This window comes from Micromonospora sp. CPCC 205539 (genome assembly GCF_036906815.1).
GTDB lineage: Bacteria > Actinomycetota > Actinomycetes > Mycobacteriales > Micromonosporaceae > Micromonospora.
Genome location: NZ_JBAKHW010000004.1, coordinates 283381 through 339315, shown reverse-complemented (window position 1 = coordinate 339315; position 55935 = coordinate 283381). Strand labels below are relative to the sequence as shown.

Below are 55935 nucleotides of genomic sequence, written 5' to 3'. Positions count from 1 at the left end.
TCGTTCGCGATGGGCCCGTTCGCGGACTCGGCCGGCACGGGGTCGGTGCTCGGCGCCGGCCCGGTCGGGATGAGGGCACCCAGGCCTCGCCCCAGACCGCCCCGAGGACGGTTCTTCATGCCAGGCCTCCCAGCCGCCAACTCGTCCGCACTACGCATTCCGGCCCACCGGCTCCTTGACGCCTCGCTCGGCAATTTCCTGGGCGGCCTCGAAATAACTCGTGGCACCCCGCGAACCGGGATCGTAGGTCATCACCGACTGGCCGTAGCTAGGCGCTTCGGAGACCCGGACGTTGCGGGGGATGACCGCCTGGAGAACCTTGTCGCCGAAGTGGTTCCGGACGTCCTGCTCGACGGCGTCCGCCAGCCGGGTACGGCGGTCGTACATCGTCAGCAGGATGGTGGAGACGTCGAGCCTGGGGTTGAGGTGCTGTCGTACCAGGTTGATGTTGTTGATCAGCTGGTTGAGCCCTTCCAGCGCGTAGTACTCGCACTGAATCGGGATCAGCACCTCCTGCGCGGCGACCAGCGCGTTGACCGTGAGCAGGCCGAGCGAGGGCGGGCAGTCGATGAAGACGTAGTCGAACTCTCCCGGGTAGGCGGCGATGGCCCGGTCGAGGCGCGACTCCCGCGCCACCACCGACACCAACTCGATCTCCGCGCCGGCGAGGTCGATCGTGGCGGGAACGCACCACAGGTTGGGGATGCCTTCGACCGCCTGTGCCACCTCGGCCAGCGGCACGCTGTTGATCAGGCAGTCGTAGACGTCTGGGATGCCGGTGTGGTGTGGGACGTTGAGCCCGGTCGAGGCGTTGCCCTGTGGGTCGAGGTCGACCACGAGCACCCGGTTGCCGTGCAGGGCCAGCGCCACTGCCAGGTTGACCGTGGTCGTGGTCTTACCCACGCCGCCCTTCTGGTTCGCGACGCACATGACCCGGGTCCGGTCCGGCCGAGGCATGCTCACCTCGCCACTGGGATTCAGGATCTGCACGGCGCGCATCGCCTCCATAGCCAACGGTGGGTCATCCTCTTCGCGCGTCGGGGTTTCACGTGAAACGTACGTGGGATCTGCCGCCACGGCGGCCAGCGACTCGGCCGACGCGACTGGCGCGGCGGCAACCATCGGAGCGGCGTCTCGAGCCATCGCCGCCGTGGGTTGGCTCGGGACTGCCGACTCGAACCGGACCGCCGCGGACGTGTTCCGCCGACCCGAGGCCACTCGCGTCTCGGCGGCGTTGACCGGTCGGGTCAGGCCGTCGGCCCCTCGCCGGGCGGCAGTCGACTCGACGGCCTCCGGCCCGGACGGTTCGTCACGTGCAACCGCCGGATCGTCGCCCGGCGGTCTGGTCGAGGGCCCGGGAACGCCGGGCGACCAACTGGGGTAGTCGGTTTCACGTGAAACCGGGTCGTTGGGTGAACCGGTCACGCGTGGATCGTCGTACCTGCTGTCGTCATGCACCTGTCATCCCTGCCCGCTTCGGATGGTCGGTCCGCGCCCCGGTCACCTTGGCCGCACCCGCGCTCGCAACCCGGAGCGTACGGCCCCTCGGGAGCGGTCGAAGACCCGCGACGTCCGCCGGCCGCTCCACACTATCGACGCGCGGATCAGCCTACGGCGGACGGGCGCAACCGGTCCACGTCGGGTTCTCATCCGCTCGTTCCATCCGCACCGGTACAACGAGGCAACCCACCAGCCGGACGCCCGATAGCGGGAAGCGTCAGCGGCGGCGTGAACGCCCGGCCCGGGATCGCTTGCTCGCCGCCGGTCGGGCCGGACCGACCATCCGCTCGCGGACGATCTCCACGACGGTGGTGGGCGGATCGATCACCCCGACGCCGCAGAGGTGCACTGCCGGCTGGCCGCCACCGAGTCGGGCCACGACCTCGGCGTGCTCGTCGACCTCCTCGGCCGCGGAGGCGCCCTTGAGGGCCAGGAGCCGACCGCCGCGCACCGTGAGAGGCAGACTCCAGGCCACCAGTCGGTCCAGCGGTGCGACCGCGCGGGAGGTGACCACGTCGCCGCTGATCGGGTCCCGGCCGGACGACCCGCTGGCCGCCTCGTCGGCCCGCCCGCGGAACACTCGCACCGACCTGGTCAGGCCGAGTCGTTCGACGACCTCGATCAGGAACGACGTCCGCCGGGCGAGCGGTTCGATCAGGGTGACGGTCAGGTCCGGGCGCGCGATGGCCAGGACGAGACCGGGCAGGCCGGCACCGGAGCCGACGTCGAGCACGGTGGCGTCCGCCGGGATTCGCTCGGCCACCGCGGCGCAGTTGAGCAGGTGCCGGTCCCAGATCCGGGGCGCCTCCCGTGGGCCGATCAGACCGCGGACGACCCCGTCGGTGGCGAGCAGCTCGGCGTACGCGGCGGCCACGTCGAGTCGGTCGCCGAAGAGGCTCGCGGCGGCCGGTGCCAGCTCGGCCGGGAGAGCCGCGTCGGCCGGGGACGGGGTACGGCGTTCCGCGTCGTCTCGCGTCGCCTCGGTGTCTGCATGTTCGGCCCGGGCAACGGACGGCCCGGGCGGCGTGCCGCCCGGGCCGGTCACGGCGTCAGCCGTGGTGTCGTCGTCGGTCACCCGGTCAGTCCGCCGGCCGGACGATGATGCGCCGATTGGGCTCGACGCCCTCGGACTCGCTCTCCACGCCGGACATGGCGTTGACCACGTCGTGCACGCACTTGCGCTCGAAGGCGGACATCGGCTCCAGCCGGACCGCCTCGCCGTGCTCCTTGACCTTCTCGACGGCGTTCTTGGCGACCGCGGCGAGCTCCTTGCGGCGGTTGGCCCGGTAGCCGCCGACGTCGAGCAGCAGGCGGCTCGGCGACCCGGTCTGCCGGAAGATGGCGAGCCGCGTCAGCTCCTGGAGCGCCTCCAGGGTGGCCCCGCGCTGCCCGACCAGGTTCTGCAGTCGGGCACCAACCACCTCGACCATCGGCCGGCCGCCCGTGACCAACTCGTCGATGTCGCCGTCGTAGTCGAGGATGTCGAGCAGCCCCTCCACGTAGTCGGCCGCGATCTCACTCTGCCGGAACAGGTCGCCCTCGCCGGGGGTCTTCTTCTCCCGGGTGCCGGCGGTGGGCTCGGTGTCGTCGTCGTCGGCCTCGGTGTCGGTGTCGCCGTCCACCGCGAGCGGCGCGGTCTCCTCCTCGTCCAGGGACTGCTCGGCGCGGGGGATGCTGGTCTCGGTCACGGTCTCATCTCCGTACTCGCTCGGCCGGACCGTCGGGTCCGTTGATTTCCCGGGGCCGGCGGGAGGTCGCCGGTGCCCACGGGCACGTCTGTACGGGCAGTGTCGCCCGTGGCCGCGTCAGGCGCGGTCGGTTCCGTCCGGCGCCGGCCGTACGGCGGCTGCTCGGTGCGGAACGGGCCGCCGCCGGTTGCCCGGCGACGGCCCGGATAGGTCAGCCCTGCCGCTTGGCCGGACGGCTCTTCTTCGGGTTCATCGGCTTCGCGCCCGGCTTTGGCGCGGCCACCTTCGGCTCAGCGGCCTTGACCGGCACCTGCGGTGCGGACTTGCCGCGCCCGAACAGACCGCCGGACTTGGCGGGCTGGACCGGGTTGCGGGTGGCCGCGGTGGTGGTCTTGGTGGCGTTCACCGGCGGGGGGAACTTCCGCAGCACCCACTGCTGCTGGCCGAGGGTGAAGAGGTTGTTGGTGACCCAGTAGATGATCACGCCGATGGGGAAGATCGAGCCGGAGATCAACAGCGACAGCGGGATGCCGTAGAGCATCAGGCGCTGGATCATCCGCTGCTGCGGGTCCTCGGCCCAGCCGGTCTTGAGGATCATCTGCCGGCTGGTCAGGTAGGTGGTGGCCATCATCAGCAGAACCAGGACACCAGCGATGATTTTGACCGTGGTGCCGTTGGCGCCGAGGCGGGACAGCTCGTCGGCCGTCGAGCCGAACTTGCCGGCGATCGGGGCCGTGAAGAGCTTCGCCTGCGAGGCGCTCTCGAACTGGCTGACCAGCCAGCCGTACTTCGCTTTGCCCTGGTTGGCAGGGTCCAGCCGCTTCAGCACGTGGAACAGACCGAGGAAGACCGGGATCTGAAGGAACATCGGAAGGCAGCCCATGAGCGGGTTGGCCTTTTCCTTCCGGTAGAGCTCCATCATTTCTTTCTGGAGCGTCTCCCGGTCACCCTTGTGCTTCTCCTGAAGCTCCTTGACCTTGGGCTGGAGCGCCTGCATCGCCCGCTGCGACTTGATCTGCTTGACGAAGACGGGGAACAGGATCACCCGGACGGTGACCACCAGGAAGACGATGGACAGGATCCAGGCGAAGTTCGTGCCGATCACCGCGCCGACGGGCACTCCGATGGCGTCCCAGGCAGAGTGCCAGGTCAGCAGGATCCACGAAATCGCGAAGTAGATCCAGTCGAGACTCAGACTCAATTCGGGGCTCCAGTCACATCAGCACGGCGGCGGCCGCCCGGCTCCGGTACCGGGTCATGTCCACCAGGGTGAAAGGGGTGGCAGCGCAACAGCCGCCGGACCGCCAGCATGGCTCCCCGGAGCGCGCCGTGCCGGGCTACCGCCTCCTGGGCGTACGCACTGCACGACGGGTAGAACCGACAGCGGGCCGGCAGTGCCGGACTTATCCACCGACGGTACGCGATGATGGGCGCGATCAGCACCTTGGCACCGGTTGTCGTCGGGCGCGGGGCGCTGCTCATCGGGACCGCCTCCCTCGCGGCGACTGAGCCACGGCGATCGCCGCGTCCAGGTCGGCGGCGAGACGGGGGTACGAGGCCTCAGCCGTCGCGGGCAGCGCCCGGACGACCAAGGTGCTGCCGTCGGGCAGGGCGGCCAGCCGCTCCCGGACCAGCGCCCGCAGTCGACGCCGGACCTTGTTGCGGACCACCGCGTTGCCGACAGCCTTGGAGACGACGAAACCGGCGCGGGTCGGTGCGGAGGAGTCCTCCGCACCGGTGGCCCGCGCCGGTTCCGGCGAGGTCGGCGTGCTGGTGTCGGGAGTCGCTGGCACGGTCAGGTGGACCACGACGGCGCCTCGGCCGGCCCGTCGGCCACCGCGGACCGCTGCGGCGAAGTCAGTGCTGCGCCGCAGTCGCTGTGCGGCCGTCAGCACGATTGCCCACGCCCCCCGGACCGGCCCGGTCGGCTCAGGCCGACAGGGTGGTGCGACCCTTGGCGCGGCGGCTCGAAAGGATGGCACGGCCGGCACGGGTGCGCATGCGCAGCCGGAAGCCGTGGGTCTTCGCGCGCCGGCGGTTGTTCGGCTGGTAGGTGCGCTTGCTCACGTCAGGCTCTCCGTTTTCGTACGCGCCCCGCGCGACGGGATCGCCGGGGTCGTGGGGTGGTCCAGGCCACCTCGGCGGTGGCCCCCGATCAGTGCTGCCCGGCGGAGCGGGACCTCGTTGAGGCGGGGATGCGACCGCAGGCAGCAAGCACCCATCACCCTAGCAGAGGACGAGAGAGCAGCCGCTCCAGCCTACGCAGGGGGGCAATGACCGTCAAACACCCCGCGATGGCGGACATCGGGACGCGCCCGGGACCGAAGGGGCGCTTTTCGCTGATGCCGACAACGAGCCCGCCGCGTCGCCGGTTGATGGCGCAGGGACAACGCTGTTACCGTGCCCGATTGCGGTGAGCATCTCCAAGCTCCGGTCGTCGCACGAGGGGCAAGACCGGACAAGGCAGTGAATCGTTCGGCACGGTGAACCCGCTTCAGCGCCCGATCAGGCAGGGGGCAGGTCCCACCCGAGTCCGGCGGACGGCCACAATCGGTCGGTACACAGGCTGTGGATAACTTGTGGACGACCACTGGCCAGCCGGCTGAGTGGGTGATGTTCCACCCGCGAACGCGGCGGGCCCGGGACGGCCGGCTGGCACACAGCGGCGGCCGGGAGCAGAGGCGAGGGGGTGGCACGACGGTGGCCGGTACGACCGACCTTGCCGCGGTGTGGTTGGCGGCGACCGACGAGCTCGCCGACGAGATCATTTCCGCACAGCAGCGCGCCTATCTCCGACTGACCCGGCTACGCGCGATCGTCGAGGACACCGCCCTGCTCTCCGTCCCGGACGCGTTCACCCGGGACGTGATCGAGTCCCGGCTGCGCCCGGCGATCACCGAGGCGCTCACCCGACGACTCGGCCGGCCGATCCAGGTGGCGGTCACGGTGCGGGTGGCCGAGGACGCGTCGGGCCGACCGGCCGGCACCGTCTACCGGAGCGCCCCGGAGCCCGGGCCTGCCGAGGACGTGCCCGCCAGGCTCCTCGACGACGACCTGACCGGGCGACCGTCGTCCGAAGCGATGATCCCCGAGCAGACGCACGCGACGCGGGCACCGGAGCAGGGCCCGCCGCCGGCACCCACCGGCCCGCCCCTCGCGCCGCCCCTCGACGGCCACCGGTCCGGGCTCATCCCCGCCAGCCGGGACGGGCAGGAGGCGCTCTTCAGCACCGCGTTCGCGGAGCCGCTGCGTCCGGGGCCGGACCGGCGCGGCTTCGACGAGCAGGCCGCCCGCCTGAACGAGCCGGGCCCGGACACCCGGCCCTACGAGCCCCGCTACCGGGAAGACGTGGCGTCGCCGCGCGACCAGCACGTGATCCGTGCGCTACCTCGGGACAACGGGACCGACAGCGGCCCGGGTCGCAGTGGCGTGGATCACCGAGCGGGCGGACGCGACGACCGCCGGCTGCCCGGTGCCGACACCGGCGGCAACCGACTCAACCCCAAGTACATGTTCGAGACATTCGTCATCGGCTCGTCGAACCGGTTCGCGCACGCGGCGAGCGTGGCGGTGGCGGAGTCGCCGGCGAAGGCGTACAACCCGCTGTTCATCTACGGCCACTCCGGGCTGGGCAAGACCCACCTGCTGCACGCCATCGGGCACTACGCCACGACGCTCGGCAACGCCCGGTCGGTGCGGTACGTCTCGACCGAGGAATTCACCAACGACTTCATCAACTCGCTCCGGGACGACAAGACCAGCGCGTTCCAGCGGCGCTACCGCGACGTCGACATCCTGCTGATCGACGACATCCAGTTCCTGGAGAACCGCGAGCGCACCCAGGAGGAGTTCTTCCACACCTTCAACACCCTGCACAACGCCAACAAGCAGATCGTGATCACCTCCGACCGGTCGCCGCGCCAGCTCGCCACCCTGGAGGACCGGATGCGCACCCGGTTCGAGTGGGGGCTGCTGGCCGACATCCAGCCGCCGGACCTGGAGACGCGGATCGCGATCCTGCAGAAGAAGGCGGCGCAGGAGCGGATGTACGCCCCGCCGGACGTGTTGGAGTTCATCGCCTCCCGGGTGTCGAACTCGATCCGGGAACTGGAGGGCGCGCTGATCCGGGTGACGGCGTTCGCGAGCCTTACCCGGTCGACCGTCGAGCTGTCGCTGGCGGAGGAGGTGCTCCGGGACTTCATGCCCGACGGCGCCGGGCCGGAGATCAACGCGGACCAGATCATGGCGTCGACCGCTGACTACTTCGGGGTGAGCCTGGAGGACCTTCGCGGCCAGTCGCGCTCGCGGGTGCTGGTGAACGCCCGTCAGGTGGCCATGTATCTCTGCCGGGAGCTGACCGAGTTGTCGCTGCCCCGGATCGGCCAGGCATTCGGGGGCCGGGACCACACCACGGTGATGCACGCCGACCGTAAGATCCGCCAGCAGATGGCCGAGCGGCGCTCGCTCTACAACCAGATCGCCGAGCTGACCAACCGGATCAAGCAGAACACCTGAGGCGTACGCGGACCGCCGCGAACGGCACGCGTACCCGGGACACGCCCGGCCGGATCCCCGGTCGGGCGTTGTTTTTTGTCTCCTGCGGGCTCGCTGGCTTGACCCTCGACATGGTTTAGGCCACAGCATCGACGCCGTGTCCGCTTCGCTGCCCACTCGTTGTCCACACCTCGTTGTCCACCGGCGGTGGATAACTACGGTCCGCTCCTCGATGGTTACCCACAGGTTGTGGACAAACCCTGTGTACGACGCTGTGGACGCCTGGGGACAACGACACGGTTATCCCCAGACGTCGATCGACCTGTGCACGACCTGTTGAAGGTTCTGGGGATGACGGCAATGGTGATCTTCCCCGTCATCCACAGGCATGGGGAGAAAGTCGGTGGATTACCGGTGGACAACCGGTGGACAACGGTGGACAACCGGCGGTCTCGGCCGGGCTGTGGACGAACAAGGCACTTGTACCCCCGGTTCTCCACAGCCAAATCACCGGTGGATAACCTGTCTGAGCTGCGCGAACTCGAGTTCTCCACAGTTTGCACAGGTGCGATGAAGACGATGAGTTATCTCTTCTAAGAGAACAAAAACCAATCATCACCGTTGGGCTTTCTGTGGATCGGGCCGAACGCTGCCGAACCAACCCGTCAGCACCGACACGTTCCATGGGGTCGGGCGCACAGCCGATGCCCCCGCGCCCTAAGGTGCGATGGGTACCCGCACGGTCGGGCGGGACGGTAGGCAGCGGTCGGCATGAGAGAGTTGTCGCTGACGTCGACGCGGAGGCATTGATGAAGTTCCGAGTGGAGCGCGACGCGCTCGCCGAGGCCGTGGCGTGGACCGCGAAGAGCCTGCCCAGCCGGCCATCCGTCCCGGTGCTCGCTGGCGTGATGCTCCGCGTCACCGACGGCAACCTGCGGGTGTCCGGGTTCGACTACGAGGTCTCCAGCCAGGTCACCGTCGAGGTGCAGGGTGACGCCGACGGCGCCGCGCTGGTCTCCGGCCGCCTGCTCGCCGAGATCACCAAGGCGCTGCCGGCCAAGCCGGTGGACATCGCCGCGGTCGGCGCCCACCTCGAGCTGGTCTGTGGCAGCGCCCGGTTCACCCTGCCCACCATGCCGGTGGAGGATTACCCCGCGCTGCCCGAGATGCCGCAGAGCGCCGGCACTGTCGACGCCGCGGCGTTCGCCACCGCCGTCGCCCAGGTGGCCATCGCCGCCGGCCGCGACGAGACGCTGCCGATGATGACCGGCGTCCGTGTCGAGCTCGCCGGCAGCACCCTGTCCATGCTGGCCACCGACCGCTACCGGCTGGCGCTGCGCGAGATCCAGTGGCGGCCGGACGACCCCGAGGTGAGCTTCAACGCCCTGGTGCCGGCCCGCACCCTGAACGACACCGCCAAGGCGCTCGGCCCGCTGGGCGGCGAGGTCACCCTCGCCCTCGCGCAGGGTGCCGCGGGTGAGGGCATGGTCGGCCTTGCCGGCGGCACCCGGCGCACCACCAGCCGACTGCTCGACGGGGCCAACTACCCGCCGGTGCGGTCGCTCTTCCCGGCCAGCCACAACGCCGAGGCCCGGGTGCCGGTCAGCACCCTGATCGAGGTGGTCAAGCGGGTCGCGCTGGTCGCCGAGCGCACCACGCCGGTGCTACTCAGCTTCAGCGCCGACGGGCTGGTGGTCGAGGCCGGTGGCTCCGAGGAGGCCCGGGCCAGCGAGGCGATGGAGGCCACGTTCACCGGCGACGCGCTGACCATCGGCTTCAACCCGCAGTACCTCATCGATGGCCTGGCCAACCTGGGCGCGCAGACCGCTGTGCTCTCGTTCGTCGACGCCTTCAAGCCCGCGGTGATTTCGCCCGCCGGCCCGGATGGCGAGGTCGTCCCGGGGTACCGGTACCTCATCATGCCGATCCGCGTGTCTCGCTGATCGCGCCCAGCAACACCAGATCCACGGAGGTAGGAACACATGCAGCTCGGCCTTGTAGGACTCGGCCGGATGGGCGGCAACATGCGGGAGCGGTTGCGCGCCGCCGGCCACGAGGTGGTCGGTTTCGACCACAACGCGCAGCTGAGTGACGTCGCAACCCTCGCTGGGCTCGCCGAGAAGCTCGAGTCACCGCGGGCGGTCTGGGTCATGGTGCCCGCCGGCGTCACCGACGCCACCATCGACGAGCTCGCCGCGGTGCTCGGCGAGGGCGACATCATCATCGACGGCGGCAACTCGCGGTTCAGCGACGACGCCCCGCGGGCCGAGCGGCTGCACGAGCGCGGCATCGGCTACCTGGACGTCGGCGTCTCCGGTGGTGTCTGGGGCCGGCAGAACGGCTACGCGCTGATGGTCGGCGGGGCCCAGGAGCACGTCGACCGGCTCATGCCGATCTTCGACGCGCTCAAGCCGGAGGGCGAGTTCGGCTTCGTGCACGCCGGGCCGGTCGGCGCCGGGCACTACTCCAAGATGGTGCACAACGGCATCGAGTACGGCCTGATGCACGCCTACGCCGAGGGCTACGAGCTGCTGGCCGCGTCCGAGCTGGTGACCAACGTGCCGGGCGTGTTCAAGTCCTGGCGGGAGGGCACCGTGGTCCGCTCCTGGCTGCTCGACCTGCTGGACCGGGCGCTCGACGAGGACCCGGAGCTGGCCGAGCTGAGCGGTTACACCGAGGACACCGGCGAGGGCCGGTGGACGGTCGACGAGGCGGTCCGGCTGGCCGTGCCGTTGAACGTCATCACCGCCTCGCTGTTCGCCCGGTTCAACTCCCGGCAGGACGACTCGCCCGCCATGAAGGCCGTCGCCGCGCTGCGCCAGCAGTTCGGTGGCCACGCCGTCCACAAGCGCTGAGCGGTATCCACAACCTGTGTACGTCCACCGGCTGGAACTGATCGACTTTCGCTCGTACGAGCGGGTCGCCGTCGATCTCCAGCCGGGGGCGAACGTCCTGATCGGCGCCAACGGCGTCGGCAAGACCAACCTCGTCGAGGCGCTGGGCTACGTGGCGACCCTGGATTCGCACCGGGTCGCCACGGACGCCCCCCTGGTCCGGATGGGCGCCGGCTCGGCGGTGATCCGTTGTGCGGTGACCCACGACGGTCGGGAGCTCCTGGTCGAGCTGGAGATCGTGCCCGGCAAGGCCAACCGGGCCCGGCTGGGCCGTTCACCGGCGCGACGGGCCCGGGACGTGCTCGGCGCCCTGCGGCTGGTGCTCTTTGCGCCGGAGGACCTGGAGCTGGTCCGGGGTGACCCGTCCGAGCGCCGCCGCTACCTGGACGACCTGCTGGTCAACCGGCAGCCCCGGTACGCCGGTGTGCGGGCCGACTACGAGCGGGTGGTCAAGCAGCGCAACGCCCTTCTACGGACCGCGTACCTGGCCCGCAAGACCGGCGGATCCCGGGGCGGCGACCTCGGCACCCTCGCCGTCTGGGACACCCACCTGGCCCGGCACGGCGCGGAGCTGCTCGCCGGTCGGCTGGAGCTGGTGGCCGCGTTGACTCCGCACGTGGCGAAGGCGTACGACGCGGTGGCGGCCGGCCGGGGCGCGGCGGGGATCGTCTACCGGCCCTCGATCGAATTGGCCGAGCCGACCACGGACCGGGCCGCGTTGGCCGACGCGCTGACCACCGCTCTCGCCGAGTCGCGCTCCGCCGAGATCGACCGTGGCACCACCCTGGTCGGCCCGCACCGCGACGAGCTGGCGCTGTCCCTCGGCCCGCTGCCCGCGAAGGGGTACGCGAGCCACGGCGAGTCGTGGTCGTTCGCGCTCGCGCTGCGACTGGCCGGGTACGACCTGCTGCGCGCCGACGGGATCGAGCCGGTGCTGGTGCTCGACGACGTGTTCGCCGAGCTGGACACGGGCCGCCGGGAACGGCTGGCGGAGTTGGTCGGTGGGGCGAGCCAGCTGCTGGTCACCTGCGCGGTGGACGACGACGTGCCGGCGGCTCTGCGCGGCGCGCGCTACCAGGTGGGCGAGGGGACGGTACGCCGTGTCGAATGAGCAACGAAGCGATCGGCCAGACCCGGCCGCGCGTACCCCGGGAACGGCCACCCCGGCGAGCGGCGACGGGAAGGCGGAGGCCGCCACCGGCCCGGAGCTGGCTCGGGCGGTGCTCGACGCGGCGCTGTCCCGGCGCCAGGCGGCGGCCCGCACCCGGCGTACCCCCGGGGGTGGCGGGAATGGCGACGGTGCCGGCGGCTCGGGGCGGCGGCTGCGTGGCTACTCGGGCCCGGGACCGGACCCGCGCGACCCGCAGCCGCTCGGCGCGGTGCTGAACCGGCTCATGAAGGCACGGGGGTGGCAGCAGCCGGCGGCTGAGGCGACGGTGTTCGGCGCCTGGGAGCGGGTGGTCGGTGCGGAGGTCGCCCAGCACAGCCGGCCGGTCAAGCTGGAGAACGGCGAGCTGACCGTTGAGGCCCGCTCGACCGCCTGGGCGACGCAGCTGCGGCTGCTCGCCGGGTCGCTGCTCCAGCAGATCGGCCGCGAGGTCGGTCACAACGTGGTGCGTAAGCTGCACATCCACGGCCCGGCCGCGCCGTCGTGGTCGAAGGGGCCACGTCGGGTGCGCGGCCGTGGCCCACGGGACACCTACGGCTGAGCGGCGGGCTCAACTCGGCCGGCCGGTCCCCCGGGTGGCCCGCTTCCGTTCGCGCTGTTCCTGGCTGTAGCGCTTGCGCTCGGCCAGGTCGCGCTTCCACAGCTCGCGGGCCATGGTCGAGCCGCCCTGCACCGCTCCCTGGACGTCGGCCGGGCCGGCCAGGTGCCGGTAGGCCCAACGCATGAATCGGCCGCCCTCGCCCGGGGCCCTGGTGGCCGCGTCGTCGTCGCTCATCTCTGCCGCCCTTCCCTGCACGCCGTCGCTCTACCCGCTGCTCAGGGCAGACAATTGGTGTACCAATGATTTGTGCACCAACGATCGGTACCATAGCCATCGTGCTTGGGGAGGGCAACCGATGAGCGAACGACCGACCGGCGTCGACCCGCTGGCGCTGGAGCAACAGGTCTGCTTCGCCCTGTCCGTGGCGGCGCGCAGCGTCGTGGCCGTCTACCGGCCGCTGCTGGAGCCGATGGGGCTGACCCATCCGCAGTACCTGGTCATGCTGGCTCTCTGGCAGCACGCACCGCTGTCTGGCCGCGACCTCAGCCGTCTGCTGCAGCTCGACCCGGGCACGCTGTCACCTCTCCTCAAGCGGCTCGAGGCGGCCGGCTATCTGCGCCGCGAGCGCGACTCCACCGACGAGCGCAGCCTCGCCGTCACGCTCACCGCGAGCGGGGCGGCGCTGCGCAGCCAGGCCGAGCGGATCCCGGCCGCGATCGTGCAACGGCTCGGGCTGCCGATCGAGGACCTGCAACATCTGCACATGGTGCTGACCCAGGTGATCGCTGCGGCAAATCGCCCCGGGGACGGTGGCCGAGCCGCCCCGGACCCCGGGGCGGCGGCCGATCAGGCGTCGGCGTAGACGGCGAAGCCGCGTTCGGCGCAGCGCCGGTAGAACGCGGCCAGCACGCCCAACTCGGCGCAGGTGAAGTTCCACTGCGGGGGATCGCCGCTCTCGTCGCGCAGCGCGTCCAGACGGCTCTCCAGCCAGCGCAGCTGCTGCTCGGCCAACCGCCCGTCGCCGAGCAGCGAACGCAGCACCTCGCTCACCGACTCGAACGTGACCGCCTCGCCGTGCGGGCGGTGACCCGCCACGAACCGCTCGATGCCGCCGGCGACCCAGGCGCAGCCGTCCGGGTCGATCACCGGGTCCTCGTCCTCGGCTGCGGCGTCTGTGGCGTACAACACACCTTCGAGGCCCAGCAGCAGATCCACCAGTTCGGTGTACGCGGTCGCCCGGACCGTGCCGGTCTTCGCGATCAGTTCGGCCAGCGCGGCGGTCGGTGCCGAGATTCGCGGCAGATCGACGATGTCGCCGAAGTCGACGAACTCGGCCGGCGCGACCGGATCGTAGAAGCGGCCGGTCCGCGGCCAGTGCACCGCGACGTTGTCCAGCCCCATCTGTCACCTCTTAGAGAGCACGTGTCGGTTCGATCGGGTCGATCGTCCGGTTTTGGCCGACAAAGATCAAGGCCGCTTCCGGGGCGCCGCAAACGTACGGCACGGGCGGTCTGGCCGCGACCCCCGACCCGCCCGACTGCGGGTTCACCCGTTGGGCGGCGGCGCGTGCGATCGGAGCCTGGCGTGTGGGGGGAGTCGTGGGCAGCATGGTTCTGCCGGCTATGGACTTCTCAGCCGCCTCGTTGAGGGTGCCGAGTGGTGGTTCTGTCTCCCGCGCACAGTAGGATTGACAGCGAGACGAAGACCCGGTGCGGAGCGAGGAGACGGGGCCCGGTGGCCCAGGCTCACTCTCCACGTCGGGTCTAGCCGATCGCGATCCGCGGGCAACCGCGGCGACCGGCGCGTTCGACCCATGGCCCGGAGGTCTCCGGAGCCGGTCCGTGCGCGCCGACGTCGCGTCCTGTCCGCCGAACCCGCGCCCGACGCGCCCTCCAGGCGCAGGTGGCGCGAGAAAGTGGCCGAGGGTGGCAGCGCAGGACAAGCAGGAGTACGGCGCAGAGTCGATTACCGTTCTTGAGGGGCTGGAGGCGGTCCGCAAGCGGCCCGGTATGTACATCGGGTCCACCGGCGAGCGTGGTCTGCACCACCTCGTCTGGGAGGTCGTCGACAACGCGGTGGACGAGGCGCTGGCCGGTTACTGCGACACCATCGACGTGGTGCTGCTCGCCGACGGCGGCGTCCGGGTCACCGACAACGGCCGAGGTTTCCCGGTCGACCTCCACCCGAAGCTCAAGAAGCCGGGTGTCGAGGTCGCGCTGACCATCCTGCACGCGGGTGGCAAGTTCGACGGCAAGGCGTACGCGGTCTCCGGCGGTCTGCACGGCGTCGGCGTCTCCGTGGTGAACGCGCTCTCCACCAAGATGTTCGTCGAGATCCACAAGTCCGGCTCCGTGTGGCGGCAGCACTACACCAACTCCAAGCCGAGCCCGCTGGAGAAGGGCGAGACCACCGACCGCACCGGCTCGGCCGTCTCCTTCTGGCCCGACCCCGACGTCTTCGAGACCGTCGACTTCGACTTCCAGACCATCTACCGGCGCCTCCAGGAGATGGCCTTCCTCAACCGGGCCCTCCGCATCCACCTGCTCGACGAGCGGGTGGATGAGACTGAGGACGGCCGGCAGCGCGAGGTGACCTTCTTCTACGAGGGCGGCATCGCCGACTTCGTCCGACACCTCAACGCCTCGAAGAGCCCGATCCACAAGACCGTGGTCGAGTTCGGCGCCGAGGAGGAGGGCATGTCGCTCGAGATCGCCATGCAGTGGAACGAGTCGTACGGCGAGTCGGTCTACACCTTCGCCAACACGATCAACACGCACGAGGGTGGCACGCACGAGGAGGGCTTCCGGTCCGCGCTCACGAGCGTGGTCAACCGGTACGGCACGGACAAGAAGCTGCTCAAGGGCGACGAGAAGCTCTCCGGCGAGGACATCCGCGAAGGGCTCGCGGCGATCATCTCGGTCAAGCTGGCCAACCCTCAGTTCGAGGGCCAGACCAAGACCAAGCTCGGCAACACTCCGGTGAAGAGCTTCGTGCAGCGGGTCTGCAACGACCGGCTGGTCGACTGGTTCGACCGCAACCCGGCCGAGGCCAAGATGATCATCACCAAGGCGTCCCAGGCGGCCCGGGCCCGAATCGCCGCGCAGCAGGCGCGCAAGCTGGCCCGCCGCAAGTCGCTGCTGGAGTCCGGCTCGATGCCGGGCAAGCTGGCCGACTGCCAGTCCACCGACCCGCGTGAGTCCGAGGTGTTCATCGTCGAGGGCGACTCGGCCGGCGGCTCGGCCAAGCAGGGTCGCGACCCGCGGACCCAGGCGATCCTGCCGATCCGCGGCAAGATCCTCAACGTGGAGAAGGCCCGGATCGACCGGGTGCTGAAGAACAACGAGGTCCAGGCGCTGATCACCGCGCTGGGCACCGGCATCCACGACGACTTCGACATGGAGAAGCTGCGGTACCACAAGGTGGTGCTGATGGCCGACGCGGACGTCGACGGCCAGCACATCCAGACGCTCCTGCTGACCCTGCTCTTCCGCTTCATGCGTCCGCTGGTCGAGATGGGCCACGTCTACCTGGCCGCTCCGCCGCTCTACAAGATCAAGTGGAACAAGAAGGGCGACGACGCGCAGTACGCGTACTCGGACCGCGAGCGGGACGGGCTGATCGCGCTGCGCCAGCAGAAGAAGCCGAACGCCAAGCCGGACGACATCCAGCGGTTCAAGGGCCTCGGCGAGATGAACTATCCCGAGTTGTGGGAAACCACGATGAACCCGGCGACGCGTACCCTGCGTCAGGTCACGCTCGACGACGCCGCGACCGCGGACGAGTTGTTCAGCGTGCTGATGGGTGAGGACGTCGAGGCGCGCCGGTCGTTCATCCAGCGCAACGCCAAGGACGTGCGGTTCCTGGACATCTGACGGACCGTGGTGGATCGGTCGGGCAGCGCCCGGCCGATCCATCGATCCACAGAGTTATCCACAGCTTGGCCGGTATCCACAGCCGTTATCCACAGCACGAAAACGACTCTGAGTCTGATAAGGGTATACAGTGACCGATTCTCCCGAGTCCACACCGAACGAGCCTGAGGTCCCCGAGGCCATCAGCGCCGTGGTCGCGCACGACCGGATCGAACCGGTCGGGCTCGAGGTGGAGATGCAGCGCTCCTACCTCGACTACGCGATGAGCGTCATCGTCGGTCGAGCGCTGCCGGACGTCCGGGACGGGCTCAAGCCGGTCCACCGCAAGATCCTCTACGCGATGTTCGACTCCGGCTACCGCCCCGACCGGGGCTACGTGAAGTGCTCCCGGGTGGTCGGCGACGTGATGGGTCAGTTCCACCCGCACGGCGACTCGGCGATCTACGACGCGCTCGTCCGGATGGCGCAGCCCTGGTCGCTGCGCTACCCGCTGGTCGACGGCAACGGCAACTTCGGCTCGCCGGGTAACGACCCGGCCGCCGCCATGCGATACACCGAGTGCAAGCTCGACCCGCTGGCCATGGAGATGCTGCGGGACATCGACGAGGACACCGTCGACCTCCAGGACAACTACGACGGCCGGGCCAAGGAGCCCACCATCCTGCCGTCGCGGATCCCGAACCTGCTGGTGAACGGCTCCGAGGGCATCGCGGTCGGCATGGCCACCAAGATCCCCCCGCACAACCTGCGGGAGATCGGCGCGGCGGTGCAGTGGTGCCTGGAGCACCCGGAGGAGGACGAGGAGACGACCCTCGAGGCCCTGCTCGGCATCGTCAAGGGCCCCGACTTCCCGACCCACGGCTTGATCGTCGGCACCACGGCGATCCAGGACGCTTACCGCACCGGCCGTGGCTCGATCCGGATGCGCGCCGTCGTGGAGGTCGAAGAGGACAAGCGCGGCCGGCCCTGCCTGGTGGTCAGCGAGCTGCCCTACCAGGTCAACCCGGACAACCTGGCCGAGCGGATCGCCGAGCTGATCAAGGAGGGCAAGCTCGCCGGCATCGCCGACATCCGCGACGAGTCCTCCGGGCGTACCGGTATGCGGATCGTGCTCGTGCTCAAGCGCGACGCGGTCGCCAAGGTGGTGCTGAACAACCTCTACAAGCACACCCAGCTCCAGGAGACGTTCGGCGCCAACATGCTGGCGCTGGTCGACGGGGTGCCGCGCACGCTCAACCTGGCCCAGTTCATCCGTTACTACGTCGAGCACCAGATCGACGTGATCCGTCGGCGGACGGCGTTCCGGCTGCGCAAGGCCGAGGAGCGCGCGCACATCCTGCGCGGTCTGGGCAAGGCCCTGGACGCGCTGGACGAGGTGATCGCCCTGATCCGGCGGTCGCCGACGGTGGACGACGCGCGGCAGGGCCTGATCCGGCTGCTGGAGATCGACGAGATCCAGGCGACCGCCATCCTGGACATGCAGCTGCGCCGGCTCGCCGCCCTGGAGCGGCAGCGGATCGTGGACGACCTCGCCAAGCTCGAGATCGAGATCGCCGACCTCAAGGACATCCTCGCCAAGCCGGAGCGGCAGCGGAAGATCGTCTCGGAGGAGCTCGGCGAGATCGTCGCCAAGTGGGGCGACGACCGGCGTACGCAGATCATCCCGTTCGACGGCGAGGTCTCCATGGAGGACCTCATCGCGCGGGAGGACGTGGTCGTTACGATCACCCGGACCGGGTACGCCAAGCGGACCAAGGTCGACCTCTACCGCTCGCAGCGGCGCGGTGGCAAGGGCGTCAGCGGTGCCACGCTGCGGCAGGACGACATCGTCAGCCACTTCTTCGTCTGCTCGACCCACGACTGGATCCTGTTCTTCACGAACAAGGGCCGCGTGTACCGGGCCAAGGCGTACGAGTTGCCGGAGGCCAGTAGGGTAGCCAAGGGCCAGCACGTGGCCAATCTGCTCGCCTTCCAACCTGACGAGCAGATCGCGCAGATCATCGAAATTCCGAACTACCAGGTAGCCCCCTATCTGGTACTGGCCACGAAGAACGGCCTGGTGAAGAAGACGCGGCTTGAGGAGTTCGACTCCAACCGATCCGGCGGAATCATCGCGATCAACCTGCGCGATGAGGACGAGCTGGTCGGTGCTGCGTTGGCTGCTCCCGACGACGACCTGCTGTTGGTCTCCAAGAAGGCGCAGGCGATCCGGTTCAGCGCCTCGGACGAGGCGTTGCGGCCGATGGGCCGGGCCACCTCGGGTGTGATCGGCATGCGGTTCACGGACGATGATGTCCTGCTCGCCATGGAGGTCGTCCGGGAAGGTCTGGACGTCCTGGTGGCCACGAACGGGGGCTACGCGAAACGCACCCCGATCGAGGAATACCCGGTGCAGGGCCGGGGAGGTAAGGGCGTGCTGACTGCGAAGATCACCGAACGGCGCGGTGGTCTGGTCGGTGCCGTGGTGATCGACCCAGACGACGAACTGTTCGCGATCACCAGCAACGGTGGTGTCATCCGGACTCCGGTGAAGCCTGTACGCCGTACGCGTGACCGGAACACAATGGGGGTCAAGCTGATGGACCTCCCGGACGGCGTGACTATCGTGGCGATTGCTCGCAATGCCGACGAGCCTGACGAACAGGACTAGTTGAATGACGGAGACACAGGCGAAGTCGGGGAACACGGGGACCTCGGCTAACCCGGTCGACGAGGAGGCCGCCAAGGGCGGCACACCAGCGACCGGCCGCGCGGCCGTGGGCCGGGCAACGGTCCCTGCTGACGCGCCTGCCCCGAAATTCACCCGGGCTCCCGGCATGACACCCCCGCCGGAGAACTCCGGCGAGGATGGCGGCCCGGGCGACAAGACCGAGACGTCCGGTGCCGAGGCGCCGACATCCGTCGGCACACCCCCGGTGCCGGCGACTCCGGCCCGCCCGACAACCACCCAGCCGATCAGTGCCCGGCCGGGTCAGCCGGCGTCCTCCGGGACCACCGGCACCCAGCCCCGGACCACACCCGGTGCGGCCCAGCCGCAGCCGGACGCGGCGCGTACCGCTGCTGCCGGTCGTCCCGCCAGCGGCGGCGGTCTGCCGCCGGGGATCGGTAACCCGTCCGCCGTGGGGGCGGCGCGGGTTGGTGAGGCGGTCCGGGCCGCGCGTTCCTCGGTCAGCTCGGCGGCGTCCCGCGGACCTCGTCGGGCCCGGCTGAACCTGAAGCGGATCGACCCCTGGTCGGTGATGAAGTTCGCGTTCGCCGTCTCGGTGGTGCTCTTCATCGTCGTGGTGGTGGCCACCTCGGTGCTCTACCTGGCGCTGGACGCGATGGGCGTGTTCCAGAGCGTCAACGACAGCCTGACCGATCTGGTCAACGCCGGCGGTGGGCAGAGCTCGAGCGGCTTCCAGATCACCGCCAAGGGCGTGATCCTCAGCTCGGCGCTGATCGGCCTGGTCAACGTGGTGCTGTTCACCGCGTTGGCCACCCTGGGAGCCTTCGTCTACAACGTCTGCGCCGACCTGGTCGGCGGAATCGAGTTGACGCTCGCCGAGCGGGACTGAGCTATCGGAGCGCCGGGGCGCCGCGGAAAGCGGTCGCCCCGGTGCTTCGCACTCGGGTAGGTTCTGGGGGCGTCGACGGCCCGGTTCGAAGGCCCGGACCCCGATTTGGGGCCGGCCGAGTGGATGGGTTAATCTTGCTCGTCGCAACGCGGGGCTATAGCTCAGTCGGTTAGAGCGCAGAGCTGATAACTCTGAGGTCGATGGTTCGATTCCATCTAGCCCCACCGCATGTCGTCCGACGGTAGTCGAGCTTGAGGGGTTGCCCCATGTTCAAGAAGCTGCTGATCCTGGCTGGCGTCGTCGGCGTGGCCGCCGTTGTTTTCAACAAGGTCAAGGCCGCCAACGACGAGCGCGCCCTGTGGCACGAGGCAACCACGGCGCCCGACCTGCGCTGAGGTCCGGCCCGGCGGCCGACAGTCGGTGCCGACGTCCCGCACGGGGCCCTAGCTCAACTGGCAGAGCACTGCCTTTGCAAGGCAGGGGTTAGGGGTTCGAGTCCCCTGGGCTCCACCAGCACTTTCTCCGGATGATCTCGGTCCGAGTACAGCCATCCGTACAGCCAAGCCGGTCACGCCGTCCCCTCCTGGCTGAGAATTCGGTCAATGGCCGAGGCAGCCTGACGAGCCCGCGCCGGCAGAACGTGGCCGTAGGTGTCGGCCGTCATCCGGATCGTGGAGTGCCCGAGCAGCTCCATCACCGTCCGCAGCTCCTCGCCCTGGTCGAGCAGGAACGTGGCGAAGGCGTGCCGCAGGTCGTGCAGGTGCAGCCAGTCCAGCCCGGCCGCCGCGCGGAGCTGCTCGAAGCGCCGGTTGACGTTCCGCGGCTCCATCGCAGTGCCGATCGTGCTGGCGAAGACCAGGCCCAGATCCGACCACACCTCCCCGGCCGCGAGCCGTTCCTTGGCCTGGCGCACCCGCTGTGCCTCCAACGCCCGAACGGCCAGAGCCGACAGCGGCAGCGGACGGGCCGATCGGTGCGTCTTCGGTGGCACGAACACCAACCCTTGATCCGTTCGCTGGAGCGTCTGCCGAACGAACAGCGCCTTCCCCGGCAGGTCGACATCCGACCACCGCAGGCCCAACAGCTCAGCCCGCCGCAGCCCGGTCGCCAGCGCCAGGACGAACAGCGACTCCAACCGGTCCCCGGTCAACACCGACAGCAGCGTCTTGGCTTCCTCGGGCGTCAAAGCGCGCCGCTCGGTTCTGCCGAGGGCTGGTGGCTTGGCTGCCTTGGCGACGTTGCGCGGGACCAAGTCCATCCGCTCAGCGTCGGCCAGGGCGACGCGCAGCACTGCGTGCACCTTGATGATGCTGGCCGGTGCGAGCTTGCCGCGCAGCCCGGTGAGGAACCGCTGCACGTCCCGAGGCGTCAGCCGGTCGAGCTTGACCCGACCGAGGCCCGGCACCAGGTGCTTGCTCACGGCCAGGCGGTAGCGCACCAGCGTTGACGGTCGGGTGCCGTCGTGCGCCTTCACGTCCCGCAGCCACTCGGTCAACCAGGCTTCCAACGTCCGAGGCTGCGCGGTGAGGTCGACCCCGAGCTGAAGTTGGCGCCGCAGCTCGTCCCGCTTCCGGACCGCTTCAGCCTCGCTCTTGGCGTAGACGTACTTCCGCTTCCGCTTCCCGTCGATCCAACCGAGGTCGACCACCGCAGCCCACACGCCCGGCCGCTGCTCGTACACCGAGCCCTCACCATGAGAACGCCGACGCCGGCCCGTCATGCCGCGAACTCCTCATCCGCCGCCAAGAACTCATCCAGCGCAGACAGCGGAATCAGCCGAGCACGACCCGCCTTGATCGAACGCAACCGGCCCGATCGCATCAGGACGTACACGGTGTCCCGACAGACGCCGAGCAGGGCCGCAGCCTCAGCCGGGCGGACGCTCTTCTTCTCGCTCATGCTCCGGTCCCTTCCTGCTCTGCGGACTGATGTGAGGTGGTTGCCGAAACGTCGGGTGGGTCGACCGCACGTCTTGCGGCGTCGAGCTGGACGCGCCATTGGATGCGTTCGGAGATGGCGCGCAGGACCCGATGCCCTAGCGGCGCAACGTCAGGGTCGGTCGGTCGAGCGAGCTCCCAGGCGTGGCGTTGCTCGCCGCCGACTGGGGCGGTGTCGGCGTCGGTGGTGACACCCAGAAGCGCCTTGACCCACTCGCGCCGGTCGGCCCGGTGGTCGGTCAGGGTCTTGCCAGACCATTGCCGAGAGATGAGGACGCGGCGCCCGCCGATGCCGAGGGTTTCCCGCTTGTGGACCTTGTTCTTGCAGTTGCCGGGTCGCAGGCCCTGCTTTGCCTTCTTGGGTTGGACGCCGTAGAGCAGCCAGTTGGCGCACCGCTCCGAGCACGGCGTGTGCCGCAGCTCTTGCCAGAGCCGTTCCAGGTGCGTCCGTTGCCGGCCGGTGGTCACGTCGTGGCAGTCGGCGGCCTGCTTGGTGAGGTACTTGGTGATGTAGCCGACGCACCGGTCGGCGTCCTTGGTGCCCGCGAGCACGCCCTTGGCGTCGACCTGGGCACCGAAGCGGGCGACGTGGACGGGTTGAGCGTCGGGGTCGGCGTCGACCAGGTCCATGGCGGCATCCCACGACGGCAGGACCCGGCCAGTGGTCGGGTCGGTGTAGCCGGCAGCGTCGGTGTCCCACTGCGGCGCCCGCCCGGGTTTGTAGACCCGCACGTCGACCGAGGGCCACCACACCTGGTGATACGTCGCGGCGGCGACCTGACGCACCAGGGCCCGAGGGATGGTGCCCCGGATGGCGAAGTGCGCGTGCGGGGCAAGCCGACGCTGCGGCTCGACGGCACCGGCGTACTGGACGTTCCAGCCGACCGCCCGGCGCAGGTTCTGCCAGAACCGATCGAGCAGCCGCGGAAAGTGCACAGCATCCCAGGCGGCCCGCCGGTAGTCGTAGCTGTCCGGGTCGACGGGGGTGCCGTCGGAGTGGACGCGGCCGTAGGAGCCGAGGGTGAGGGTCAGGAACATCGACGGCCGGAACACCTGCCCACCGCGTCCGTCGAAGGTCCGCCCGATGGTCCGGTTCTCGACCGGGAGGCGGGGCAGGTCCGGGGCGTCCTGCCGGCGCTTGGTCGACCGGACCCGCCGCTTGCCGTCGCCGTCCTCCTGGTCGTCACCGCCGTGGGGTGGGGCGGGGCGGGCCGCGCATGCCTTCGGTGGTGATCTGGCTTTCCAGTTCCTCGATCGCGTCGTCCAGGTCGGCTACCTGATCCCACTGCGAGACGCGGGCCGCTTCGTCGCGGGCGAACTCGAGGTGAGCGCGGGCGACGATCAGGCCGCGTTGGGCGTCGGTGGCGGGTTCGGGTCCGGGGTTGGGTTCGTCGTCGCGGTGCCATCCTTCGCGGATCTGCTGCTGCCGTAGCCGGCGCGCCTTGGTGGCGCAGGCGGGGCACTTGGCTTCTTGGGTGGCGCCGCAGGGCATGTCGATGACTTCGGTCTGTCCGGAGTCGAGGTCGGTGCGGCGCAGGCTCACGGGGCGGGTGCAGACGCCGTAGTCGGCGGCGAGGTCCTTGACCACGTCGACGGAGCGGGGCATCAGCATGCGGGCGGCCCGGGAGCCCGGCCTCGGCTCCACCACGGGGGCGGGTTCGAGGCCGGGCAGCGTCGGTATGAGCGTCATCGGCCCACCCCCAGTGTCGGGGTGAGGTCGCGGACCCGCACGACAGGACGGGGGTCGGCGGTGGCGTGGTCGTCCCGCAGCGGGTCGAAGGCCACCACACCGGCCCGGGTGCTCTTGGCCCGGTACATGGCAGCGTCAGCGTCAGCGAGGGCGGCGGCGAGCCCAGCCGGACTGGCGGGGGCCAGGCCGATGCTCGCGGTCACCGACACCGAAACCCCCGAGGGCAGCCGGACCGGCGAGGCGATCGCGGCGGCCATCTGCCGGGCAGCCACAGCCGGGTTCGCGTCCAGGAGCAGCGCGGCGAACTCGTCCCCACCGAGCCGGGCGGGCACCCCGTGGACGGTGCGCAGGCGGGAGGCGACGGCGGTGAGGACCAGGTCCCCTGCGGCGTGGCCGTGGGTGTCGTTGACCGGCTTGAAGCCGTCCAGGTCGACCACCACCACCCACGGGCGCAGCGGCGCGAGCTGTTCCCAGCCGGCAGCAAGGCCAGCGCGGTTCGCCAGCCCGGTCAGCGGGTCGCGCAGGGTGACCCGGTGCAGCGCAGCCAGTTCATAGCGGGCGACATAGAGCCGGTACTGATCCCAGACGAGCAGGACAACGACGCCGACGAGGAACAGGCCGGACACGAGTGCGTTGGTCATCGGGTCACCTCTCCGATCAACGGGGTGCCATTGCGGCGGGTGAACGCAGCCGGCGACACCGGGGCGACCGGGACCGGGCGGGTCGGCTCGACGGGAGCCAGGGCGACGGGCTCAGCCACGGCCGGCGCAGGAGCCGTCGCGGTGGGCTGCTCGACCGGGCGGGCCGGTGCGGGCTGCTCGACGGGGCGGGCCGACGCAGGGTCGGCGGGGGCCGGGGCGGTGGACAGGACGAGCTTGGACAGGCCGATGAACGCCAGGGCGGGCACGGCGGACAGCAACCATCCGGACAGGCCCGGCTTGGCCACGGCGAGCTGTGCGGCCAGGGAGAGGGCGACGGCGGCGACGAGGAGGAACATCGGGTAGCCGATCGGCCCGCCGCTGCGGCGTCGGCGGCGGATGGTGAGCAGCGCGGCGGCGGGGATGAGTTCGGAGATGACGGCGTTGGCCCAGCCGAACCACTCGCCGGTGCCGGCCGGGGAGTTGTCGAGGGTCCAGTCTTTGACGTGGGTGAACGATGCGGCCCCGGCGAAGCCGGCGACGATGAGCAGGATGACGATGAGGACCAGGGCGTCGATGCGGTCGGCGCGGGTGTTGGTGGGGTGGGGTTTCATGCGGCACCGTCCAGGATCTCGCCGTCGATCACGCGCAGTCGGCCGTAGGTCTGGGCCATGTCGCGGATCTCGTCATCGGTCAGGTAGGAGAAGCGGACCCGCATTGGGGTCGGGTCACCGTCGATGACCACGAACCCGACACCGGGCAGGGACTGCGGAATGCGGTCGCACAACGCTCCGCGATCGCGCATCCCCTCGCCGAGCACGAGGTCGACCTGTGCGGCTTCCGCGAGGCGCAGGCCGATGCGGGTCGGGAACAGGTCGCGGAACGGCAGGACTTCCTTGCGGGGGTCCTGGATCGCGGCGACGACATGCACGCCGACCGCCCGGCCTTGGCTGAGCAGGATCGAGAGCGCGGCTTTGATGCGGTCCTTGAGTTGCCGGTCGGTGAGGTAGGCGGTCAGGTTCGCCAGTTCATCGATGACCAGGACGATCAGCGGCTCATCTGGGGTGGGGGTGTGCTGGCGGGTGCGGCCGTAGAGCTTCCCGGCCCGGTCCTTCGCCACCGTGGCGGCTTCCTCGATCAGCTCACACATCGCGGCGTAGTCCTTGCGGGCGAACCGGCTGAACATCGGCGCACCCATCCCGAGTTCCATGCCGCCTTTCGGGTCCAGGCCCCAGATCTGCACGAGCCCGGAGGTGACCCCGGCGGCGAGGGAGCGGATCACGGACCAGATCACCGAGCCCTTGCCCGACCCGGTCGCGCCGACCACGAGGACCTGCGTGCCGAACAGGCGCAGCTCGTAGCCGTCGCCGTCTTCCTGCCGGCCCACGGGCAGGGCGGTGAACTCGGGCACCGCCGGCACCGGCAGCGGGCGGACGAGCTTGGCGAGGGGGTCACCGCGGAACAGGTGCAGCAGCACCACATCCGGACGCGGACCGGGCGCGGCCTTGACCTGCCGGACACCGAACGTGTGCGCCAACCTCTCGGCGACGCGGGCGAAGTCGTCGGGGATCTGCCCGGTCACCATCCGCACGACCACCACGTCGACACCGCCGCCGCAGCGCACCCGACGCAGCACCGGCAGGACGGTGTGCCCGTCGAAGGACACGGCGAGCTTGGCGGTCACCATCGCCGCCATCCACTTGCGGCGGTAGAGCATCCGCCGGTAGCAGGACAGGACCGGCCACCACCCGAAGCGCAGGAACGACGGCCGGTGCCCGAACGCCCACCCGGCGGCGACGACGGCGACCAGGGCGACGAACCCGACCGGACCAGCCCAGCCGAACCGTGCGTAGAGCCAGGCGAAGAACACCGCCGGGACGGTGACGTACCAGAACCGCACCGCCACGAAGACCAGCCGGGCCAGCGCCTTGAGGGTCCACCAGGTCAGGGCCACCCACATCGGGATGCGGATGAACGGGGTTCGTACGTTGATCGGAGCGGAGTCGATCCGCTCACCCCGGATCACGTTGACCAGCGGCACGGCTCAGCCCTCCCCACCCGCAGCGGCGAACAGGGCGGCCTGCCCCGGCGTACCGGGGTGACGGCGCACTACCCGACGACGCACGGGCGTCCGGGCGGGCAGCAACGCGGCCAGGTTCACGGGTCCGGACTCCGGGGCGGGGACGTGTCGGGTCATGGTCGGCAGCCACCGGCCCCGACCGAGGACCGCGCGCAGGTCGACGCGGTCGGAGACGTGCGGGGCGATCAGGTCCGGGTCGAGGTGGCGCAGCTTGACCACCGTGCGGGCCAGAGCGGCAGCGGCGGCGGCGATCTCCACCAGTGCGGCCACGCGGACGGCGTCGGCGGGGACGGTGGTGTAGACCTCGCGGGCGGCCCGGATACCAGGGCCAGCGAGACGCATCACCGTGCGGCGGTGAGTGCGGCGGGCGGGGGCGGGGCGCGGGTTCCCGACGATGCGGGCAGCGTCAGCTAGCGTGGGCATCAGCCCAGCTCCTTCCAAGGTGATCGGGTGAGACGCGGGGCGGGAGTCGACTTGGCGGAAGAGGCCCGCCCCGCGCATCGAGGTCTGGTCAGGCCGCCTGCTTCGTCGCGGCGACGGTGGGCTCGGTCATGGCGCCCGCGCGGATCGACCACGCCTGACGCGCCCGGCACTTGCCCGAGCCCTTGCACCGCTGGCTGTCGACGTACGGCGTCAGCGTCACGTCGGTGAAGGTGACCGCCGGCGGATAGCCCGGGATCTTCGACGCCGGCGGCACCGGCTGCACCGGGGCGGCGATCTTCACCTTGACTTCCTTGGTCCCGCCAAACTTCCCGGCCTCCGGGTCCAGGTCCAGGACCTTGACCACCCACAGCCGCTCGCCCGTGTCCTTGTCGCGCGCCTGGTCGTCACCCTGGCCGCGCTTGTCGAAGTCCGTCACCGGCTCCACACCCAGGCACAGCGCACCCTGCGGAAAGACGTAATCGAACGGAACCGGAACCTTGATCGAGTTGGGGACTGCCATTTGCCCTACCTCCAGCTCTGCCCGCCGGCACTCCACCGGCCTCGGGGTGCGACTTGGCTAGCCAAATCGCGTGAGCTCAAGGTAGGCCGGCCTGGCTAGCCAAGTCAAGAGTTGGACGTCGATTGGTCTAGCTTGGCTAGCCAGCAGGTACCCTGACCTGCATGACCAGCGAGCTGGAAAACCTGGCCGGGCTGGACCCGGACGACCCCAGGCCCCCGTCGCAGCAGATCGCTAACGTTCTGCGAGCTGCGATCCGTACCCGCAAGTTCGAGCCAGGGGAGCGACTGCCGTCGCAGAACGACCTGGCCGAGCGCTACAACGTGGCCCGAGAGACGGTCAAGACCGCGCTGCGTATCCTGCGCGACGAGCGCCTGATCGTCACCCGCCAGGGCAGTGGCGCATTCGTTCGTGCGCAAACCGAGCGTCCGGTAGGACTGCGGCCCCACGTCGAGGCGGCCTTCGAGCGCGCCCACGTCACGATCGAATTCGCCGGCTTCTCCGGTGAGACCCTCCACGGAGTGCTGACCGAGCCGCTCGACAAGATCCGTGCTGGGCTACTGACGCCCGAGTCCGTTACCGTCCGCATCCTGCTCCCCGACACGGGAGAGCCCATGGCCCTGCCGTGCCTGGCCGAGACGCAGGCCGACGATCCCGGCGTACGCGAGCGCGCCGAGCGAATCACCCGCCGGCACACAGACGCCATTGTCGAGGCGGTGCGCGAGCTCGGAGAGCTTGGGTTGGTCAAAGACGCCGTAGCAGAGGTGCGCGTGCATCGCGCAGCGCCGTTGTTCAAGCTCTACATCCTCAACGGCGACGAAGCCTTCTTCGGCTTCTACCCCGTGGTAGAGCACACCGTCATGATTAATGGTCAGCCCACGGCCATTTACGACCCGATGGGCAAGGACGCGATCCTCTTTCACCGGGCCGTCAGCGACGACGAGGCTTCCGACGCATCCCAGTACGTCGACCAGGCCCGGACCTGGTTCGACTCCATGTGGTCGACCGTCTCGCACGACTACACGTCATGAACCCGCGATACAGCGTTGCCCAGGTCCTCAGCGACACGGGTCCGATCCTGCTCGACTTCGATGGACCGGTCTGCGCCGTCTTCGCCACCCTCGCGGACTCCACCGTTGCGGCCGAGCTCCGCCGCGTCATCGACGAGCACAGAGTCGAGATGCCGGCGCACATCCGAGGCACCGACGACCCGCTCGAAGTGCTTCGCTTCACCGCGACCGCCGGCACGCACTCGCTGGTCGTACGAGTTGAGAACGCGTTGTGCAGAGCCGAGCTGACTGCGGTCGACGGCGCCATGCCGACGCCTTACGCGAGGGAAGTCATCGTTGCCGCCCATGAGGCCGGTCGGCGAATCGCCATCGTCAGCAACAACTCAGCCCCCGCCATCGAGCGTTACCTGGCTTCCCACCGACTCGCCCGGTACATGACGGCCACGATTGGTCGAGCACACGCTGACCCAAGCCTCATGAAGCCGAACCCAGCACCAATCCGGCTCGCCGCGCTGGCGGTCGATGCCGACCCGAGCAGGTGCGTCCTTGTAGGCGACTCCACCTCTGACATCGAAGGCGGACGGGCTGCCGACGTTCGCACGATCGGGTTCGCCAACAAGCCCGGCAAGCGCCCTCGCCTACTCAGGGCGGGAGCAGACGCCATCACCGAAGGCACAAACGGAATGGCCGAGCTGGCCAAGGCTCTACACCACGAACTGCCGAATTCCGCTCTATGAGATCAAGGCGGCCCGCAAGCGGGCCGCGCCGGCCCGGCCCCGGCCTGCTGGCGACCTCCGGCCGGCATCGGCCGGGCCGACCGGCCACGCTTGGGAGTCACAGGATCAGAAGACCTCAGGGCTCCGCCCCGAACCCCGGCCCTCCTCAGAGATGCCGCCACGGATCACCTCGCCGGGCACCACAAGGGCTACCAGCCTCCCCGGACGGGGCCAAGGTCGTTCGTCCGGTAGGGCGCTCCACCTTGACCCCGTCCGGGGAGGCTGGACGGTCTACGACTGCCCGACGAGGAGATCCTTAGAGACCAGCATCAGCCGCGGGGCTTGGCGCTCCACCGGCAGCAGCCACCCGCATTAGCGCTCGCACAAGAATTCCACCGTCTTCCTCGCCCTTCCACGTCACTACCTCGACATGTCGGTTCGCCTCGTCGGCGTTGTAGGCCTCGACCTCGGGGGAAAGGCGAACGTTAGTGACGATGAGAAGGCCACGCGATCCTTCGCTGTACCTCTCCAGTTGCCGGACGTCCTGCATTCTCAGCGGACCTCGCTCGCGATACTTGACCTCAACGTTTGCCGCGCCCATGCCCGTGCGAACCGTTAGGTCAGGGCCGTAGTCGAACGAGTGCCGTTCAACCGTGGCGTCTGCAACCGCAATCTGGAAAGCCAGGGCCACCTTCGAGGTGTAGAGCTCGCTTCGGTAGCGCGCCGACTGAAAGATTCGAGGCTCGATGATTGAAGCCGCTTCAACAATCCCAGCCGCTACCTCCGGGCTCTCCTCTTGCCGAGCCTGCTCCATTGCCCTCTCGACTCGGCGACGACGACGCTCAAGCTCTACGCCACTATCTGCGCTCCCGACCCGAATCAGAGGTGTGCCTTGCAGGCCCATCAGCAGGAAGGCCGCGCCGATGATGAGGAGAACCGCGGATCCGGCTTGGTTGTCAGTAGTGAAGACGGCCCAGCCCCCGCCCGCGGCGGCAACCATGCCGAGCGCGGACGCCGCAAACCGCTCCCAACGACCCAGAGGTACTGCCTCGAACTGGTCCTCAGGGGAACTTGGCAAGCCATCAGCCGGAGTCTGCTCGGTCACGCGATCAGGCTAGTTCCAGACCGCAAGGGCAGCGCGTGCGCCAATCCAGCCGCGCGCCCCTGGGTGGCCGAGGTTGGGGTAGACCGGGCATCCCGTCCGCTGCCCAGATGCCCCTCGAAACACGCTGCCGGCGGGACACATGTCACGGCCAATGATCGCTAGCCTGTCTCGATGACGCCAAGACCGCGCCGACCTAGTCTGCGAGATACCAGGTTCCCCATCGTGGAGGCGTACGGCTTCCCCTCCGATAGCCTTTCTCCTCAGGCGCAGGAGACCTGGGACCGCCAGCTCTGCCCATTCTCGGGCGTAAGGTGCGAGAAGAAGCGTCAGTACGATTACGGCTATTGCTCCGTAACGTATGCCGCACAGTGGGATAAGGGAATTCCTCACAATTATGCAGTCTGCGACCATCGACTAGACGGTGAACCCATCGCATGGGCGGTGCGAGATCACTTCGGGTCCGAGGAGGCGACGTTGGTGCCAGAGGTGATGGCGCTTTCGAGCCCAAGACTGAACGTTGACTACGTTGCGTATCGCGAAGATCCGACAGCGTTGGAAGGTGTCGATCTTATTGCCATCGAGGCCCAGGCCATTGATTTACGCGGGGGTAGCGTGGCTCCCGCATGGCGGGCCTGGGAAGATGGGTTGCCTGACCAATGGCGCCGGTACTTCACCGATGAAGCCGAGCGCAACAAGCGTGACGACAAGATATCCTATGGCATCAATACTGGCAATGTGCATAAGCGCCTCGGAACCCAGGTGGTGGCGAAGGGCGAGTTTCTCAAGCAGGTACAGGTTCCTCTTTACGTCGTAACCCAGCATCGGATTTTGGAGCAACTGAGGGCGAGGGTTGATTTCGATGTGGTACGAGATGGGGAGCCTTGGGATATCACCTTCGTAAGTTTCGATTACGATGGCACGACCCAGCCCAACGGGCAGTTGGTATTTAGCTTTCGTGAAGCGGTACGGACGACCTACTTGCAATACCTGCACGCGTTGACCACTAGCCGGAACGCGTTGGAGTTCGTTCGTTCGGATTTTATTGCAAGGGTTCGGGAAAAGGCAGCGAAGTGAGCGTGAGGGGCGCGGCTCATGCTGTGCCCCTCACGCCGCGGTCACCCTAGGTCTAAGGCGCCCTGTACACCTGCGATATTGTTTCGCGCTGCCGCGACAAACGCCGGCGACATCTCAAAGCCTATAGCGCGCCTTCCAGATTCGACGGCTACCGTTAAGGCCCGGCCAGTTCCACAGAACGGATCCAGCACGAGACCACCCGAAGGGCACGAGCTAAGGACCCGCGGCCTAACCAGTTGAGTTGGGAAGGTAGCTGAATGGCCGTCGGATCCGGACCGCACGTTAACTCCCACGACATCACGCGCGCCTTCTTCGACCGCGGACATGTCGTAGTAGTACTTCGGGCGCCCCTCCTTCGCCCTCTTGACGAAGTGGAAGAAGTGCTCATGCGCGAGGCGTAGGCGATCCTTTTCCGGGCGAGGTGGCACGTTCTTCTTCTCCCAGATGAGATCATTCCGAAGGATCCACCGCTTTGCCTGCATAGCGATCGCAAAACGGGCGGGGATGAGCAACAGTTGCTTTTCCTGCCGAAAACCGCCCATCGGTGTCTTGCGACGCATTCTCGGGTTGTCTCCGAGGCCCTGCCTCCCATCCATGCGGATGCTGGACCAGCGAGCAAAGTAGGTGTCCCCGATGTTCACCCAAATGCTTCCGCCGGCCTTTAAGGCCGAAGCGCCGCGTTGGAGGATTTCCACGAGGTGGTCAACGAACCACTCGGGCAGTGGCTCCATGCCCAGACAGCCACCATGCAAGCGGTACCAGTCATAGGGCGGCGTGGTTTCCTTGTCCCCGCCCTCTGCTAGCCACTCAGCCAGGACGTCCTCGTTGTGGTCCTGGCCGTAGGTACGGAGGCCCCAATAGGGAGGCGAGGTGATGATGAGATCGACCGAATCGTCGGGCAGCTTAGCCATGAGGTCGTACGCATCGCCCTCACGAACCTCCGCGACCACCGGTTCCGCGGGTCGCTCGTCGCTGTGGCCGGTCATGGGCAGATCCTAGGGCTAGAGGGCGAAAAGTTGGCGAGCTGAACCCAGCTCAGGGAGAGTGTCGTTGCACGGTACAGGCGGTCCAGGTCAGTGCCCTGGCCGCGGCCTGGATGAGCGGTCTCAGTTACACGAAGGACGGCCACGCCGAGGCAACGTGCCAGCCGCGTTGCCGGGCCATACACGGGCCATAGAACGGCGTCATCAGAGGCCATGCCAGCCCACCTGAAAGCGGCTCGAAGTGGCCCACCGCCGTACCGGACGCCGATCATGTTTGATGCCCAGGCTGACAGTCCTCGGCTTGGCTGTACAGCCACACGTACAGCCAAGCCGGCCGACGGGTGCGTGTGAGGATCGGCCGCGACCGACAAGCCGAGCAGATCAGCGGCCGTCATCGACGCCAGCCGACAGCACGCGCGATCTTTGCAAGGCAGGGGTTAGGGGTTCGAGTCCCCTGGGCTCCACCAGCACTTCCCTTGGTTGATCTCGGTTCCGAGTACAGCCGAGCGGTCACGCCGTTCCCTCCTCGCCCTACACACGATCGATGGCCGAGGCAGCCTGACGAGCCCGAGCCGGCAGGACGTGGCCGCAGGTGTCGGCCGTCATCCGGATCGTGGAGTGCCCGAGCAGCTCCATCACCGTCCGCAGCTTCTCGCCCTGATCAAGGCGGCCGATAAGGGCTTTGCCTCCGGCAAAAGCTAGACGGCTCCGAGGTGAAGTTGCCGAACGGTTCCGGTTCGTGGGTGGTGGGATGCCGTCCCCGCCAGCCATCGACGATCTCAGTAGCATGCTGAGATGTCTCGACCAGTGATCTTCGACCTCTTCCATACCTTGATCCACGGGGCCGACGAGGCGCGTGACCGGGTAGTCGGTGAGATGGCGGTCATGGTCGGCGTAGCTCCGGCCGAGCTGGTCGCCGCGTACCACGCCACCTGGCGGGACCGGCTGGTCCGCTGGGACGTGGAGGAAACCATCCGCATCCTCGCCGGACGCCTCGGCGGCACGCCAACGAACGAACAGGTGACACGGGCCGGTGAGCATCGGCGAGCCCTCGGACGCCGAGTGCTGGACAGCGTCTCGACCGCCACCCTGGACGTGCTCGACGCGCTACGCGGCGAGGGGCATCCGCTGGCCCTCGTCAGCAACGCCACCTCCGACACCGCCGAGCCATGGCCGCAGAGTCCGCTCGCCCGACGGTTCGATGTCGCGATCTTCTCCTGCGATGTCGGGCTGGCCAAGCCCGACCCGGCGATCTATCACCTTGCTGCCGAGCGCCTGGGTGTTCGGCCGGCAGAGTGCGTCTTTGTTGGCGACGGCGCAGACGGTGAGCTGGCCGGAGCGGCAGCGGTGGGTATGACCGTCTTCCGGACCACGGAGCACAACGACACCGATCCGGGCTGGGGCGGGCCGGCTTTCGCTACCCTGGGCGACCTGCCCGCCATACTCCGAGAGCCGTCCGGCACTCAGCGCGTCGCACGTGTGCGTCGCGCGGCGACGTAGCGGCGGATCTTCTCGGCGGTTCCGCAGTCGTCCATGCTGCACCAGCGGCGACTGCGGTTCTTGCTCTCGTCGATGAAGATGAAGCGGCAGCCTCCGCATCCCTTGATCCGGTCCAGCGGCCCGTCGGTGAGTAGTTGGACCGCTGCGTGCGCCACTGGCCGTAGCGGCCGGACCAGCGTCTGGTCATCCCGCCAGGCCCACCCGAACGCGCTTCCACGCTCAAGTTGTGCGTGGGCGAGCGCGTCGGCTTCGTCGTCTCGTAGCTGGGCCAGTGCACGCGCGCTCGGACTCTCTCCGGCGGCCAGCGGTCGGAATATCTCGTCGAGGTTGTCGCGGGTGCGTTGCGCCTGCGCGAAGGCAGCGTGAGCGCCGTCTGGATCGGTGCGAGACAGCCGGCGCATCGCTGTCGCCTCGGTGTCGGTGAGGGCGCCCGCGTACACGCCCCAGGCAACCAGCCCTGGATAGCCCGTGAGGACGTCGTCGTCTGAGGGCCCGATGGGTGGACCGGTGCGGGTGTTGATGAAGTCCAGGGCGAGGTTGCCGCCCACCAGGTGCATCCGCCTGACGCCCTCGTCTGTTTCCATCAAAGCCGACTTTACCAGTTGACCCTACGCCGAGGCATCACTAGCTTGTTGCTGGCATACATCTTTTAGCCGGTAACAATGGGAGCGTCGGATGGGCCGCGGACGGGCAGTGGGCGCGCTGATCGGCCTGTCCGGGGGGACGTTCCTCTACACCACCGCCGAGGCGCTGCCGATCGGCCTGCTGCTCCCGATGGCCACGGACCTGGCCGTCTCACCGTCGCAAGTGGGCATGCTCGTCACCGCGTACGGCGCGGTGGTCGTCGTCGCCTCGATCCCGTTGACAGTGCTGGCCAGGAAGGTCCCCCGGCGGCGACTCCTGTCGGTGCTCCTGGCCGGCTTCGTCGTCAGCACCGCGACGACGGTGTTCGCGAACTCGTTCCCGCTGCTGCTGGCGACGCGGATGGCAACCGCGGCGACCCATGCGTTGTTCTGGGCGGTAGTGGTCCCGGCCGCGGCCGAGCTGTTCCGACCCGCACTACGCGGGCGGGTGGTCGCGATCGTGTTCGCTGGCGGCAACGTCGCTCTGCTCCTGGGTGTGCCCGTGGGCACCTGGCTGGGCGAACGGGCCGGCTGGCGCATGTCGTTCCTGGCGGTGGCCGGGCTCGGCGCGGTCGTGCTCGTCGCGGTCGCCTCGCTGCTGCCCTCGGCGCCCCCCAACCAGGGACATGCCGCTCGGGGCGCGACGCCCGACGTCTACCGCTTCTGGCTGCTGGTCGTGGTGGCCGTCCTGACGACCGCCGGCGCCATCGCCGCCTACACCTACGTCGCACTCTTCGTCACAGAGGTCAGCGGATTCGCTGCCTCGTCGGTCGGGGCCATCCTGCTGGCGCGTGGTTTCGCCAGCGTGCTCGGGATCCTCGCCGTCGGAGCGGTGGTGGACCGCAGCCCGTGGCTCGCTCTGGTGACTACCGTCGCGCTCCAGTCGGGAGCGCTGCTCGGGCTGTACGCGTTCGGCCACCGACCGTCGGTGGCCGTCGGCCTGCTCCCTCTGGCCGGACTGGCGTTCGCGGCGTTCACCGCGGCGCTCGGTGGCGTCGTGTTGCAGGTGGCGCCCGGGCGCTCCGATCTCGCCGCCGCTACCGTCTCCGCCGCCGTCAACGTCGGCATCACCGGTGGTGCCCTGGTCGCCGGACTCGCACTACCCGGCTATGGCGTGCAGAGCACGGTGTTGATCGGAGCCCTGCTCGGCGTTGTCGCTCTGATGACGGTCGCCGCCGGTTTCGCCGGCAGGCGGCGATTCGCGTAGTCCGGCGACCTGTGCCGGGAGGTCGGGGTGGGTTGAGCTGCCAGGGTTGCGGCTGGACGGCACTATGACCGCATGCGCTTCCTGATCATGATGCGACGCTCTCCGGCCGTGGTGACCCTCGGCTGCGTGTTGCTCATGGTGGCCGGCGGGCTGCTGCTCTGGCTGCCGATCCACACCCAGTTGGCGCTCGACGACTGGGAGACGGAGTTGCGGGCCGGTGGTCTACCGGCGCGGGCGGTCGTCTACGACCAGGTGACAGATGCCCGTAGCAAGTCGACCATGTATTTCCGGTACGAGGTGTCCGGCCGGACGTACGAGCAGGAGGTCCCCTGCGTCGAGGTGTGCCGGCCGGCCGGCGATGACGTGTCGATCTGGGTGAACCGCGCCGATCCGAAGGACTTCGTCACCGACTTCGGCGAGCTCAGCGGCCACCGGGGCCGATTCCAAGGGCTGCTGGGTGCCGGGGGTTTCGTGGTTCTGGTGGCGGCGATTCTTCTGCTGCTGTCCCGCATCCCGTTCGGCCGCTGGTTTCCACCTCGTACGACACCGCGCCGTCGGCCTGCCGCCCAGGTCTCGGACGGCACCGACTTCACGAGCCGTTCCAAGCGCAAGCGGAGCGGTCGACGCTGATCCAGCCCGGCACCAGGCGCCGATCATCTGTTCCACGCCGATGGCGAGCCGTGCGGCAGGTCGGCCGGTCAGCCGGCGGACGCACCCGCCCCACCGGCGTCCGGACCCGGCTGCGCGTCGTCCGTCGACGGCCCGGTGTCGGTCGGCTGCTCGGCGGGGCGCGTCTGCGGAAAGTGCTCGACCAGCCTGGTGAGCGCTCCGTTGGCGAAAGTCGCGCCGAGTGCCGACCCGGCTCCGATGGTCCAGCCGATCGGTCCGAGTGGGGTGCAGCCGAAGAACTGGCTCAGGCCCGGCGTCTGGACGACCACGACAAGCACCCCCAGAGACGCTGCCGTGGACGCCAGCACCGCCGGGCTGGTGCCGCCGGCCAGGATGGTCTGGCCGAGCTGTGTCCCGACCAGGGAGACCAGGGCGACGGTCCCGGCTCGCTGACGACGCCCGGTGTACCGGGCCAACGTCCAGCCCGTGGTGGCGCCCAGCGTGGTCGCCGCCGCCCGCAGGCCGATCTCTCTGGTCAGGGTCTCTCCGAGCGACGCGTCCGGGCCCTCGCTGAGCAGACCGTCGGTGCGGTCCGACGCGGGTGGGCGGACCGCGATGGCCAGCGCTGGCGCCAGGTCGGTCAGCAGGTTGACCAGCAGCAGTTGCCGTCCGGTGAGCGCGGAGCGGCCGGTCGCCGCGGCGGTGAGGACGCTGAAGGCGATCTCGCCGAGGTTGCCGCCGACCAGGATGCTGAGCGCGTGCCGGACCGACGACCACATCGCCCGCCCCTCGACCAGGGTGGCGATGATGGTCTCCAGCCGGTCGTCGGTGACCACCAGGTCGGCGGCGGCCCGCGCGGCCGGGGTGCCCCGTTGGCCGAGAGCGATGCCCACGTCGGCCAGCCGGATCGCCGGAGCGTCGTTGGCGCCGTCGCCGGTCATCGCGACGGTCCGCCCGCACTTCTGCAACGCCTGGATGATCCGCACCTTGTGCGCGGGGGTGCAGCGGGCCACCACGTCGGTGGCGGCCAGCCGCTCGGCGAGCGCCTCGTCGTCCAGTTGGTCGAGTTCCCCGGCGACGACCACCCGCTGCTCGTCGTGCTCACTGATGGTGGCGGCGATCGCCTCGGCGGTGGCCGGGTGGTCCCCGGTGATCATGATGGTGTGCACGCCGGCCTGCCGGATCCTGCGTACCGCTGGCGCGGCACTCTCCCGGACCCCGTCCGCGAGGGCCAGGAAGCCCACGAAGGTCAGTTCCCGGACGTCCCCGTCGGTCACCTTCGCCGAGTCCACCTGACATTCGGCGACCGCCAGGATCCGGTGACCCGCCCCGGCCCGGTCGGCCAGCATCCGGTGCAGTTCGTCGCGGCCCGCGTCGTCCAGTGGCTGGGTGCTGCCGTCCATCCGGCGGGCCGAGCACCGGGGCAGCACCGTCTCCGGCGCGCCCTTGACGCTGAGCAGCAGGTGGCCCTCGGTCTCGCCGACGGTCGCGTGGTAGCCCCGGGACGGTTCGAACGGAAGGCCACCGGCCGCCCGCCAGCCCGCGGCACCGGTCTGCTCGGTCACCCCGGCGGTGCCCGCGCCCCGGCGGACCGCCCGGTCGGTCTGCAACGCCAACTCCTCCGGGTTGGCCGCGCCCGGTGTCGCTCGCAGCGCACCGGCGAGCGTCAACCGGAGCCGCTCATCCAGCTTGTCCACCGGGGCGTACCTATCGCCGACACCATCACCGACCCCGGCGAGCAGCAACTGGCCCTCGGTCAGGGTGCCGGTCTTGTCGAAGCAGAGCACGTCCACCCGACCCAGCGCCTCGATGGTGCGAGGGTTGCGGACCAGCGCGCCGTGCTCGGCCAGCCGCCGGGCGGCGGCCAGCTGCGCCGCGCTGACCAGAAACGGCAGCCCTTCCGGCACCGACGCCACGGCAAGGTTCGCGGCGGTCGCCGCCGTCTCGACCAGGGGTACGCCTCGAAGCAGTCCGGCGCCGGCCACCGCCACCGCCGAAGCAGCCGCCAACGGGATGGCGGCACTGGTCAACTTGCCCAGCCGAGCCTCCACCCCACTGGTCGGCGGTGCCTGCCGGACCAGCGCCAGGCTGCGCCCGGCCTCGGTGTCGGCACCGATGGCCACCACCACGGCGATTCCGTGGCCGGCGGCGATGGTGGTGCCGTCGTACAGCATGGAATGCCGGTCGGCGACGGCGGCGGCGACCACCGCCCGGTCGGTCTTGGCGACCGGCAGCGACTCACCGGTCAGCGACGACTCGTCCGCCTCCAGTCCCACGGATTCGAGCACCCGGCAGTCGGCGGGCACGGAATCGCCCGGCTCGAGCGAGATGACGTCACCCAGGACCAGGTCCTCGGCGGCGACCACCTGCTCGCTGCCGTCGCGACGGACCCGCGCGGTCACCGCCGAACGGGACAACAACTCCGCCAGCGACCGTTCGGTGTTGCGCTCGTGCACCGCGCCGATAAGGGCGGACCCGCCGACCACACCACCCACCAGCGCGGCGTCGACCAGCGAGCCGAACGATGCGGAGAGCACCGCCCCGGCGGCCAGTACGGGGGTGAGCGGGTTGGCCAGCTCGTCGATGAAGGCACGCAGCAGGCCGCCGCTGCCCGGAGTTCCGCCACCGTCCGCACCGTGTCCGTCGTTCCGGCGCTGCGCCTCGGCGCTGTCCAGCCCGTCCAGGCGGCTACCGAGTTGGTCGAGCACCGTACTGGTCGGCATCAGGTGCCAGGCGGTCGCCACCGGGGCCGGAGTGTCCGACACCTCGGGCAGCCGGCGGGCCCGCCAGACACCGTGCGCGAAGGCCAGACCGGCTGCGCCGTTCACCGCGTGGAACGTCCGGTGGGGCAGTTGGGTCGGTGCGGCGGTGAAGGTGCCCAGCGCGCCGAGGCCGGTGCCGGCCATGGCCAACTTGATGTTCTGTTCGGTCATTCGCCGGGCCACCCCGGCTGCCTCGATCAGCAGGGCCACCACCCGCAGGTCCGCACCGACCAGGAGGTGTGCGCCCCACGGCGGCAACTCCTCCGGGCTGGACATTCCGAGGCCGCAGTCGGACGCGCCGAGCGCGGCTCGGTCGGCGGAGACCAGCATCACGATCGCCCCGTCGCGCTGCAACGCGCGTACCGAGTCGGCGACCTGGTCACCGCCGGGCAGTACGGCGTCGGCGAAGCCGTACCGCTGATCGTCGCCGCCCGCCACGACCAGCCGCAGTCCGGCGTGCCGGGCGGCGGCCGGCAGGCCGTCGACCCCCGGCGCGGGCTCGGGCTCGACCCGCAGCAGCGCGGCGAGCCGGCCACCGTGGGCCAGTCCGAGCAGTTGCCCGCCGGCGTTCCGCAGCCGGTCACTGTCCGGGATGTCACCGGCGCCGTCGTGGGGTGCCAGCGGTGCGAGCCGCCAGCCGTCCGCCGCGCGTGCGGCGGCCGGATCCGCCGGGTCGAACAGTGCGAACGCCCGTTCCGCCACCTGGTCGATGTCCACGCCTGAGGCCGGGGCGAGGTCGGCCAGCACGCCCCGGTCCGAGCCGAGGACCGCGGCGTCCAGCACGAGCGTGTCGATCCGGTCCAACTCCCGCAGTACGCCGCGGTCCATCGCGATCACCCCGCGCCGGGCCAGGATCCGGCCGAGCTGGGCCGCGTAGCCTTCGCGTCCGCTGCCGGGAGCCTTGGGTAGGGCGGACAGGCCCAGCGCGGCAGCCCGCTTCCGACCGGCGAACGGCGCTACCGCTGCCGCGGCGGCCGCGCCGGCAGCCAATGCGCGGTTGATGTACCGCTCGACCGGGCCGTCCGGTTTCGGTCGGGGTCGGTCGCTCACCGGCCAACGGGCGCTCGCGCGCTCCGGGTCACCGGTCAACCGTGGCTCGGCCTGCTCCCACGCGGAGAGCTGGGCTCTCGCCTCGCCCCACTGCACGATGCGCTGGGCCCCGTCCAGGACGATCCCGGCCCAGCCGCCGGTCAGGCCCTGCACCACCGCCTCGGCGAGCGGGAAGATCACGTCGGCGCGCGGGTCTGCACGCAGGCCCCGACCGGCCAGCGCGTGCAGTTTCGGCGACAGGTCCAGTGCGGTGAACAGCCCGGCCACCTCGCCGGGGACCGGCGCGATCGGCAGGATCCGGGTGGCCGCCGAGATGGTCAGACCCAGCGCGTCCGAGGCCAGCGCACCGAGGGTCCGCGGGGTCCGGGGGCCCTCCTCCGGTGGGTGCGGCGGCGGGATCTCCGGGTCGGGCTCGTGGTCGCAGGTCTGCTCGATCCGGGTGATCGTCGCGATGAGGTCGCGCAGTTCCGGCTCGGGGGCCAGGACGGCGACCACCACCCGACCGGTCGGTGCGTTAACCCGCGCCCAGGCCACCCCGGGCAGCCGTTCGAGTGCGCGCTCGACCTGCCGGGCCAGCCGGTCGCCACCGTCCTGGCAGACGCCGTGCACCTCGATGTGGTGCCGACCGGGCCGGGACCAGACCCGACGACGGCTCAGCCCGGCGATCCGCGCCAGCCGGGTCGCGGCCGACCCGACGGTTCGGGAGGCCTCGCCGACCAGGTGCGGCACGCCGATGGACGGTAGGAGGCGGCCGACGGCGCGACCCGCCGCCGTCATCGAGGCGTACGGCTGAGTGGACGCCGGTCCGACTCCCCGCTGCTGGTCCTGCCGTCGGCCATCTCGCCCTCCCAGAACATCGCGTCCGGCGGCCTGGCTTCCCGGCGTGGCGTCCGTTATGCCCCCGGGGTAGGGGAACTTTGCCCCGCTGACGACGCATGGACGGGGTGGGCGGTGGAATTCGGCGAAGGTCACCGGAGACGGGGAGGCTCGAGAATGAGCACGTTGACGCGACACCTCAACGGTGCGCAGGAGACCGTCCGGACCTACAGCCGACGGGTGGAGGTGCCGATGCTGGGTGAGGTGGCGGTGCCACCGCCCGACCGGCTCGCCTACTACGCCGGGCTCGGGGTGCTCGCCGCGCTCCACGTCATCGAGTGGCCGCTGGCCGTGGTGATCACCGCTGGTCACCTGCTGTCCGACCAGCACTTCTCGGGACTGGTGCGGGGTGTCGGGCAGGCGTTGAAGGACGCCTGACGAGAAGCGGGTCACCGACGATTGACTTCAATCCCGGTTGAGGTCGCATGATCGGTCAGTGCCGACCACACCACTGACCACCGCCGTACCGGCCCCGGCGGGGCTGTTCGCGCCCCGGCTGCGGGCGATGACCGTGGGCAGCGTCGCGCTCATCTCGCTGCTCGCGTTCGAGGCGTTGGCCGTCGGTACGGCGATGCCGACCGTCGCCCGGAGTCTGGACGGGCTGGCGCTGTACGGCATCGCGTTCGGTGGCCCGTTCGCCGCCGGCGTGCTGGCCATGGTCGTCTCCGGGATCTGGTGTGACGCACGGGGGCCGCGGGGGCCAATGTGGCACGGGGTCGCCTGGTTCGTGGTCGGGCTGTTGGTCGCCGGCACCGCCCCGGTGATGAGCCTGCTGGTCGTCGGCCGGGTGGTGCAGGGGTTCGGCTCCGGGCTGCTCTCGGTGGCGCTGTACGTGATCGTCGGGCACGCGTACCCGGAGGAGTTGCACCGGCGGATCTTCGCCGCGTTCGCGGCGGCGTGGGTCGTACCGTCGCTGGTCGGGCCGGCGCTGGCCGGCCTGATCGTGGAGTACCTGGGCTGGCGGTGGGTGTTCCTCGTGGTGCCGGCGGTGGCCGTGCCGGCGGTGCTGCTGATCCATCCGGGCCTGCGGTCTCTGGGCGTGAGCGCGACGGCTCGGGTGCCGGCCGGTGCCGCGGCCCGGATCGGCTGGGCGTGCGGGGCGGGGGCGAGCGCCGCACTGCTGCACATCGGGGGGCAGCAGCGTGGCGCGGCCGCCCTGGCGCTGATCGCGCTCGCCGTCGCCGGCCTGCTGGTCTGCGCCCCGCGCCTGCTGCCGGCCGGGTTCCTCCGGGCGGCCCGGGGGCTGCCCACCGTGGTCGGGCTGCGCGGTCTCGCCTCGGCGGCGTTCGTCGGCGCCGAGGTGGTCATCCCGCTGATGCTCTCCCGGGAGCGGGGGCTGTCACCGACCACGGCCGGGCTGGTTCTCACGGTGGGTGCGCTGGCCTGGTCCGCGGGCTCGTGGGTGCAGGGCCGGATCCCGGTACCGGCGTCCCGGGCCAGCCTGCCCCGGGCCGGGCTGACCTGCATCACGGTCGGCACCGCCACGGTGGCGCTGGCCGTCCGGCCCGAGCTGCCGGTGGCCGTCGCCGTGGTGGGCTGGGCGATCGCCGGCTTCGGCATGGGGTTGCTCTATCCGTCGTTGTCGGTGCTCACCCTGGAGCTCTCCGCCCCCGGCGAGCAGGGCCGCAACAGTTCCTCGCTGCAACTGGGCGACTCGCTCTTCGCGGCGACCGTGCTGGCCCTCACCGGGGCGGTGCTGGCCGCCGGGAGCGCGCCGGGCCCGGCCAGCTACACGGCGACGCTGTTGGTGGCCGCCGGTCTGGCGCTGTTCGGAGCGCTGTTGGCCGGGCGGGTGGTGGTGGGCGGGAGCGTGCGGCCGGGCGGGTGATCGTTCGGGGTGAGCCGGCGCACACCCGGTCACGAGTCGCAGGCTGGTGTCGTCGAGCGAGGTGAGCCCATGGCGCCGTGGTAGGCGGCGGAACAGGAGGACGGGATGAAGGTTCTGGTCACCGGAGCGGGCGGTCACCTCGGCCGCGCGGTGCTGACCCGGCTGCGTGCTGACGGCGTCAGCGTCCGGGCCACCAGCCGTCGGCCGCGTACGGGTTCCGATGTCGAGTGGGTGGTGACCGACCTGGCCACCGGCGAGGGGATCACCGAGGCGGTGGACGGGGTGGACGGGGTGCTGCACCTGGCGTCCGCACCCTTGGGACGACAGACCCATGAGGTGGACGTGCTCGGCACCCGACGGCTGGTGGACGCGGCCGCTACGGCTGGCGTCGGGCATTTGGTCTACATCTCGATCGTCGGGGTGGACCGGGTGCCGATCCCCTACTACCGACACAAGCTCGCCGCCGAGCAGGTCATCGCGGCCGGTCCGGTGCCCTGGTCGGTGCTGCGGGCCACCCAGTTCCCGCAGTTCCTGGACGACCTGATCGCCAACAGCGGCAAGCTGGGGCCGGTGATCGGGGACCGGGCGGTGCTCGCCCAGCCGGTCGACCTGGGTGAGGTGGCGGCTCGGCTGGCGGCCCGCCTGGTCGCCGGGCCGCTGCGCGGTATCGAGGAGTACGGCGGGCCGGAGGTGCTCCGCTTCGACGAGGCGGTCCGCGCCTGGCGTGCGGCCCGAAACTCCCGTCGGCCCCTGCTCCCGGTACGCATCCCGGGCCGGCTGGGTCGCGAGCTGCGTGCCGGTGGACTGGTCACCGAGGCGTTGCCTCGCGGGGTGCGCACCTGGGCCGATCACCTCGCCGACACGTACGGGGGAACCGGGCGGAGATGAGAAGGACCCCGGTTCATGTTCGTCTTACGGTGACGCCATGTTCACCGTCGTCGCCACCGTGATCCTCTACGTCTTCGGCTTCGTCTTCCTCTACGGCGTGATCCGGCTGGGTGTCCGGCACGCGATGGAGGACGTGGAGCTGCAACGAATCAAGACCCGACATGCCGAGGAGCTGGCCGCCTCACGTGACCGCAGCTTCATGCGCGACAACGCCTTCCTCGCCGGCAATTGAGGGGCCCAAGGTCTGGTCCGTCCGGCGGCCCTCGGGTCGCCGGGCGGTTCGGCGTGACGGATGCGAGGATCGCACCCGTGATGGGAACGCTGAAGACCGAACCGGCTCGCGCCCGCCTGGACCTGCTTGCCCCGCCGGTGGCGGCGGCCATCGCGCAGTGGCCCGCCGACGCGCCGGTGGACGTGGACGACGTGCTGGTCGCGCCGATCGACGCCGAACTCGCCGACACGGCCGCGTTCTGCGCGGCGTACGAGGTGGGGTTGGACGTGTCGGCCAACTGCGTCGTGGTGGCCGGCAAGCGTGAGGGTGTCGTCCGCTACGCGGCGTGCATCGTCCTGGCCACCACCCGGGCCGACGTGAACGGAGTCGTCCGCAGGGCGCTGGACGTCCGCAAGGCGAGCTTCGCCCCGATGGACGATGCGGTCGAGTTGAGCGGCATGGAGTACGGCGGCATCACTCCGATCGGCCTGCCGGCGCAGTGGCCGATCCTGGTGGACGCGCGGGTGATCGCCGCACCGCACGTGATCATCGGATCCGGGGTGCGGCACAGCAAGATCGCGCTGCCCGGGCCGGCGTTGGGCGCGCTGCCCGGCGCTCGGGTGGTGGAGGACCTGGCCAGGCCGGCCTGACCGGGCACCGGCATCGATACCGTTGCACGTGAAACATCACGTTGGTCGATGCCGGGTGCCGTGGTCAGGCGGTGATCCGGCTCAGTGCGAGTGCGCGGCGGCCTCGCGCTGCTCGACCTCGGTGAGCGCGGCGAGCAGCGTCTGCGTCTCCTGGGCGCCGGAGACGGCGTACTTCCCGGCCAGCACGAAGGTCGGCACGCTGGTGATGCCCAACTCCCGGGCGGCGGCCAGTGCCGCCGCGACGTCGGCGGTCCGCTCGTCGGAGTCGAGGAACCGGCGTACGTCGGCGGCGTCCAGGCCGATCTCACCGGCCACCGTGGCCAGCGCCTCCCGGGAGCCGACGTCGACGCCCTGGGTGAAGTGCGCCCGGTAGAGCGCGTCCAGCATGTCGCTCGCCCGGCCGTGGTCGGTGGCGTAGGCGACCAGTCGGTGCGCGTCGAAGGTGTTCGAGATCACCGCCCGGTCGAAGTCGAGCTTCAGCCCGGCGCCCGCCGCGACCCCGGTCACGTGGTCGAACATCTGGCGGGCCCGCTCCGAGCCGCCGAACTTGGCGGCCATCGCCTCGAGCAGCGGAAGGGGCTCGGGCACCGGCGACGGGTCGAGCTGGAACGGCCGGAAGCGAACGGTCACCTCGCCGTCGTACGCGGCGAGGGCCTGGTCCAGTCGACGCTTGCCGATGTAGCACCACGGGCAGATCACGTCCGCGTAGATCTCGATCTCCATGATCGGTGCCAACCGCCGGGTCAGGCGAGTTGTTCCCGGACCTGACGTTTGAGCCGGCCGAGAATCGCCGTGCCGCCGCGCACCCGCAGCGGGCTGATCGCCTGCGCGAGGCCCATCCGCTGGTAGAGGTCCTCCGGCACGGCCAGGACCTCCTCTGCGCTCGCGCCGGCCAGCCCTTCGGCGAGGATTCCGGCGAACGCCCGGGTGGTCGGCGCCTCCGGAGGGCAGTCGAAGAGGGTCTCCACGGTGCCCTCCGGGGTCACCCGGGCGCGCAGGAAGAACGCCGTCTGGCACTCCGGAACCTGCTCCATACCCTCGCGCTCGGCGTCGACCGGGAGCGGCGGGATGACATCGGCGTACTCGAGCAGCATCTCCAACACCAGGTCGCGCGGTGCGGCGGCGAACTCGTCGACGATCTCGGCCAGTCGGGCCGGCATATCAGCCATGGGTCGAGGCTACCGCCGCCGCCGACGGCTCATGTGGTGGGCGACTGCTCACTGATCTCGCTCAACGCGCTGGTCGGATCGAGCTGCATGGCCAGGTCACCGAGCGAGACGATCCCGACCAGCTTCCGGTCGGAGTCGCAGACCAACACCCGTCGGATGCCCCGGTCCCGCATCAACGCGGCCGCCTCGCCCGCCGTGCAGTGCTGCTCGATCATGACCACCTCGCGGGTGACGATCGAGCCGATGGTGGTGGCCGCCGGTGAGCTGTTCTCGGCGACCGCCCGCACCACGATGTCCCGGTCGGTGAGCATGCCGGCGAGGCTCGCGCCGTCGGTGACCACCACGTCGCCGATGTCCGCCTCCTTCATCACCCTGGCCGCTTCGTCCAGGGTGGTCTCCGCCGGCAGGTACACGACCTGCTTGGTCATCACATCGCTGACCCGGTAACCGGTCATGAGAGCCCTCCGAAGACGTTTTCACCCGTATCAAAATGCGGTACCCCGTGACGCCGTGGCTACACCAGGTTCCCACGTTCCGCACGTACCTCGTGGACCAGGTGATCGACCAGACCGTCGAGCGGCAGCTCGACGCGCCCGTCGCCGGCCCGCTCGCGCAGCTCGACGTACCCGTCGGCCAGTCGGCGGCCGACCACGACGGCGCGGGGGATGCCGATCAGCTCGGCGTCGGTGAACTTGACCCCGGCCGAGACGTGCGTCCGGTCGTCGACCAGCACCCGCAGGCCGGCCGCGGCGAGCCGCTCGCCGAGCTGCAGCGCCGCGTCGAGCTGCGGCCCCTTGCCCGCAACGACCAGGTGTACGTCGAGTGGGGCGATCGCCGCCGGCCAGACCAGGCCACGATCGTCGTGGTGCTGTTCGGCGATCGCCGCCACCGCCCGGGACACCCCGATGCCGTAGCAGCCCATCAACGGGCGGACCGGCTTGCCCGCCGGACCGAGCACGTCGACCGCGAACGCGTCGGTGAACCGGCGGCCGAGCTGGAAGATGTGCCCGATCTCGATGCCCCGCCGGATGGTCAGCTCACCGTCGGCGCAGCCGGGGCAGGGGTCACCGGCGCGGACCTCGGCCGCCTCGATCGTGCCGTCGGGCGTGAAGTCCCGCCCGCAGACCACGCCCGTCGCGTGTCGGCCCGGCTCGTTCGCCCCGGTCAACCACGTCGAGCCGGGGACGACCCGCGGATCGACCAGGTAGCGGAGACCCAGCTTGTCGACGAGCTGCGGTCCGATGTACCCACGGACCAGCTCCGGATGCTCATCCCACTCCTCGAAGACGGCCACCTGGGCCGGGTGCAGCGCCGCGCCGACCCGCTTCAGGTCGACCTCCCGGTCGCCCGGCACGCCGACCACCAGCGGCTCGGCCCGTTCGGCGCCCGGCTGACGCACGGTCAGCACGACGTTCTTCAGGGTGTCGGCGGCGGTCCAGCCGTCCCGGCCACCCAGCCGACGGGCGTTGGCCAGATCCACCAGGCTGGCGATCGTCGGAGTGTCCGGAGTGTCGTGCAGCTCGACGGCCGGCTGCCCGGCCGGGTCGATGGCGGCGGGAACCCTGGTGGTGACCGCCTCGGTGTTCGCCGCGTAGTCGCAGGCGGTGCAGCCGACGAAAGTGTCCTCACCGACCGGTGTCGCGGCCAGGAACTCCTCCGACGCCGAGCCACCCATCGCACCGGACATCGCGTGCACCACGGTGTAGTCCAGGCCCAGCCGGTCGAAGATCCGCCGGTACGCCGCCCGATGCCGTGCGTACGCGTCCCGCAGCCCCGCCTCGTCCAGGTCGAAGGAGTACGCGTCCTTCATCAGGAACTCCCGGCCGCGCAGCAGACCGGCCCGCGGCCGAGCCTCGTCGCGGAACTTCGTCTGCACCTGGAACAACGTGACCGGGAAGTCCCGGTACGAGGTGAACAGGTCCTTGACCAGCAGCGCCGCCATCTCCTCGTGGGTGGGCGCCAGCAGGTGCTCGGCACCGCGCCGATCGGCGAGGGTGAAAATGTCGTCGCCGTACTCCGTCCACCGGCCGCTGGTCCGGTACGGCTCCGCTGGCAGCAGCGCCGGGAAGTGCACCTCCTGGTCCCCGATCGCGGTCAGCTCACCACGGACCACCTCGGTGATCCGGTCCAGCACGAGCTTGCCCAGCGGCAGCCAGGTGTAGCCGCCCGGTGCGGCACGGCGGATGTAGCCGGCGCGCAGCAGCAGCCGGTGGCTCGGCACCTCCGCGTCGGCCGGGTCCTCGCGCAGGGTTCGCAGCAGCAGGGTCGACATGCGTAGCAGCATGGGCGCAGCGTAGAACCTGTCCTGCCAGCGCGGCGATCCAATTGGTGCGGTCGGGGCGCGTCGCGCGGTCAGGAACGAGCGTCGGACGCGGCAACCACCGGGGCTCGAAGTGACGTCTGGAAGGGCATCAACCCAGTCGCACCGTGACCCGAAGGATCGGCTCGTGTGGACCCTGTGCTGAATGAGTTCGACTCGTTCGTCCGTACCCGCACGCCGGCGCTGCTGCGCTCGGCCTACCTACTCACCGGCGACCAGCACCTGGCCGAGGACCTCGTCCAGTCGGCGTTGGCCCGTACCCACCGGTCGTGGAACCGGCTGCACCACAGCGGCAACGCCGAGGCGTACACCCGCAAGACCATGTATCACCTGCAGGTCTCCTGGTGGCGGCGCCGTCGGGTGCCCGAGTCGATGGTTGGCGACCTGCCCGAGCCACGCGGAGGCGGCTCGGCCCCCGACCACGCCCACCAGACCAGTCTGCGGCTCACCCTCCGGGCGGCGCTGGCGAAGCTCTCGCCGAAGCAACGGGCCGTGCTGGTGCTGCGGTTCTTCGAGGACCGAACGGAGGCGGAGGCCGCCGAACTGCTCGGCGTCACCGTCGGCACCGTGAAGAGCCAGACGGCCAAGTCACTGGCCCGGTTGCGCGTCGTCGCTCCCGAACTCGCCGAGCTGTACGTCCTGGAAGGGAGTGCCCGATGAACGGCGACCGTCTCCGGTTCGACCTGACCAACCTGGCGGACGAGGTCACTCCGGTCGACCTGCGCGACCGGGCCCTCCGCACCTCCCGACGCCTCGGCATCCAGCGAGCGGTGGCGACCTCGGCCGCCGTCGTGGTGCTGCTCGGCGCGGCCACCGGCACCGCCATCGCCCTGGTGTCCCGCAGCGACGGCCAGACCCCGATGCCCGCTGACTCCCCGTCGATCACAATCACTCCGAGCCCGGTCGATGTGATTCCTACTCCATCTCCGTCGGTGGAGCCCGCCGTTCCGGTGCGCCCGCCAGCCGCGTCCGACGACGCGGTCCTGCCCGCGAACATGTACTGGTACACGGAAGAGGAGTTTGGCGAGGCGCGCAACGCTCCGGGCAGGATCTGGCGCGCGACACCCGATGGGAAATGGAAGCTGGTCCGGGAGGGCCGACCGGGCAGCAAGACGAACTCGGGTCCGGTCGCACCATCACCGGACGGTGCCCGGGCTGCTTGGATCGAGCGCAGCCCGACGAACAGGTTGGTGATCAGCCGATTCGGCGGCGGGAGCGTTTACACCGTCCCGGTCAAAGGCAAGCTGACCTGCGGGCCTCGCTGGCTCGACTCCGATCGGTTGCTGTTCGCCGAGGGTCAGATCGGCCGCGGCGACTGGACCGTCGTCGCCGTCAACGCCGACGGCACCGGCCGCCGAGTGCTCGCCACCAACCAGCAGGACTGCCCGGTGGTCGGCGCCGGCTGGTTCGGCCGGAGCGAGGCGCGGACGGTGGAACTCCGGCAGGAGAGCGGCAAGCACCGTACGGTGACTCCGCGCATCCCCGCCGGGCTCAAGATTCACTCCTTGGTGGGAATCGCCGCTGGCGGCCAAACCGTAGTGATCAGCACCCACGTGCCGAATGCGGGTGAGTGTGGCTGCACCTGGCGGATCCGGAACTACCGGGTGGACGTCGCCAGCGGAGCCGCCGTCGAGCTCGCGACGCTCGACCCCGCTTGGCGCAAGGCGACCGGGCACGGCGACGCCAAGCAGGTGCGCTTCCTGCCCAACGGCGAGATGGTGGCCCAGATCGACGCCGCCTCAATCGGAGGCGACGCCCCTGACCACCGCCTCGTGCGGTACGCCGCCGACGGTCGCGTGCTGGGAAGCACCGCCGTGCCGAGCGGTAACCCGTGGGGTGAGCTGCTCGGCTGACCAACCCGGTGGTCTACCGGCTGCGACGTGAGGGACCGGCGGGAGGCCGGTCCCTCACGTCGCCAACCACCCACCGGGTGGCGTGCCCCACACCGAGGGCCGGTGACCGGGCCACGACCCCGGTGAAAGACTGGTCGCCGCAGGCAACGATGGCGTGAGGGGGGCGCGGGTGCGCTGGCGCAGCTTTGTGGCGGTCGGGGACAGCTTCACCGAGGGTATGGACGACGCGTACCCGGACGGGACCTTCCGGGGTTGGGCGGATCTGGTGGCCACCCGGCTCGCCGTCGACGCGGGGCCCGACTTCCGCTACGCCAACCTGGCCATTCGTGGGCGGCTCTTCCCCAGCGTGGTCGCCGAGCAGGTGCCCTCCGCGGTGGCGATGAAGCCAGATCTGATCAGCTTCGCGGCCGGTGGCAACGACGTGCTGCGGCGCACCTTCGACCCGGACACGCTGGTCGCCCGCTTCGACGAGGTGGTCCGGCAGCTGCGTTCGGGCGGTGCGGACGTGCTCCTCTTCCGGTTCGCGGACGTGATGGCCCGGCTGCCCGGCCAGCGCCTCGTCGCTCCACGAGTGCACCTGCTCAACCAGGCGGTCGGTGAGACCGCCGAGCGGCACGGCGCCATCCTGGTCGACCTGTACGCCGACGACACCTTCCTCAACCCGATGCTCTGGAGCACCGACCGGCTGCACCTGAGCGAGGCCGGGCACCGGCGGGTCGCCGGGCAGGTGCTCACGGCGCTCGGGGTTGGTTGCGACGAGGACTGGCTGCTGGTGCCCCCGCACCCGGCACCCTCCCCCTGGCTCGCCGCCCGCGCGGCGGACCTGCGCTGGGCCGGACAGCACCTGGCTCCGTGGGTCAAGCGCCGGCTGACCGGCCGGTCGTCCGGCGACACGGTCACCGCCAAGCGCCCGCTGCTCGGGCCGATCGTCGACTGAGGGTGCTCACCCTGCACACCGCCCCGCTGCTGCGACTCACCCACGATGGCGAGCCGGAGCCGGATCACGCCGTGGCGGTGAGCGGCGACCGGATCGACGCAGTCGGCCCGCTGGACGACCTGCGCGCGCGGTACGCCGGGGCTCGGCTCCGCCGCTGGCCCGGGACTCTGGGGCCGGGGCTGGTGCACGGCGGGCCGCTGCCGGACGCGCCCACCCCGCGTGAGCGGGTGTACGCGCTCTTGCGGCGCGGAGTCACCGCGGTCTTGGCGGAGCACCTCGACGATCCGGCGTTGCGGTCAGCCGTCGATCGGGGTGACCTGCTGGTGCTGTCCGCCGCCGCACCGCCGGCGTTGAACCTCGGCGGGCGAGCCGATCTGGCGGTCTTCGACGCCGAGGACGCCTGCCTGGTGACCGTGGTCGCCGGCCGGATCGCCCACCGCCGCGCCTGACTCGCGTCCGCTGTGGATGCTCGGGTCGGAATTTGGATCGCCCGACGTCCGCCGTCCCGGATAGCACCCGCTTCCCTGCCGATTCTCGCCCATCGCCGAGTGGATCATGAACGAGATCGCCGCTGCCCAGGACCCGCATTACTGCGCTCTCTGCCGCCGGAGCGATTCCGGGGACACCTGTCGGGGTACTGAAGTGCGTGTGACCTGCGAGAAATCGGATCGCACCGCTGGCACGATCATGTGATCGTGTCCGCATGCCGCAACCGATCTTGCGCACTGACCGTCTGCTGCTGGTTCCACTTGCAGACCGGCACCTCGAGCTAGAGGTCCAGCTCGACTCCGATCCGGAGGTGCTTCGCTGGATCAGCGGCCGGGCGCGATCCAGGGACGAGGTGGTCGCATCCCATTCGCAGAGGATGGCCTTGGCATGCAAGGTGGACGGCTTGGGCTATTGGATGGCGTTCGGGTCTGATGGCGGCGCGCGGGGCTCGACGTCGCCGGCAGGTGAGGACGAGGGCGAGTTCATCGGGCTTATGATGCTGCCGCCAGCGCACGGGCCCGACCAACCTGACGACCCAACCGTCACGGACCTGGGTTACCGCCTCGTCCGTCGGTACTGGCGGAGAGGCTTGGCCAGCGAGGCATCCCGCGCCTTGCTGCGGCACGCCTTCGACACCGTCGGGCAAAGCCGGGTGATCGCGCAGACCATGGCCGTGAACGCCGGGTCTCGAGGCGTGATGGAGGCCATCGGCATGCGGTACGTGCGCACGTACTTCCCGCTCTGGGATGATCCGCTGCCGGGAGCGGACTTGGGTGAGGTCGAGTACGAGATGACCCCCGGGATGTGGGAGGCATGTCGTGGCGCTTACTGATGCAGGAATTCGTAGGCAGCACGGGGTGGAGTTGCAGCCACCGAACGAACCCCACGTGCCCAGCTTGGTCGACGCGGCCAGCGACGGAAACCTCTGGGGACTGTTCTTCACGAGCGTTCCCACTCCCGACACCATGGGCGAGACCGTCATCTCCGCGGCCCGGCCCACCATCCGGTGCGGGTGGTGGGCCGGTCTCGTTACCGAGGTCGGGCGCGGCGATCCGGCGTACCTTGGGGATCATGTCTGTGCCGAACGATCCAGATCCCCGCCTTCAGGCGTACGCGAATCCGCAGCGGCTGGTCACCACCGAGTGGCTGGCCGAGCATCTGGGCGACGAGGGCCTCGTCGTCGTCGAGTCCGACGAGGACGTCCTGCTCTACGAATCCGGTCACATCCCGGGTGCCGTCAAGGTCGACTGGCACCTGGAGCTGAACGACCAGGTGACCCGGGACTACCTGGATGCGAAGAGCTTCGCCGAGTTGTGTGCCGCGAAGGGCATCGGCCGGGGCGACACCGTCGTCTTCTACGGCGACAACTTCAACTGGTGGGCCGCGTACGCCCTCTGGGTGTTCTCGCTCTTCGGCCACGCCGACGTGCGGCTGCTCGACGGTGGCCGCCAGAAGTGGATCGCCGAGGGGCGCGAGGTGACCCGCGACAAGCCGTCCCGTCCGCGCGCCGACTACCCGGTGCCGCTGCGGGACGACGCGCCGCTGCGGGCCTACCGCGAGCAGGTCATGGCGCACATCGCCGCCGGTCGGCCGCTGGTCGACGTCCGATCGCCGGGTGAGTACACCGGCGAGACGCTGCACATGCCGGACTACCCGCAGGAGGGCGCGCTGCGGGGCGGGCACATCCCGGGCGCGGTCAGCAAGCCGTGGAAGTCCGCCGCCAACGACGACGGCACGTTCAAGGGCTTCGACGAGCTGCGTGCGATCTACGCCGACCAGCTCGGCCTGAGCCCGGACGACGATGTGATCGCGTACTGCCGGATCGGTGAGCGGTCCAGTCACACCTGGTTCGTGCTGCGGCACCTGCTGGGTTACCCGCAGGTGCGCAACTACGACGGCTCGTGGACCGAGTGGGGCAACCTGGTCCGGGCTCCCGTCGTCAAGGGCGACCAGCCCGGCGGCCTCGCCGCCTGACTCGACCGTGTGTTTCTGGCCGGCTGAGCGGTGCTCAGCCGGCCAGCGCCACCGCGCCGTTCAGGTCACGGACCACGCCGGTGATCTCGCCGGTCGCCGGTTGCCAGCGCACCACGCCGCCCGGTCGCAGGCGGAGCAGCACGGCACCCCGGTCGTCCCAGCCCAGCACCTCGCAGCAGCCCTTCCACCGGTCCCGCCCCAGGTCGAGCACGTGCGACACCGCGCCGGTCCGGGCGTCCAGCAGGGCCACCCCCTCAGCACCGTCGATCTCGTCGCTGGTGATCCACGCCGCCCGGGCCAGTCGTGGGCCGTGCAGCCAACCCCGGCCGTAGAACTCGTTGATCCGGTAGGGCGCCGGGAGCAGCGCACCGGTGACCGGCTGTTCGGAGCGGACCGTGCCCTCGCGGGCGGTCCGGCTGCGCAGGACCAGAGCGTCCCGCACGCCGCCCACCTCCACGAGCGCCGCCTCCCGGCCGGCCGCCGGGTCGGGCGCGACGAGGTCCCACGCGGAGACGGTCAGCGGGCTGGCCGCCCCCGAAACCAGGTTCACCGCGTACGTCCGGTCGTCGCCGCCGACCAGCACCCGGTCGCCAGCCCAGACCACCAGTTCCAGGTAGCCGTCCAGTGGTATCCGGCGGACGGCGGGCGCGGTCAGGTCGACCAGGATCAGTTCGTTGGTCTGCGCGAACGCCGCCGACCGGCCGTCCGGTGACAGCACGCCCGGCTTGAGGGCGGTTGCCTGATTGCCACCCTCGTCCCGGGTGGGCGCCGGGGTCACCACGTCCAGTGCGCGGATCACGCCGTCGTCGCCGAGCACGCGGATCGGGCCGACCGCGCGGTTCTCCTCATCCACCGGTTGGTAGAGCGCCAGTGCCCGACGTACCGGTCGGGCCGAGAGCGGCACGGTTGCCGGGCCGTCGAGCCGGGTCAGCGGGTCGGGCGGGAAAGTCAGGTCGGTGGGGGCCCGCTGCACCGGCGGGGCCGGGCTGGGCTCGACGGTGGGTGCCACCGAACGGTCGACGGACGGCCCGGTGGACGGTCGCAGGGCGGCCACGGTGCCGCCGCCGACCAGCGCGACGGCCAGGGCAGCGACACCGACAGCGCGCCGAGCGCGTCGGGTACGCCGGGCCCGATCCCAGGCGTCCGCCGCCGAATGCGCGGGAAGAACGTCCTCGACGGTGGCGGTCAGCAGTCTTCGCAGGGTCTGCTCGTTCACGGGTTCACCTCCAGGCCGGTGGAGAGGCCGCCGGGCGTCGCCGGGTTCGGGGCGGGCCGGGCGTCCCGGGCCAAATCCGGGGCCACCTCGCGGAGCCGGCGCAGCGCCGCGTGGCACTGGCTCTTCACGGTGCCGACGGTCACCCCGAGGGCTTCCGCGGTGGCCACCTCGGTCAGGTCCTCGTAGTAGCGCAGTACCAGCACCGCTCGCTGGCGGGGCGGCAGCCGGTCCAGCGCGTCGTGCAGCGTGATTCGCAACGCGCCGTCGCGCTCGGGGGCGACCTGTTCGGGCGGCTCGGCGCTGAGCCACTCGCGACGCCAGCGCCGCCACCACGACACCGCGTCCCGGTAGAGGATGGCCCGCACGTACGCGGCGGGGTCGCCGTCGCGGACCGTGGGCCAGCGCAGCGCCAGCTTGAGCAGGGCGTCCTGGAGGAGGTCCTCGGCCTGGTGCCGGTTGCCGCAGACCAGGTAGGCGGCGCGTAGCAGCCGATGTTGGTGGCTCTCCACGAAGGCGAGGTAGCCGTCGCGTCCGTCGCTCGTCGCCGCTCGCATCCGCTCACCTCCCGGCCGTCGCGTCAGGTCGACACGTCCCACGTCAACTGGCAGACGCACGGAGAGGGGGAAAAGGTTGGGTCAGCTCTGCGGCGGCCCGGTCAGGTAGCGCTGGAGTGTCGGCGCGATCCAGGAAACCAGCTCGTCCGGCCCCAGGTCCACCATCGGGGGCAGTTGGACGATGTAGCGGGTGAAGGCGAGGCCGAGGATCTGACTGGCCACCAGGCCGGCCCGTCGGGCGGCGGTTGCCGGGTCGGCACCGAGCGTGGCAACGACCGTGGTGAGCTGGTCGGCGAAGATCTCGCGCATCTTCTCGGCGGCGCCGGGGTTGGTGCTGGCGGCGCGGAGCAGCGCGGCGAGCGTCTCGTCGCCCTCCCACCGGGCGAGGAAGTGCCGGACCAGCAGCTCGCCGAACCGCTCGGGCGGCACGTCGGTCAGCACGGGCAGCCGGAGGTCGAATTCGGCCGCCGCCGCGAACAGCCCCTCCTTGCTGCCGTAGTAGCGCATCACCATCGACGGGTCGATCCGGGCGTCGGCGGCGATGGCCCGGATCGTGGCGCGCTCGTACCCGTCCGTGGCGAACCGCTCACGAGCGGCCAGCAGGATCGCCGCGCGGGTGGCGTCCGAGCGGCGGGGACGGGTCGAGTGGGCGGGCCCTGTCATGTCAACGACCGTAGGCCAACAACCGTTGACACACAACGATCGGCGACCTAGCGTTGCCAACGAGCGTTTGCCAACAACCGTTGACATCAGTCGTTCCGGAGGTGGCCATGCTGCCCACGAGTACCGACGTCCTGGTGGTCGGAGCCGGGCCCACCGGTCTCGCCACCGCGCTGACGCTGGCCCGGCGCGGGGTCGAGGTGACCGTGGTCGACCAGCTCGCCGAACCACCGACGACCTCCCGCGCGGCCGTCGTGCACGCGTACACCCTGGAGGTGCTGGACCGGATCGGCGCTGCGGCGCCGCTGGTCGCCCAAGGCGTGCGGGCACCGCGGTTCACCGTGCGCGACCGGGACCGGATGCTGCTCGCGGTCCCGTTCCACCAGCTGCCGTCCCGTTTCCCCTACGCGTTGCTGGTCTCCCAGTCGGTCACCGAGTCGGTGCTCACCGACCAGCTCGCCGACCTCGGCGTCCGGGCGCGGCGGCCCGGCCGGCTGACCGACCTGACCCCCACCACCGACGGAGTGGTCGCGCAGGTCGACGGGGCCGCGCTGCGCGCCCGGTTCGTGGTCGGCGCGGACGGTCTGCACAGCACGGTCCGGCAGTTGGTCGGCATCGGCTTCAGCGGTCCGAGCCACGAGGAATCGTTCGTGCTCGCCGACGTCCGGGTGC

55 protein-coding genes, 2 tRNA genes and 2 pseudogenes (2 of these 59 cut by a window edge) are annotated in these 55935 nt (G+C 70.2%); 30 read left to right on the top strand and 29 right to left on the bottom strand.

Translation table 11 applies throughout. From position 1 onward, the window contains the following. The 8 genes from V6V47_RS05930 to rpmH form a co-directional block, all read right to left on the bottom strand. Window positions 1-119, bottom strand: partial view of a ParB/RepB/Spo0J family partition protein gene (locus V6V47_RS05930; protein WP_334626941.1) — the start only. Its footprint begins 889 nt before the window's first position; 119 of the gene's 1008 nt are visible here — the first part of the coding sequence; it begins with the start codon at window positions 117-119; its stop codon lies off the left edge, out of view. A gap of 31 nt (window positions 120-150) precedes the next feature. Beyond that, window positions 151-1122 carry a ParA family protein gene (locus V6V47_RS05925; RefSeq protein WP_442934192.1) on the bottom strand — a complete coding sequence of 324 codons (972 nt, stop codon included), beginning with the start codon at window positions 1120-1122 and terminating at the stop codon, window positions 151-153. A gap of 595 nt (window positions 1123-1717) precedes the next feature. Then, window positions 1718-2416, bottom strand: coding sequence for a 16S rRNA (guanine(527)-N(7))-methyltransferase RsmG (rsmG, locus tag V6V47_RS05920; RefSeq protein ID WP_334627078.1), 699 nt, complete (start codon window positions 2414-2416; stop codon window positions 1718-1720). Window positions 2417-2579: 163 nt separating this feature from the next. Then, window positions 2580-3188, bottom strand: a complete 609-nt coding sequence (locus tag V6V47_RS05915) for a Jag family protein (RefSeq protein ID WP_334626939.1) — start codon at window positions 3186-3188, stop codon at window positions 2580-2582. A 211-nt stretch (window positions 3189-3399) separates the two neighbouring features. Next, window positions 3400-4383: a membrane protein insertase YidC gene (yidC, locus tag V6V47_RS05910; protein WP_334627077.1), complete on the bottom strand. Its 984-nt coding sequence runs from the start codon at window positions 4381-4383 to the stop codon at window positions 3400-3402. Between the two features lie 2 nt (window positions 4384-4385). After that, a complete protein-coding gene (gene yidD, locus V6V47_RS05905; RefSeq protein WP_334626938.1) occupies window positions 4386-4670 on the bottom strand; it encodes a membrane protein insertion efficiency factor YidD in 285 nt (94 codons plus the stop codon). Then, on the bottom strand, window positions 4667-5083 hold the full coding sequence (gene rnpA / locus V6V47_RS05900; RefSeq protein ID WP_334626937.1) for a ribonuclease P protein component: 417 nt from the start codon (window positions 5081-5083) through the stop codon (window positions 4667-4669). Before rnpA ends, yidD begins: the two co-directional genes overlap by 4 nt. A gap of 34 nt (window positions 5084-5117) precedes the next feature. Then, the gene (gene rpmH, locus V6V47_RS05895) at window positions 5118-5255 is read right to left on the bottom strand and encodes a 50S ribosomal protein L34 (protein WP_007453904.1); all 138 of its coding nucleotides are present in this window, start codon (window positions 5253-5255) and stop codon (window positions 5118-5120) included. Window positions 5256-5801: 546 nt separating this feature from the next. Between rpmH and dnaA the strand changes: the two genes are divergently transcribed. The 5 genes from dnaA (at window position 5802) to V6V47_RS05870 (ending at window position 12285) form a co-directional block, all read left to right on the top strand. Next, a complete protein-coding gene (gene dnaA / locus V6V47_RS05890; RefSeq protein WP_442934187.1) occupies window positions 5802-7703 on the top strand; it encodes a chromosomal replication initiator protein DnaA in 1902 nt (633 codons plus the stop codon). Window positions 7704-8491: 788 nt separating this feature from the next. After that, window positions 8492-9625, top strand: a complete 1134-nt coding sequence (gene dnaN / locus V6V47_RS05885) for a DNA polymerase III subunit beta (protein WP_334626935.1) — start codon at window positions 8492-8494, stop codon at window positions 9623-9625. Between the two features lie 39 nt (window positions 9626-9664). Beyond that, entirely contained in the window at window positions 9665-10537 is an 873-nt protein-coding gene (gnd, locus tag V6V47_RS05880; protein ID WP_334626934.1) for a phosphogluconate dehydrogenase (NAD(+)-dependent, decarboxylating), read from the top strand. A 16-nt stretch (window positions 10538-10553) separates the two neighbouring features. Further along, window positions 10554-11687, top strand: coding sequence for a DNA replication/repair protein RecF (gene recF / locus V6V47_RS05875; RefSeq protein ID WP_334626933.1), 1134 nt, complete (start codon window positions 10554-10556; stop codon window positions 11685-11687). Beyond that, a complete protein-coding gene (locus V6V47_RS05870) occupies window positions 11677-12285 on the top strand; it encodes a DUF721 domain-containing protein (protein ID WP_334626932.1) in 609 nt (202 codons plus the stop codon). The genes recF and V6V47_RS05870 overlap by 11 nt, the downstream gene beginning before the upstream one ends. A gap of 9 nt (window positions 12286-12294) precedes the next feature. On the opposite strand, the gene V6V47_RS05865 is transcribed toward V6V47_RS05870, so the two are convergent. After that, a complete protein-coding gene (locus V6V47_RS05865) occupies window positions 12295-12519 on the bottom strand; it encodes a hypothetical protein (protein WP_334626931.1) in 225 nt (74 codons plus the stop codon). Between the two features lie 121 nt (window positions 12520-12640). On the opposite strand from V6V47_RS05865, the gene V6V47_RS05860 reads away from it, so the two are divergent. Continuing rightward, complete coding sequence (locus V6V47_RS05860) at window positions 12641-13147, top strand: MarR family winged helix-turn-helix transcriptional regulator (RefSeq protein ID WP_334626930.1); 507 nt, start codon at window positions 12641-12643, stop codon at window positions 13145-13147. On the opposite strand, the gene V6V47_RS05855 is transcribed toward V6V47_RS05860, so the two are convergent. Then, on the bottom strand, window positions 13132-13686 hold the full coding sequence (locus V6V47_RS05855; RefSeq protein WP_334626929.1) for a hypothetical protein: 555 nt from the start codon (window positions 13684-13686) through the stop codon (window positions 13132-13134). The genes V6V47_RS05860 and V6V47_RS05855 overlap by 16 nt on opposite strands. Window positions 13687-14210: 524 nt before the next feature. Here V6V47_RS05855 and gyrB point away from each other — a divergent pair. The 6 genes from gyrB to V6V47_RS05825 all read left to right on the top strand — a co-directional run bounded on the left by gyrB (window position 14211) and on the right by V6V47_RS05825 (window position 20227). Next, window positions 14211-16157, top strand: coding sequence for a DNA topoisomerase (ATP-hydrolyzing) subunit B (gene gyrB, locus V6V47_RS05850; RefSeq protein WP_334626928.1), 1947 nt, complete (start codon window positions 14211-14213; stop codon window positions 16155-16157). Between the two features lie 130 nt (window positions 16158-16287). Next, entirely contained in the window at window positions 16288-18807 is a 2520-nt protein-coding gene (gyrA, locus tag V6V47_RS05845; RefSeq protein WP_334626927.1) for a DNA gyrase subunit A, read from the top strand. A gap of 4 nt (window positions 18808-18811) precedes the next feature. Next, window positions 18812-19714: a DUF3566 domain-containing protein gene (locus tag V6V47_RS05840; protein ID WP_334626926.1), complete on the top strand. Its 903-nt coding sequence runs from the start codon at window positions 18812-18814 to the stop codon at window positions 19712-19714. A gap of 150 nt (window positions 19715-19864) precedes the next feature. Further along, window positions 19865-19938: transfer RNA gene (locus tag V6V47_RS05835), tRNA-Ile, on the top strand. A gap of 42 nt (window positions 19939-19980) precedes the next feature. After that, the gene (locus V6V47_RS05830) at window positions 19981-20109 is read left to right on the top strand and encodes a DLW-39 family protein (protein ID WP_007453934.1); all 129 of its coding nucleotides are present in this window, start codon (window positions 19981-19983) and stop codon (window positions 20107-20109) included. A 42-nt stretch (window positions 20110-20151) separates the two neighbouring features. Further along, window positions 20152-20227: transfer RNA gene (locus V6V47_RS05825), tRNA-Ala, on the top strand. Between the two features lie 55 nt (window positions 20228-20282). On the opposite strand, the gene V6V47_RS05820 is transcribed toward V6V47_RS05825, so the two are convergent. The 8 genes and pseudogenes from V6V47_RS05820 to V6V47_RS05780 form a co-directional block, all read right to left on the bottom strand. Then, window positions 20283-21434, bottom strand: a complete 1152-nt coding sequence (locus V6V47_RS05820; protein WP_334626925.1) for a tyrosine-type recombinase/integrase — start codon at window positions 21432-21434, stop codon at window positions 20283-20285. Further along, window positions 21431-21613, bottom strand: coding sequence for a helix-turn-helix domain-containing protein (locus tag V6V47_RS05815; protein WP_334626924.1), 183 nt, complete (start codon window positions 21611-21613; stop codon window positions 21431-21433). Before V6V47_RS05815 ends, V6V47_RS05820 begins: the two co-directional genes overlap by 4 nt. After that, window positions 21610-23341: pseudogene (locus V6V47_RS05810) on the bottom strand (replication initiator). Before V6V47_RS05810 ends, V6V47_RS05815 begins: the two are co-directional and overlap by 4 nt. Beyond that, entirely contained in the window at window positions 23338-23982 is a 645-nt protein-coding gene (locus V6V47_RS05800; protein ID WP_334626921.1) for a GGDEF domain-containing protein, read from the bottom strand. Before V6V47_RS05800 ends, V6V47_RS05810 begins: the two are co-directional and overlap by 4 nt. Then, window positions 23979-24593: a DUF2637 domain-containing protein gene (locus V6V47_RS05795; RefSeq protein ID WP_334626920.1), complete on the bottom strand. Its 615-nt coding sequence runs from the start codon at window positions 24591-24593 to the stop codon at window positions 23979-23981. Before V6V47_RS05795 ends, V6V47_RS05800 begins: the two co-directional genes overlap by 4 nt. Next, window positions 24590-26020 (bottom strand): FtsK/SpoIIIE domain-containing protein, encoded by a 1431-nt coding sequence (locus V6V47_RS05790; RefSeq protein WP_334626919.1) that lies wholly within the window; start codon window positions 26018-26020, stop codon window positions 24590-24592. Before V6V47_RS05790 ends, V6V47_RS05795 begins: the two co-directional genes overlap by 4 nt. A gap of 3 nt (window positions 26021-26023) precedes the next feature. Beyond that, complete coding sequence (locus tag V6V47_RS05785; protein ID WP_334626918.1) at window positions 26024-26482, bottom strand: hypothetical protein; 459 nt, start codon at window positions 26480-26482, stop codon at window positions 26024-26026. Window positions 26483-26570: 88 nt separating this feature from the next. Further along, complete coding sequence (locus tag V6V47_RS05780; protein ID WP_334626917.1) at window positions 26571-27038, bottom strand: hypothetical protein; 468 nt, start codon at window positions 27036-27038, stop codon at window positions 26571-26573. Between the two features lie 125 nt (window positions 27039-27163). Between V6V47_RS05780 and V6V47_RS05775 the strand changes: the two genes are divergently transcribed. Further along, a complete protein-coding gene (locus tag V6V47_RS05775; RefSeq protein ID WP_334626916.1) occupies window positions 27164-28030 on the top strand; it encodes a GntR family transcriptional regulator in 867 nt (288 codons plus the stop codon). Next, complete coding sequence (locus V6V47_RS05770; RefSeq protein WP_334626915.1) at window positions 28027-28746, top strand: HAD family hydrolase; 720 nt, start codon at window positions 28027-28029, stop codon at window positions 28744-28746. Before V6V47_RS05775 ends, V6V47_RS05770 begins: the two co-directional genes overlap by 4 nt. Before the next feature lie 295 nt (window positions 28747-29041). Here V6V47_RS05770 and V6V47_RS05765 read toward each other — a convergent pair whose 3' ends face one another. Further along, on the bottom strand, window positions 29042-29830 hold the full coding sequence (locus tag V6V47_RS05765) for a hypothetical protein (protein WP_334626914.1): 789 nt from the start codon (window positions 29828-29830) through the stop codon (window positions 29042-29044). 222 nt (window positions 29831-30052) lie between these two features. Here V6V47_RS05765 and V6V47_RS05760 point away from each other — a divergent pair, with 222 nt between their 5' ends. After that, window positions 30053-30904, top strand: a complete 852-nt coding sequence (locus tag V6V47_RS05760) for a hypothetical protein (protein ID WP_334626913.1) — start codon at window positions 30053-30055, stop codon at window positions 30902-30904. 41 nt (window positions 30905-30945) lie between these two features. Here the strand turns inward: V6V47_RS05760 and V6V47_RS05755 are convergent, their stop codons facing one another. After that, window positions 30946-31890, bottom strand: coding sequence for a DNA-methyltransferase (locus V6V47_RS05755; RefSeq protein ID WP_334626912.1), 945 nt, complete (start codon window positions 31888-31890; stop codon window positions 30946-30948). A gap of 792 nt (window positions 31891-32682) precedes the next feature. Between V6V47_RS05755 and V6V47_RS05750 the strand changes: the two genes are divergently transcribed. Beyond that, window positions 32683-33387 (top strand): HAD family hydrolase, encoded by a 705-nt coding sequence (locus V6V47_RS05750; RefSeq protein WP_334626911.1) that lies wholly within the window; start codon window positions 32683-32685, stop codon window positions 33385-33387. Here the strand turns inward: V6V47_RS05750 and V6V47_RS05745 are convergent. Beyond that, window positions 33351-33971 (bottom strand): CGNR zinc finger domain-containing protein, encoded by a 621-nt coding sequence (locus tag V6V47_RS05745; protein ID WP_334627076.1) that lies wholly within the window; start codon window positions 33969-33971, stop codon window positions 33351-33353. The two genes, V6V47_RS05750 and V6V47_RS05745, sit on opposite strands and share 37 nt — an antisense overlap. Before the next feature lie 91 nt (window positions 33972-34062). On the opposite strand from V6V47_RS05745, the gene V6V47_RS05740 reads away from it, so the two are divergent. Then, window positions 34063-35217: an MFS transporter gene (locus tag V6V47_RS05740; protein ID WP_334626910.1), complete on the top strand. Its 1155-nt coding sequence runs from the start codon at window positions 34063-34065 to the stop codon at window positions 35215-35217. Window positions 35218-35289: 72 nt separating this feature from the next. Beyond that, window positions 35290-35847 carry a DUF3592 domain-containing protein gene (locus tag V6V47_RS05735; protein ID WP_334626909.1) on the top strand — a complete coding sequence of 186 codons (558 nt, stop codon included), beginning with the start codon at window positions 35290-35292 and terminating at the stop codon, window positions 35845-35847. 84 nt (window positions 35848-35931) lie between these two features. Here the strand turns inward: V6V47_RS05735 and V6V47_RS05730 are convergent. Next, window positions 35932-40415 (bottom strand): annotated as a pseudogene (locus tag V6V47_RS05730) (HAD-IC family P-type ATPase); the annotation flags it as partial. Window positions 40416-40631: 216 nt separating this feature from the next. Here V6V47_RS05730 and V6V47_RS05725 point away from each other — a divergent pair. The 5 genes from V6V47_RS05725 to V6V47_RS05705 all read left to right on the top strand — a co-directional run bounded on the left by V6V47_RS05725 (window position 40632) and on the right by V6V47_RS05705 (window position 44091). Next, entirely contained in the window at window positions 40632-40892 is a 261-nt protein-coding gene (locus V6V47_RS05725; protein ID WP_334626906.1) for a hypothetical protein, read from the top strand. Between the two features lie 58 nt (window positions 40893-40950). Beyond that, window positions 40951-42342 carry an MFS transporter gene (locus tag V6V47_RS05720; RefSeq protein ID WP_334626904.1) on the top strand — a complete coding sequence of 464 codons (1392 nt, stop codon included), beginning with the start codon at window positions 40951-40953 and terminating at the stop codon, window positions 42340-42342. A gap of 105 nt (window positions 42343-42447) precedes the next feature. Beyond that, window positions 42448-43230: an SDR family oxidoreductase gene (locus tag V6V47_RS05715; protein ID WP_334626903.1), complete on the top strand. Its 783-nt coding sequence runs from the start codon at window positions 42448-42450 to the stop codon at window positions 43228-43230. Window positions 43231-43267: 37 nt separating this feature from the next. Continuing rightward, window positions 43268-43462: a hypothetical protein gene (locus tag V6V47_RS05710; RefSeq protein WP_334626902.1), complete on the top strand. Its 195-nt coding sequence runs from the start codon at window positions 43268-43270 to the stop codon at window positions 43460-43462. A gap of 80 nt (window positions 43463-43542) precedes the next feature. Next, window positions 43543-44091 (top strand): YbaK/EbsC family protein, encoded by a 549-nt coding sequence (locus tag V6V47_RS05705; protein ID WP_334627075.1) that lies wholly within the window; start codon window positions 43543-43545, stop codon window positions 44089-44091. Between the two features lie 81 nt (window positions 44092-44172). Here the strand turns inward: V6V47_RS05705 and V6V47_RS05700 are convergent, their stop codons facing one another. Genes V6V47_RS05700 through V6V47_RS05685 form a run of 4 tightly spaced genes read right to left on the bottom strand, consistent with a single transcriptional unit; the run spans window position 44173 to window position 47544 of the window. Further along, window positions 44173-44814, bottom strand: a complete 642-nt coding sequence (locus V6V47_RS05700) for a DsbA family oxidoreductase (protein WP_334626900.1) — start codon at window positions 44812-44814, stop codon at window positions 44173-44175. A gap of 20 nt (window positions 44815-44834) precedes the next feature. Continuing rightward, a complete protein-coding gene (locus tag V6V47_RS05695) occupies window positions 44835-45260 on the bottom strand; it encodes a SufE family protein (protein WP_334626899.1) in 426 nt (141 codons plus the stop codon). Between the two features lie 29 nt (window positions 45261-45289). Next, window positions 45290-45715, bottom strand: a complete 426-nt coding sequence (locus V6V47_RS05690; protein ID WP_334626898.1) for a CBS domain-containing protein — start codon at window positions 45713-45715, stop codon at window positions 45290-45292. Window positions 45716-45774: 59 nt separating this feature from the next. Next, window positions 45775-47544, bottom strand: coding sequence for a proline--tRNA ligase (locus tag V6V47_RS05685; protein WP_334626897.1), 1770 nt, complete (start codon window positions 47542-47544; stop codon window positions 45775-45777). A 165-nt stretch (window positions 47545-47709) separates the two neighbouring features. On the opposite strand from V6V47_RS05685, the gene V6V47_RS05680 reads away from it, so the two are divergent. The 6 genes from V6V47_RS05680 to V6V47_RS05655 all read left to right on the top strand — a co-directional run bounded on the left by V6V47_RS05680 (window position 47710) and on the right by V6V47_RS05655 (window position 52833). Then, window positions 47710-48240, top strand: coding sequence for a SigE family RNA polymerase sigma factor (locus tag V6V47_RS05680; protein WP_334626896.1), 531 nt, complete (start codon window positions 47710-47712; stop codon window positions 48238-48240). Further along, the gene (locus V6V47_RS05675; RefSeq protein WP_334626895.1) at window positions 48237-49433 is read left to right on the top strand and encodes a hypothetical protein; all 1197 of its coding nucleotides are present in this window, start codon (window positions 48237-48239) and stop codon (window positions 49431-49433) included. Before V6V47_RS05680 ends, V6V47_RS05675 begins: the two co-directional genes overlap by 4 nt. A gap of 169 nt (window positions 49434-49602) precedes the next feature. After that, entirely contained in the window at window positions 49603-50370 is a 768-nt protein-coding gene (locus V6V47_RS05670) for an SGNH/GDSL hydrolase family protein (protein WP_334626894.1), read from the top strand. Between the two features lie 2 nt (window positions 50371-50372). Next, window positions 50373-50819 (top strand): imidazolonepropionase-like domain-containing protein, encoded by a 447-nt coding sequence (locus tag V6V47_RS05665; protein ID WP_334626893.1) that lies wholly within the window; start codon window positions 50373-50375, stop codon window positions 50817-50819. Between the two features lie 254 nt (window positions 50820-51073). Beyond that, a complete protein-coding gene (locus tag V6V47_RS05660) occupies window positions 51074-51691 on the top strand; it encodes a GNAT family N-acetyltransferase (RefSeq protein ID WP_334626892.1) in 618 nt (205 codons plus the stop codon). A gap of 239 nt (window positions 51692-51930) precedes the next feature. Continuing rightward, window positions 51931-52833 (top strand): sulfurtransferase, encoded by a 903-nt coding sequence (locus tag V6V47_RS05655; RefSeq protein WP_334626891.1) that lies wholly within the window; start codon window positions 51931-51933, stop codon window positions 52831-52833. A gap of 34 nt (window positions 52834-52867) precedes the next feature. On the opposite strand, the gene V6V47_RS05650 is transcribed toward V6V47_RS05655, so the two are convergent. The 3 genes from V6V47_RS05650 to V6V47_RS05640 form a co-directional block, all read right to left on the bottom strand. Next, complete coding sequence (locus tag V6V47_RS05650) at window positions 52868-54049, bottom strand: hypothetical protein (protein WP_334626890.1); 1182 nt, start codon at window positions 54047-54049, stop codon at window positions 52868-52870. After that, a complete protein-coding gene (locus V6V47_RS05645) occupies window positions 54046-54603 on the bottom strand; it encodes a SigE family RNA polymerase sigma factor (RefSeq protein WP_334626889.1) in 558 nt (185 codons plus the stop codon). Before V6V47_RS05645 ends, V6V47_RS05650 begins: the two co-directional genes overlap by 4 nt. An 81-nt stretch (window positions 54604-54684) precedes the next feature. Then, a complete protein-coding gene (locus tag V6V47_RS05640; RefSeq protein ID WP_334626888.1) occupies window positions 54685-55266 on the bottom strand; it encodes a TetR/AcrR family transcriptional regulator in 582 nt (193 codons plus the stop codon). A 107-nt stretch (window positions 55267-55373) separates the two neighbouring features. Here V6V47_RS05640 and V6V47_RS05635 point away from each other — a divergent pair, with 107 nt between their 5' ends. After that, a protein-coding gene (locus V6V47_RS05635) for an FAD-dependent oxidoreductase (protein ID WP_334626887.1) crosses the window boundary here: on the top strand, window positions 55374-55935 show its beginning. Its footprint extends 596 nt past the window's final position; only the first 562 of its 1158 coding nucleotides appear in the window; its start codon is at window positions 55374-55376; its stop codon lies beyond the right edge, outside the window.

What these genes read in the sequence shown, in the direction of transcription:
- V6V47_RS05925 (WP_442934192.1), bottom strand. Translation starts at nt 1,122, where the DNA reads ATGGTTGCCGCCGCGCCAGTCGCGTCGGCCGAGTCGCTGGCCGCCGTG.
- yidD (WP_334626938.1), bottom strand. Translation starts at nt 4,670, where the DNA reads ATGAGCAGCGCCCCGCGCCCGACGACAACCGGTGCCAAGGTGCTGATC.
- dnaA (WP_442934187.1), top strand. Translation starts at nt 5,802, where the DNA reads ATGTTCCACCCGCGAACGCGGCGGGCCCGGGACGGCCGGCTGGCACAC.
- dnaN (WP_334626935.1), top strand. Translation starts at nt 8,492, where the DNA reads ATGAAGTTCCGAGTGGAGCGCGACGCGCTCGCCGAGGCCGTGGCGTGG.
- gnd (WP_334626934.1), top strand. Translation starts at nt 9,665, where the DNA reads ATGCAGCTCGGCCTTGTAGGACTCGGCCGGATGGGCGGCAACATGCGG.
- V6V47_RS05865 (WP_334626931.1), bottom strand. Translation starts at nt 12,519, where the DNA reads ATGAGCGACGACGACGCGGCCACCAGGGCCCCGGGCGAGGGCGGCCGA.
- V6V47_RS05860 (WP_334626930.1), top strand. Translation starts at nt 12,641, where the DNA reads ATGAGCGAACGACCGACCGGCGTCGACCCGCTGGCGCTGGAGCAACAG.
- V6V47_RS05855 (WP_334626929.1), bottom strand. Translation starts at nt 13,686, where the DNA reads ATGGGGCTGGACAACGTCGCGGTGCACTGGCCGCGGACCGGCCGCTTC.
- V6V47_RS05840 (WP_334626926.1), top strand. Translation starts at nt 18,812, where the DNA reads ATGACGGAGACACAGGCGAAGTCGGGGAACACGGGGACCTCGGCTAAC.
- V6V47_RS05830 (WP_007453934.1), top strand. Translation starts at nt 19,981, where the DNA reads ATGTTCAAGAAGCTGCTGATCCTGGCTGGCGTCGTCGGCGTGGCCGCC.
- V6V47_RS05820 (WP_334626925.1), bottom strand. Translation starts at nt 21,434, where the DNA reads ATGACGGGCCGGCGTCGGCGTTCTCATGGTGAGGGCTCGGTGTACGAG.
- V6V47_RS05815 (WP_334626924.1), bottom strand. Translation starts at nt 21,613, where the DNA reads ATGAGCGAGAAGAAGAGCGTCCGCCCGGCTGAGGCTGCGGCCCTGCTC.
- V6V47_RS05800 (WP_334626921.1), bottom strand. Translation starts at nt 23,982, where the DNA reads ATGACCAACGCACTCGTGTCCGGCCTGTTCCTCGTCGGCGTCGTTGTC.
- V6V47_RS05795 (WP_334626920.1), bottom strand. Translation starts at nt 24,593, where the DNA reads ATGAAACCCCACCCCACCAACACCCGCGCCGACCGCATCGACGCCCTG.
- V6V47_RS05785 (WP_334626918.1), bottom strand. Translation starts at nt 26,482, where the DNA reads ATGCCCACGCTAGCTGACGCTGCCCGCATCGTCGGGAACCCGCGCCCC.
- V6V47_RS05775 (WP_334626916.1), top strand. Translation starts at nt 27,164, where the DNA reads ATGACCAGCGAGCTGGAAAACCTGGCCGGGCTGGACCCGGACGACCCC.
- V6V47_RS05770 (WP_334626915.1), top strand. Translation starts at nt 28,027, where the DNA reads ATGAACCCGCGATACAGCGTTGCCCAGGTCCTCAGCGACACGGGTCCG.
- V6V47_RS05755 (WP_334626912.1), bottom strand. Translation starts at nt 31,890, where the DNA reads ATGACCGGCCACAGCGACGAGCGACCCGCGGAACCGGTGGTCGCGGAG.
- V6V47_RS05750 (WP_334626911.1), top strand. Translation starts at nt 32,683, where the DNA reads ATGTCTCGACCAGTGATCTTCGACCTCTTCCATACCTTGATCCACGGG.
- V6V47_RS05745 (WP_334627076.1), bottom strand. Translation starts at nt 33,971, where the DNA reads ATGGAAACAGACGAGGGCGTCAGGCGGATGCACCTGGTGGGCGGCAAC.
- V6V47_RS05740 (WP_334626910.1), top strand. Translation starts at nt 34,063, where the DNA reads ATGGGCCGCGGACGGGCAGTGGGCGCGCTGATCGGCCTGTCCGGGGGG.
- V6V47_RS05735 (WP_334626909.1), top strand. Translation starts at nt 35,290, where the DNA reads ATGCGCTTCCTGATCATGATGCGACGCTCTCCGGCCGTGGTGACCCTC.
- V6V47_RS05725 (WP_334626906.1), top strand. Translation starts at nt 40,632, where the DNA reads ATGAGCACGTTGACGCGACACCTCAACGGTGCGCAGGAGACCGTCCGG.
- V6V47_RS05715 (WP_334626903.1), top strand. Translation starts at nt 42,448, where the DNA reads ATGAAGGTTCTGGTCACCGGAGCGGGCGGTCACCTCGGCCGCGCGGTG.
- V6V47_RS05710 (WP_334626902.1), top strand. Translation starts at nt 43,268, where the DNA reads ATGTTCACCGTCGTCGCCACCGTGATCCTCTACGTCTTCGGCTTCGTC.
- V6V47_RS05705 (WP_334627075.1), top strand. Translation starts at nt 43,543, where the DNA reads ATGGGAACGCTGAAGACCGAACCGGCTCGCGCCCGCCTGGACCTGCTT.
- V6V47_RS05700 (WP_334626900.1), bottom strand. Translation starts at nt 44,814, where the DNA reads ATGGAGATCGAGATCTACGCGGACGTGATCTGCCCGTGGTGCTACATC.
- V6V47_RS05695 (WP_334626899.1), bottom strand. Translation starts at nt 45,260, where the DNA reads ATGGCTGATATGCCGGCCCGACTGGCCGAGATCGTCGACGAGTTCGCC.
- V6V47_RS05690 (WP_334626898.1), bottom strand. Translation starts at nt 45,715, where the DNA reads ATGACCGGTTACCGGGTCAGCGATGTGATGACCAAGCAGGTCGTGTAC.
- V6V47_RS05685 (WP_334626897.1), bottom strand. Translation starts at nt 47,544, where the DNA reads ATGCTGCTACGCATGTCGACCCTGCTGCTGCGAACCCTGCGCGAGGAC.
- V6V47_RS05675 (WP_334626895.1), top strand. Translation starts at nt 48,237, where the DNA reads ATGAACGGCGACCGTCTCCGGTTCGACCTGACCAACCTGGCGGACGAG.
- V6V47_RS05660 (WP_334626892.1), top strand. Translation starts at nt 51,074, where the DNA reads ATGCCGCAACCGATCTTGCGCACTGACCGTCTGCTGCTGGTTCCACTT.
- V6V47_RS05655 (WP_334626891.1), top strand. Translation starts at nt 51,931, where the DNA reads ATGTCTGTGCCGAACGATCCAGATCCCCGCCTTCAGGCGTACGCGAAT.
- V6V47_RS05645 (WP_334626889.1), bottom strand. Translation starts at nt 54,603, where the DNA reads ATGCGAGCGGCGACGAGCGACGGACGCGACGGCTACCTCGCCTTCGTG.
- V6V47_RS05640 (WP_334626888.1), bottom strand. Translation starts at nt 55,266, where the DNA reads ATGACAGGGCCCGCCCACTCGACCCGTCCCCGCCGCTCGGACGCCACC.